General features: G+C 63.8%; 59 protein-coding genes, 2 tRNA genes and 1 pseudogene (1 of these 62 only partly in view). 29 read left to right on the forward strand and 33 right to left on the reverse strand.

Going from position 1 to position 54282, the window contains the following annotated elements:
- Positions 1-279: 279 nt before the first annotated feature.
- Positions 280-1416, reverse strand: coding sequence for a restriction endonuclease (locus FPZ61_RS12200; RefSeq protein ID WP_185466866.1), 1137 nt, complete (start codon positions 1414-1416; stop codon positions 280-282).
- A 219-nt stretch (positions 1417-1635) separates the two neighbouring features.
- Positions 1636-2652: a hypothetical protein gene (locus tag FPZ61_RS12205; protein WP_185466867.1), complete on the reverse strand. Its 1017-nt coding sequence runs from the start codon at positions 2650-2652 to the stop codon at positions 1636-1638.
- Positions 2653-2712: 60 nt separating this feature from the next.
- Here FPZ61_RS12205 and FPZ61_RS12210 point away from each other — a divergent pair.
- The 4 genes from FPZ61_RS12210 (at position 2713) to FPZ61_RS12225 (ending at position 5576) form a co-directional block, all read left to right on the forward strand.
- Positions 2713-2797, forward strand: a tRNA-Ser gene (locus FPZ61_RS12210).
- 80 nt (positions 2798-2877) lie between these two features.
- A complete protein-coding gene (locus FPZ61_RS12215; RefSeq protein WP_185466868.1) occupies positions 2878-4041 on the forward strand; it encodes a glycoside hydrolase family 10 protein in 1164 nt (387 codons plus the stop codon).
- A gap of 488 nt (positions 4042-4529) precedes the next feature.
- Positions 4530-5072, forward strand: a complete 543-nt coding sequence (locus FPZ61_RS12220) for an isoprenylcysteine carboxylmethyltransferase family protein (protein ID WP_185466869.1) — start codon at positions 4530-4532, stop codon at positions 5070-5072.
- Positions 5073-5144: 72 nt separating this feature from the next.
- Entirely contained in the window at positions 5145-5576 is a 432-nt protein-coding gene (locus FPZ61_RS12225) for an Rrf2 family transcriptional regulator (protein WP_185474846.1), read from the forward strand.
- A gap of 110 nt (positions 5577-5686) precedes the next feature.
- On the opposite strand, the gene FPZ61_RS12230 is transcribed toward FPZ61_RS12225, so the two are convergent.
- Together FPZ61_RS12230 and FPZ61_RS12235 are read right to left on the reverse strand one after the other, a co-directional pair.
- Positions 5687-6163, reverse strand: a complete 477-nt coding sequence (locus tag FPZ61_RS12230) for a cation diffusion facilitator family transporter (protein ID WP_255441585.1) — start codon at positions 6161-6163, stop codon at positions 5687-5689.
- A 24-nt stretch (positions 6164-6187) separates the two neighbouring features.
- Entirely contained in the window at positions 6188-7009 is an 822-nt protein-coding gene (locus FPZ61_RS12235; RefSeq protein ID WP_185466871.1) for an AraC family transcriptional regulator, read from the reverse strand.
- 692 nt (positions 7010-7701) lie between these two features.
- On the opposite strand from FPZ61_RS12235, the gene FPZ61_RS12240 reads away from it, so the two are divergent.
- The gene (locus FPZ61_RS12240; RefSeq protein WP_185466872.1) at positions 7702-10998 is read left to right on the forward strand and encodes a chemotaxis protein CheB; all 3297 of its coding nucleotides are present in this window, start codon (positions 7702-7704) and stop codon (positions 10996-10998) included.
- 53 nt (positions 10999-11051) lie between these two features.
- Here the strand turns inward: FPZ61_RS12240 and FPZ61_RS12245 are convergent, their stop codons facing one another.
- Both FPZ61_RS12245 and FPZ61_RS12250 read right to left on the reverse strand, forming a co-directional pair.
- Positions 11052-11735 carry a pentapeptide repeat-containing protein gene (locus FPZ61_RS12245; protein ID WP_185474847.1) on the reverse strand — a complete coding sequence of 228 codons (684 nt, stop codon included), beginning with the start codon at positions 11733-11735 and terminating at the stop codon, positions 11052-11054.
- Positions 11735-12040: a helix-turn-helix transcriptional regulator gene (locus FPZ61_RS12250; RefSeq protein ID WP_185466874.1), complete on the reverse strand. Its 306-nt coding sequence runs from the start codon at positions 12038-12040 to the stop codon at positions 11735-11737. Before FPZ61_RS12250 ends, FPZ61_RS12245 begins: the two co-directional genes overlap by 1 nt.
- A 135-nt stretch (positions 12041-12175) precedes the next feature.
- On the opposite strand from FPZ61_RS12250, the gene acsF reads away from it, so the two are divergent.
- Genes acsF through FPZ61_RS12265 form a run of 3 tightly spaced genes read left to right on the forward strand, consistent with a single transcriptional unit; the run spans position 12176 to position 14875 of the window.
- Positions 12176-13204 (forward strand): magnesium-protoporphyrin IX monomethyl ester (oxidative) cyclase, encoded by a 1029-nt coding sequence (acsF, locus tag FPZ61_RS12255; protein WP_185474848.1) that lies wholly within the window; start codon positions 12176-12178, stop codon positions 13202-13204.
- A 23-nt stretch (positions 13205-13227) separates the two neighbouring features.
- Positions 13228-14088, forward strand: a complete 861-nt coding sequence (locus tag FPZ61_RS12260; RefSeq protein WP_185466876.1) for a fatty acid desaturase — start codon at positions 13228-13230, stop codon at positions 14086-14088.
- A 52-nt stretch (positions 14089-14140) separates the two neighbouring features.
- Complete coding sequence (locus FPZ61_RS12265) at positions 14141-14875, forward strand: glycosyltransferase (RefSeq protein WP_185466877.1); 735 nt, start codon at positions 14141-14143, stop codon at positions 14873-14875.
- Here FPZ61_RS12265 and FPZ61_RS12270 read toward each other — a convergent pair.
- Positions 14847-16760 (reverse strand): transketolase C-terminal domain-containing protein, encoded by a 1914-nt coding sequence (locus FPZ61_RS12270; RefSeq protein ID WP_185466878.1) that lies wholly within the window; start codon positions 16758-16760, stop codon positions 14847-14849. The two genes, FPZ61_RS12265 and FPZ61_RS12270, sit on opposite strands and share 29 nt — an antisense overlap.
- A 358-nt stretch (positions 16761-17118) precedes the next feature.
- Between FPZ61_RS12270 and FPZ61_RS12275 the strand changes: the two genes are divergently transcribed.
- Entirely contained in the window at positions 17119-17811 is a 693-nt protein-coding gene (locus FPZ61_RS12275; RefSeq protein WP_185466879.1) for a biliverdin-producing heme oxygenase, read from the forward strand.
- A gap of 46 nt (positions 17812-17857) precedes the next feature.
- Positions 17858-19243, forward strand: a complete 1386-nt coding sequence (gene hemN / locus FPZ61_RS12280) for an oxygen-independent coproporphyrinogen III oxidase (RefSeq protein WP_185466880.1) — start codon at positions 17858-17860, stop codon at positions 19241-19243.
- 2 nt (positions 19244-19245) lie between these two features.
- On the opposite strand, the gene FPZ61_RS12285 is transcribed toward hemN, so the two are convergent.
- The 3 genes from FPZ61_RS12285 to FPZ61_RS15590 all read right to left on the reverse strand — a co-directional run bounded on the left by FPZ61_RS12285 (position 19246) and on the right by FPZ61_RS15590 (position 21485).
- The gene (locus FPZ61_RS12285) at positions 19246-20355 is read right to left on the reverse strand and encodes a CARDB domain-containing protein (protein ID WP_185466881.1); all 1110 of its coding nucleotides are present in this window, start codon (positions 20353-20355) and stop codon (positions 19246-19248) included.
- On the reverse strand, positions 20349-20672 hold the full coding sequence (locus tag FPZ61_RS12290; protein WP_185466924.1) for a YciI family protein: 324 nt from the start codon (positions 20670-20672) through the stop codon (positions 20349-20351). The genes FPZ61_RS12285 and FPZ61_RS12290 overlap by 7 nt, the downstream gene beginning before the upstream one ends.
- A gap of 219 nt (positions 20673-20891) precedes the next feature.
- Positions 20892-21485 carry a DUF3122 domain-containing protein gene (locus tag FPZ61_RS15590; RefSeq protein ID WP_255441586.1) on the reverse strand — a complete coding sequence of 198 codons (594 nt, stop codon included), beginning with the start codon at positions 21483-21485 and terminating at the stop codon, positions 20892-20894.
- Between the two features lie 3 nt (positions 21486-21488).
- Here FPZ61_RS15590 and psbA point away from each other — a divergent pair, with 3 nt between their 5' ends.
- A complete protein-coding gene (gene psbA, locus FPZ61_RS12300; protein WP_185466882.1) occupies positions 21489-22568 on the forward strand; it encodes a photosystem II q(b) protein in 1080 nt (359 codons plus the stop codon).
- Between the two features lie 117 nt (positions 22569-22685).
- Positions 22686-23360, forward strand: a complete 675-nt coding sequence (locus FPZ61_RS12305; protein WP_255441587.1) for a DUF3365 domain-containing protein — start codon at positions 22686-22688, stop codon at positions 23358-23360.
- 22 nt (positions 23361-23382) lie between these two features.
- Here the strand turns inward: FPZ61_RS12305 and FPZ61_RS12310 are convergent, their stop codons facing one another.
- A complete protein-coding gene (locus tag FPZ61_RS12310) occupies positions 23383-24393 on the reverse strand; it encodes a hypothetical protein (RefSeq protein ID WP_185466883.1) in 1011 nt (336 codons plus the stop codon).
- A 550-nt stretch (positions 24394-24943) separates the two neighbouring features.
- On the opposite strand from FPZ61_RS12310, the gene FPZ61_RS12315 reads away from it, so the two are divergent.
- On the forward strand, positions 24944-25753 hold the full coding sequence (locus FPZ61_RS12315) for a pentapeptide repeat-containing protein (RefSeq protein WP_185466884.1): 810 nt from the start codon (positions 24944-24946) through the stop codon (positions 25751-25753).
- Between the two features lie 386 nt (positions 25754-26139).
- A pseudogene (locus tag FPZ61_RS15930) lies at positions 26140-26354 on the forward strand (IS630 family transposase); the annotation flags it as partial.
- Here the strand turns inward: FPZ61_RS15930 and FPZ61_RS12320 are convergent.
- Both FPZ61_RS12320 and FPZ61_RS12325 read right to left on the reverse strand, forming a co-directional pair.
- The gene (locus tag FPZ61_RS12320) at positions 26351-27052 is read right to left on the reverse strand and encodes a hypothetical protein (protein WP_185466885.1); all 702 of its coding nucleotides are present in this window, start codon (positions 27050-27052) and stop codon (positions 26351-26353) included. The pseudogene FPZ61_RS15930 and the gene FPZ61_RS12320 sit on opposite strands and share 4 nt — an antisense overlap.
- Positions 27053-27120: 68 nt before the next feature.
- The gene (locus FPZ61_RS12325; RefSeq protein WP_185466886.1) at positions 27121-28095 is read right to left on the reverse strand and encodes a hypothetical protein; all 975 of its coding nucleotides are present in this window, start codon (positions 28093-28095) and stop codon (positions 27121-27123) included.
- 696 nt (positions 28096-28791) lie between these two features.
- Between FPZ61_RS12325 and FPZ61_RS12330 the strand changes: the two genes are divergently transcribed.
- Positions 28792-29040 carry an AbrB/MazE/SpoVT family DNA-binding domain-containing protein gene (locus FPZ61_RS12330; protein ID WP_185466887.1) on the forward strand — a complete coding sequence of 83 codons (249 nt, stop codon included), beginning with the start codon at positions 28792-28794 and terminating at the stop codon, positions 29038-29040.
- The gene (locus FPZ61_RS12335) at positions 29037-29462 is read left to right on the forward strand and encodes a type II toxin-antitoxin system VapC family toxin (RefSeq protein WP_185466888.1); all 426 of its coding nucleotides are present in this window, start codon (positions 29037-29039) and stop codon (positions 29460-29462) included. The genes FPZ61_RS12330 and FPZ61_RS12335 overlap by 4 nt, the downstream gene beginning before the upstream one ends.
- A 158-nt stretch (positions 29463-29620) precedes the next feature.
- Here the strand turns inward: FPZ61_RS12335 and ppk2 are convergent, their stop codons facing one another.
- Positions 29621-30442 (reverse strand): polyphosphate kinase 2, encoded by an 822-nt coding sequence (gene ppk2, locus FPZ61_RS12340; protein ID WP_185466889.1) that lies wholly within the window; start codon positions 30440-30442, stop codon positions 29621-29623.
- A 214-nt stretch (positions 30443-30656) separates the two neighbouring features.
- Here ppk2 and FPZ61_RS12345 point away from each other — a divergent pair, with 214 nt between their 5' ends.
- Together FPZ61_RS12345 and pdxH are read left to right on the forward strand one after the other, a co-directional pair.
- Positions 30657-31346 (forward strand): DUF6629 family protein, encoded by a 690-nt coding sequence (locus FPZ61_RS12345; protein WP_185466890.1) that lies wholly within the window; start codon positions 30657-30659, stop codon positions 31344-31346.
- Between the two features lie 51 nt (positions 31347-31397).
- A complete protein-coding gene (gene pdxH, locus FPZ61_RS12350) occupies positions 31398-32063 on the forward strand; it encodes a pyridoxamine 5'-phosphate oxidase (RefSeq protein WP_185466891.1) in 666 nt (221 codons plus the stop codon).
- A 21-nt stretch (positions 32064-32084) separates the two neighbouring features.
- On the opposite strand, the gene FPZ61_RS12355 is transcribed toward pdxH, so the two are convergent.
- Positions 32085-32549: a DUF3122 domain-containing protein gene (locus FPZ61_RS12355; RefSeq protein WP_185466892.1), complete on the reverse strand. Its 465-nt coding sequence runs from the start codon at positions 32547-32549 to the stop codon at positions 32085-32087.
- A gap of 122 nt (positions 32550-32671) precedes the next feature.
- Here FPZ61_RS12355 and FPZ61_RS12360 point away from each other — a divergent pair, with 122 nt between their 5' ends.
- Positions 32672-32809: a hypothetical protein gene (locus tag FPZ61_RS12360; RefSeq protein ID WP_185466893.1), complete on the forward strand. Its 138-nt coding sequence runs from the start codon at positions 32672-32674 to the stop codon at positions 32807-32809.
- Here FPZ61_RS12360 and FPZ61_RS12365 read toward each other — a convergent pair whose 3' ends face one another.
- Positions 32810-33157, reverse strand: a complete 348-nt coding sequence (locus tag FPZ61_RS12365; RefSeq protein ID WP_185466894.1) for a helix-turn-helix transcriptional regulator — start codon at positions 33155-33157, stop codon at positions 32810-32812.
- Positions 33158-33258: 101 nt separating this feature from the next.
- On the opposite strand from FPZ61_RS12365, the gene FPZ61_RS12370 reads away from it, so the two are divergent.
- From FPZ61_RS12370 to FPZ61_RS12390, 5 genes are read left to right on the forward strand one after another with little or no spacing between them, the layout of a single operon-like run.
- A complete protein-coding gene (locus FPZ61_RS12370) occupies positions 33259-34404 on the forward strand; it encodes a rhodanese-like domain-containing protein (RefSeq protein ID WP_185466895.1) in 1146 nt (381 codons plus the stop codon).
- Positions 34401-34946: a rhodanese-like domain-containing protein gene (locus tag FPZ61_RS12375; protein WP_185466896.1), complete on the forward strand. Its 546-nt coding sequence runs from the start codon at positions 34401-34403 to the stop codon at positions 34944-34946. The genes FPZ61_RS12370 and FPZ61_RS12375 overlap by 4 nt, the downstream gene beginning before the upstream one ends.
- Positions 34946-35818 carry a sulfite exporter TauE/SafE family protein gene (locus FPZ61_RS12380; protein WP_370593447.1) on the forward strand — a complete coding sequence of 291 codons (873 nt, stop codon included), beginning with the start codon at positions 34946-34948 and terminating at the stop codon, positions 35816-35818. The genes FPZ61_RS12375 and FPZ61_RS12380 overlap by 1 nt, the downstream gene beginning before the upstream one ends.
- The gene (locus tag FPZ61_RS12385; protein WP_185466898.1) at positions 35815-36261 is read left to right on the forward strand and encodes a hypothetical protein; all 447 of its coding nucleotides are present in this window, start codon (positions 35815-35817) and stop codon (positions 36259-36261) included. The genes FPZ61_RS12380 and FPZ61_RS12385 overlap by 4 nt, the downstream gene beginning before the upstream one ends.
- Before the next feature lie 60 nt (positions 36262-36321).
- Positions 36322-36894, forward strand: coding sequence for a peroxiredoxin (locus FPZ61_RS12390; protein ID WP_185466899.1), 573 nt, complete (start codon positions 36322-36324; stop codon positions 36892-36894).
- Position 36895: 1 nt separating this feature from the next.
- On the opposite strand, the gene FPZ61_RS12395 is transcribed toward FPZ61_RS12390, so the two are convergent.
- From FPZ61_RS12395 to FPZ61_RS15595, 5 genes are all read right to left on the reverse strand, one after another.
- Positions 36896-37633 carry a hypothetical protein gene (locus tag FPZ61_RS12395; protein WP_185466900.1) on the reverse strand — a complete coding sequence of 246 codons (738 nt, stop codon included), beginning with the start codon at positions 37631-37633 and terminating at the stop codon, positions 36896-36898.
- Positions 37611-38450, reverse strand: a complete 840-nt coding sequence (locus FPZ61_RS12400; protein WP_185466901.1) for a cation-transporting P-type ATPase — start codon at positions 38448-38450, stop codon at positions 37611-37613. Before FPZ61_RS12400 ends, FPZ61_RS12395 begins: the two co-directional genes overlap by 23 nt.
- 51 nt (positions 38451-38501) lie before the next feature.
- On the reverse strand, positions 38502-38741 hold the full coding sequence (locus tag FPZ61_RS12405; protein WP_185466902.1) for a hypothetical protein: 240 nt from the start codon (positions 38739-38741) through the stop codon (positions 38502-38504).
- 138 nt (positions 38742-38879) lie between these two features.
- On the reverse strand, positions 38880-39134 hold the full coding sequence (locus FPZ61_RS12410) for a Nif11-like leader peptide family natural product precursor (protein WP_185474849.1): 255 nt from the start codon (positions 39132-39134) through the stop codon (positions 38880-38882).
- Between the two features lie 146 nt (positions 39135-39280).
- Entirely contained in the window at positions 39281-39406 is a 126-nt protein-coding gene (locus FPZ61_RS15595) for a hypothetical protein (RefSeq protein WP_255441588.1), read from the reverse strand.
- A 67-nt stretch (positions 39407-39473) separates the two neighbouring features.
- Here FPZ61_RS15595 and FPZ61_RS12415 point away from each other — a divergent pair, with 67 nt between their 5' ends.
- On the forward strand, positions 39474-39995 hold the full coding sequence (locus FPZ61_RS12415; protein WP_185466904.1) for a hypothetical protein: 522 nt from the start codon (positions 39474-39476) through the stop codon (positions 39993-39995).
- A 297-nt stretch (positions 39996-40292) separates the two neighbouring features.
- Positions 40293-41210, forward strand: a complete 918-nt coding sequence (locus FPZ61_RS12420) for a hypothetical protein (RefSeq protein WP_185466905.1) — start codon at positions 40293-40295, stop codon at positions 41208-41210.
- A gap of 118 nt (positions 41211-41328) precedes the next feature.
- Here FPZ61_RS12420 and FPZ61_RS12425 read toward each other — a convergent pair whose 3' ends face one another.
- The 11 genes from FPZ61_RS12425 to hisF all read right to left on the reverse strand — a co-directional run bounded on the left by FPZ61_RS12425 (position 41329) and on the right by hisF (position 50482).
- Positions 41329-42306, reverse strand: coding sequence for an AraC family transcriptional regulator (locus tag FPZ61_RS12425; RefSeq protein WP_185466906.1), 978 nt, complete (start codon positions 42304-42306; stop codon positions 41329-41331).
- An 838-nt stretch (positions 42307-43144) separates the two neighbouring features.
- Positions 43145-43438 carry a hypothetical protein gene (locus tag FPZ61_RS15600; RefSeq protein WP_255441589.1) on the reverse strand — a complete coding sequence of 98 codons (294 nt, stop codon included), beginning with the start codon at positions 43436-43438 and terminating at the stop codon, positions 43145-43147.
- 78 nt (positions 43439-43516) lie between these two features.
- Positions 43517-44527: a 2-hydroxyacid dehydrogenase gene (locus tag FPZ61_RS12440; RefSeq protein ID WP_185474850.1), complete on the reverse strand. Its 1011-nt coding sequence runs from the start codon at positions 44525-44527 to the stop codon at positions 43517-43519.
- Between the two features lie 87 nt (positions 44528-44614).
- The gene (locus FPZ61_RS12445; protein ID WP_185474851.1) at positions 44615-44944 is read right to left on the reverse strand and encodes a hypothetical protein; all 330 of its coding nucleotides are present in this window, start codon (positions 44942-44944) and stop codon (positions 44615-44617) included.
- 167 nt (positions 44945-45111) lie between these two features.
- Positions 45112-45196 (reverse strand) — tRNA-Ser (locus tag FPZ61_RS12450).
- A 75-nt stretch (positions 45197-45271) separates the two neighbouring features.
- A complete protein-coding gene (locus FPZ61_RS12455; protein ID WP_185466909.1) occupies positions 45272-47341 on the reverse strand; it encodes a ComEC/Rec2 family competence protein in 2070 nt (689 codons plus the stop codon).
- Positions 47342-47391: 50 nt separating this feature from the next.
- On the reverse strand, positions 47392-47571 hold the full coding sequence (locus FPZ61_RS12460; RefSeq protein WP_185466910.1) for a hypothetical protein: 180 nt from the start codon (positions 47569-47571) through the stop codon (positions 47392-47394).
- Entirely contained in the window at positions 47568-48473 is a 906-nt protein-coding gene (glyQ, locus tag FPZ61_RS12465; RefSeq protein WP_185466911.1) for a glycine--tRNA ligase subunit alpha, read from the reverse strand. Before glyQ ends, FPZ61_RS12460 begins: the two co-directional genes overlap by 4 nt.
- A 75-nt stretch (positions 48474-48548) precedes the next feature.
- Complete coding sequence (gene ubiE, locus FPZ61_RS12470) at positions 48549-49262, reverse strand: bifunctional demethylmenaquinone methyltransferase/2-methoxy-6-polyprenyl-1,4-benzoquinol methylase UbiE (protein ID WP_185466928.1); 714 nt, start codon at positions 49260-49262, stop codon at positions 48549-48551.
- Positions 49263-49286: 24 nt separating this feature from the next.
- The gene (locus FPZ61_RS12475; RefSeq protein ID WP_370593446.1) at positions 49287-49631 is read right to left on the reverse strand and encodes a hypothetical protein; all 345 of its coding nucleotides are present in this window, start codon (positions 49629-49631) and stop codon (positions 49287-49289) included.
- A gap of 41 nt (positions 49632-49672) precedes the next feature.
- On the reverse strand, positions 49673-50482 hold the full coding sequence (hisF, locus tag FPZ61_RS12480; RefSeq protein WP_185466912.1) for an imidazole glycerol phosphate synthase subunit HisF: 810 nt from the start codon (positions 50480-50482) through the stop codon (positions 49673-49675).
- 45 nt (positions 50483-50527) lie between these two features.
- Here hisF and FPZ61_RS12485 point away from each other — a divergent pair, with 45 nt between their 5' ends.
- Genes FPZ61_RS12485 through FPZ61_RS12495 form a run of 3 tightly spaced genes read left to right on the forward strand, consistent with a single transcriptional unit; the run spans position 50528 to position 53955 of the window.
- Complete coding sequence (locus FPZ61_RS12485) at positions 50528-50761, forward strand: DUF2862 domain-containing protein (RefSeq protein WP_185466913.1); 234 nt, start codon at positions 50528-50530, stop codon at positions 50759-50761.
- 1 nt (position 50762) lies between these two features.
- Positions 50763-51746 carry a chlorophyll synthase ChlG gene (chlG, locus tag FPZ61_RS12490; RefSeq protein ID WP_185466914.1) on the forward strand — a complete coding sequence of 328 codons (984 nt, stop codon included), beginning with the start codon at positions 50763-50765 and terminating at the stop codon, positions 51744-51746.
- A 10-nt stretch (positions 51747-51756) separates the two neighbouring features.
- Complete coding sequence (locus FPZ61_RS12495) at positions 51757-53955, forward strand: PBP1A family penicillin-binding protein (protein WP_185474852.1); 2199 nt, start codon at positions 51757-51759, stop codon at positions 53953-53955.
- A gap of 20 nt (positions 53956-53975) precedes the next feature.
- On the opposite strand, the gene FPZ61_RS12500 is transcribed toward FPZ61_RS12495, so the two are convergent.
- Positions 53976-54282 carry the end of a 16S rRNA (cytosine(967)-C(5))-methyltransferase gene (locus FPZ61_RS12500; protein ID WP_185466916.1) on the reverse strand. Its footprint extends 1064 nt past the window's final position, so the window shows 307 of its 1371 coding nt (coding positions 1065-1371); the start codon falls outside the window, past its right edge; it ends in the stop codon at positions 53976-53978.

The following is a 54282-nucleotide window of genomic DNA, read 5'->3' on the forward strand; positions in this document are numbered from 1 at the left end:
GCGACCTTGGCCTTGAACTCGGGACTGTGGGTGCGGCGCTTGCTCATTGGTGGGAGCCCCTTTCAGGGGCGGTGCCCCGCCTCAGAGGTTAACGATGGGGGCTGTCCAGAAAAGCCAGACCACCTCACTGCGCACATCAGCCATTACGTCCGTACAGAGGTTTGCACGGTTACTCTTCACCAACTCGCGTGGTGGAAAAGATGGTCAAATTGGAAAAGCTTAAGGCTATCAAGCAGAGTGGGGACATGGATCAGGGTGTTAAACCAGTTCATATAAGCCTCAGGAGAACGACGTTTTTAGGATTTCACTCAACCTAGTGAGCTCTGCCCCTTCTATGAGTATGACATCACATCGTTGAGCTAGCTCACGTGCTGATGGTGTAAACACAGAGCTGATGATTACAAGGCCCGCGTCTCGTTGATAATACTGTACGGCAGCATGCACTTCCTGAACTGCCTTGTTGCCTACAGGATGGCCATATCTCTTTGCTTGGATAACTAGACTTCTATTGCTATATATAGCTAGTATGTCACCGCCTTGGTCTCCTGTCTTTGGGGTCCCGTAAATGTTTGTGCAACCTGCTTCGCCAAGCTTTTTTATCAAATAATGCTCAAATTCCTCTCCGTTCATACTTTTGAAGTCTGCCGACTGATAATTCTGACGGCTTGAATAATAATCACTGAAGGTATCTTTTAGCACATCTTTAAGAATCGGCTTAAGTCTGAGCAAAGAAAGCATACTGGGACTATCGGATATACCACCAAATCCATCCGCATTTCCAAACATATATATGTATAATTCATTAAGATGGTTGTTGCCTCTGGCCAATATCTTCTCTGAAACAACATCGATTTCATCTTGCAGGCTGTCCCAACTCTCATCTCCATACTCATCTCTTAAGGACACTTTCCTGTAAGCAATCTCGACAAATCTATCGATATAGTTCTGATACCGAGCATGAATTTCATTGCGAAAGCGCGCTAGTTTCTGATTATATTCTTTGGCGCGCAGCAATTCTTGTGACTGAGCTTCTATTTTTGCCGCCTCCACATGTGCGGCGACACGATGCCTTAGATGTTCAAGTAGTTGCACATATTCACGTGGTGCCGTACGAGCCCAATTATCAAGATCGTATCCCCTAGGAGCCAGGCCCGACTGCCCTGCTGCATTGGCTACTGCAATTAAGCACTTTTTTACAGCTAACTCTTGTTCATGGTGATCCCTTACTGTTGCAAGACTAATCTCAATGTTATTCGCATATTGGATTGCTAGGTCTATATTTTTACTTTTTGACTCTTTTGCTTTAAATGAAGCCCTTGAGTCAGCCCGCGGCCTAGTGCCCCGAAGCATCCTGATCCAGAATACAATGAATATAGCTGCAGCCAATAGCAACAACGGAGCAAGGATGGCCTCCATGGCGCTTTTACCGGAGAAAGTTCATATTCTTTTTCATTCTACATGGCATTGGAAGCTTCACCGACATACCCGATAATTGCAACTCAAAACCCACCTTGATTAGCCAGAATACGTCGCCAGACACTCCCTGCGGCCAAACGGATGGGATAGGTAACATTTTTCCTGAACCCTTGGGAGGGGACCGTCATTGGTTCCAAGATTATTGCGCATGGTTGATGGCTATACAAGTAGCGCCTCGAATTCCTTCTCCGTAATCCACTTCTGATAGGTGAGGGTATGCACCATCAGGGAATGACCGAGGGACCTGGCTGCCATGCTGTCCTTAATCTGGGGTTGATGGATTAGACGCAAGGCTCCAGCGTGCCTTAAGTCGTATGGCTTGAAGGCGATTCCTGCCCGTTTAAAAACTTTGCACCACTTCCCACCCAGCGTCTTGTTCTCAAGATTTAGGTCAACATCTGGCAGAATTCTCGGGCCAAGCCTGTCCATCCACCCTCGCTTCGTGGGAAGGCAAAGCCTGGCACCTGTTTTTCCGCTTTCGACGTACAGCAGTTGATCGCGCTGCTTTGCCCTGAAGATCTCTGAAGGCCGGGTCGCGTAGATGGCCATGACGCCATAACCCCATTTCCATGGTTCAGGGATCAGCTCCCATGCATCCAGAATCTCCTGCTCTGTTGGGATCGTGCGCGGCTTGGCGTCACGATGGCCCACGTACCCCTTCCCAAGCTGTCGAAGCTCCCCAGCGAGCTTCTGATCGCCCTGAGACCGTGCAAGGGCTCCACAGGCGATCCCTGCCCTTAGGCGCTGCCGAGAACCCGCAGGGAAGCCCATGACGAGCGATCGGAGAGCGCATCGGCCATATGGCGCCTCGGCTGGTAGCCGGCGCAAGGGGTAGCCGTAGTCCTCAGTCCAGTTCGTCGCCCCTGGTCGCCGTTCGCCGTGCTCCTGCCTAAGAGCCTCGATCGCGTCATGAAACGTCACGCGCCGCTTCAGCCGGGATTTCATCCACTCACTCGGATCGAACGTGCCCGCCTGGATCTGGTCATTCACAAGGATGGCCAGTGCTTCGGCGCGGATCAGACCCTCCTCACTGAAAGGGATTCCAGGGCTGAGTCTCTTGAGAACACCATCCTGGCTGTACCTCAAGCGGATGGTGCCGCGGCCTGATGAGAGCTCCAGGCGGACGCGGGACTTCTTTTGGCGAAGGTTCGTGTTGATGGTTTCAAGGAGGTCCATGAGGGAAGGCCAAGGTTCGTTTCTTCCCTTTCCCCTGGCGGTAAACTCCCGAAACCCCCTGGAGGGGTGGTCGAGTGGTTGATGGCTCCGGTCTTGAAAACCGGCGAAGGGAAACCTTCCGCGGGTTCGAATCCCGCCCCCTCCGTTCCCCGCAGGCTCCGCGCCTCCCTGGAGTGATCCCGAAACTGCCGCTAGCGTCGGGCCGCTTCTGATCCGAACAGCGCCATGAGACGCACCCGTTGGCTGCTGCCGGTTCTGCTGCTCTGCGGGCTGCTGCTGGCGATGGTCCCGGCCCTGCCCTCGCCCAGCGCCGCCCAGGGCTCCCGCTCCGAAGTCCGGGGCGTCTGGATGACCACCAACGACATGACCACCATGCGCGATCGCTCCAAGTTGCGAGCAGCGATGGAGCAGCTGAACGAGATGCACGTCAACACCGTCTACCCGGTGGTGTGGAATTCCGGCTATGCCATTCACACCAGCGAGGTGACCAGGGAGCGCAAGATTCAGTCGTTTTCCTACAAGGGGCTGGAAGGACAGGACATCATCGCCGATGTGATCAGCGAGGGGCATGACAAAGGCATGCTCGTGATCCCCTGGTTTGAATTCGGCTTCATGGCCCCGCCGTTTTCAGAGCTGGCCCTGCAGCACCCCACCTGGCTCACCCAGCGGAAGGACGGCAGCCGCACCTCGATCAGTGCCGCCGGAGAAGTGGTGTGGCTGAACCCATTCAGACCGGAGGTGCAGAAGTTCATCACCGAGCTGGTGATGGAAGTGGTGGAGAACTACGACGGCGATGGCATCCAGTTCGACGATCACATGAGCCTGCCGAACGAGTTCGGCTACGACAGCTACACCAAAGCGCTCTACACCAGGGAAACCGGTCGCGCCGTGCCGAGCAACCCCATGGATCAGGCCTGGATCAAGTGGCGCGCTGACAAGATCAGTGCGTTCATGGTCGAGCTGCACAAGGCCGTGCGTGCCAAGCAGCCCAAAGCCATCGTCTCCGTTTCCCCCAACTACTACGACTTCGCCTACAAACTCCAACTTCAGGACTGGCTGGGTTGGGTGCGGCGCAACATCGTCGATGAGGTGATCGTGCAGCTCTACCGCCCCGATGTGGCCAGCTTTGCCAAGGAGGTGGCGCGCCCGGAGATCGCGGAAAGCAAGAAGAAGATCCCCACGGCGATCGGGGTGATGACGGGGCTGCGCACCAAGCCCAGCTCGATGCAGTTGATCCAGGCGCAGGTGCAGACGGCCCAGCAGCGGGGGCTCGGGGTTGCGTTCTTCTATTTCGAATCGCTCTGGAACTCCACGGCTGAACCGGAAGACCTGCGCCGTGCGGGCTTCCTCTCCCTGTTTCCCAGCGCCGCGCCCCGCACACCGCTCTGAAGCAGCTGGATGAAGCAACGTCTCTGCGAATGAAGAGCAGTTGCAGGCCATGAAGAGCGGTTGCGAACTGAGGCGCACCTCTTGCCACTGCCCTCGCCCCGACCGAAGCTGATCTCATCGGGATTCGGAGGTTCCAGACCATGGAAGACACCCCCCCTCAGCAGCCACCAGGAGTGCGCTGACGATCCGGCCCCTGCTCCAACACTTCTCCTCGCATCACTGGTTTTCCTGGCGTGTGACGCCGTCGCCGTCCACTGCATCGTTCACGAGACTGGTTGCAGCGCAACCAGCTCCAGGTGCCCCGGACCCAACGGGAAACCCCACTGGACCCATGGCCCCAGGTGCCAACGTCAGCAACTCCGCCCCCACACCGATCCACAACCAGAGCCCGGTGGCCTCGTCACCGGGCTTTTTGCTGCCAGACCACTGGCCATCAATCACTGGCCATCACCGTTCGATCAGACTGGATCTGCCCCTGCCACGGCTCCATGGCGTCCACCCTGCTCGAGCAGTTGCACCGCTGGGGCTTCACGCGGGCGGGCTGGCTCGACAACCGCCACGGCGAATGGTGGCTGCTGGCCCAGCTGCTGCTGATCGCGGCCCATCTGCTGCCCCCCTGGCCGACACCTGAATCCCTCGGCGTGGACTGGCCGCTGCCGTTGCGCCTGGGGGGGCTTGGGCTCTTGCTGGCAGGGCTGCTGTTGGCCCTCAAGGCCGGGCTGCAACTGGGCAGCAGCCTCACCCCCCTGCCCCAGCCCATGCCCGGAGCGGCCCTGGTCACCGAGGGGGCCTACGGGCGCTGCCGCCATCCGCTCTACCAGGCCGTACTCGTGTGCTCGCTCGGGGTGGTCCTGGCCCTGGGGAGCCTGCTTCATCTCGCTCTGCTGCTGGCCCTGGCCCTGGTGCTTGGCGCCAAGGCCCGGCGGGAGGAGCGGGGGCTGGCGGACGCCCATGCCGACTACCCCGCCTACCGGGCCAGCACGCCGGCGATCATTCCAGGGCTGCCCTGGCTCGACTGGCGCACGCTCTGAGGGGATGTCCCCATACCCCAGGCGGTCAACGTGGATTGATGTCCAGAATGGGACTGGAGAGCCAGGGCCTGCGTGACCTTCAGCACCAAGACCGCGTACGGACTGGTCGCCCTGATCGAGCTGGCTGATGTCCACGCCGACGGTGGTGTGCTCCAGACAGGAGAAATCGCCCGCCGCCAGGGAATTCCTGAGCGCTATCTCGAGCAGATGCTCTCCAGCCTGCGCCGCCGCGGACTGCTGCGCAGCATCCGCGGGCCCAGGGGTGGCTTCCAGCTGACCAGACCCCCCGAGACGATCACCGTCGCCGAGGTGTTCACCTGCCTGGAGGGGGCTGCAGCGGCTCAGCCCGAGCACCAGCACTGCACGGGTGCCTTTCAGGTGCTGACCGCGCTGGCCCAGAAGGTGGAGCAGGCCCGCACCAGGGTGCTGGCGGCCACCACCCTCCAGCAGTTGCTGGAGCAGCGGAATGCCATGGCCAGGCCGCCCCTGATGTACCACATCTGAACGCCATTCAATCCGGCTCCGGCGCTCCTGAGCTCGGTGATGCCGTCGCGGGTGGTTCCAGTTGCAGGGTGCTGTGGGCGATGCCGATCCGGGCCAGTCGTCGTTTGGCCTCATGCAGCAACTCCCAGCCACTCCAGGCCACCACCAAGCCCACACCGATCGCCGTGATCGGATCCAGCCAGCTCCAGCCCGTGATCCAGCAGCCGCTGCAGGCCCTCCACGATCACCACCGCGGCTGCCATCAGAATCAGCACCGCGTTGACCAGCGACGCCAGCTGGGTGCTGCGCCCAAAGCCGTAGCTGAAGCGGCGGGTGGCCGGACGGGCGCTGAGCCGCTCGGCCCCCCAGCCGAACAGCAGGCCGGCCACCTCGCCGATGTTGTGGACGGCGTCGCCGATCAGCGCCAGGGATCCGAAGGCCACCCCGATCACCAATTGCAGCCCTGAGAGGCCGCTGTTGAGGATCACGCTCCAGCGAAAGGCGGCGACAGAACCCGGCCGATGCTGGTGCTGGCGGGGGTGAGGTTGCCGCTGAATCCCCACCGCCGGGTTGAGGGACTCTCCGGGTTTGGAAGGCAGCGGAGCCATGGTGTCAGCCGGAGCGGACAGCCCCTAGCGTGGCCTGGATGAGCGGGCTTCGCGCAGCAGCTGGGAAGGCCTCACGTGAAAACGCTGCTGGAAGTCAACACTGAACAGGCTCTGGGTTCGGTAGCCACAACCGGTTGCAATGCTTGCCACGTTGTCGCCTGGCAACGGATTCTGCAGCCTCTGCCGGGCCGCCTCAAGCCGTTGGTTTCGGATCCACTGCAGTGGCGTGCAGCCAAGTCGCTCACGGAACGTGTACTGAAGAGCTCGGCGTGAATAATGACTGTGCTGCTCAAGTTGAGTCAGATTCAGTGGCTCAGTCAGATTTGATTTGATGAAGTCAAGAAGTTCATCAAACGAATCACGCCCGGCCTGAATTCTCTGGGTCAGGCGCTCGAAGGAGGTATCTTCGCGCAACTCTGGGAAGATCATGGCAGCAAGCAGCCGATAGATCAGGTCATCGAGCTGAAGCCGGTCCACCAGACTCTGACTGGAGTCGGCCTGCAGATCCGCCATCACGATCGACTGCTTCAGCATGGCCAGAAGCGTGGCCAGGGAAGGTTCCCTCGATGGCTCCCAGCCGAATGTCTCATGCACCGATTTCACCCAGGGATCAGGTGTCTGAGCGAGGCCAGCCATCACGGTTGCCGTCTGCAGGATGCGCCGGCTGTCGAGATGAAAGGTCAGACCACTGAACAGGCTGCTCTGAATCGACAGGGCCTGGCCAGGAAGAATCAGGCAGGTGCCGAGGCGACAGCTCCAATGGCGTGAGGCCTGCTCAATCTCCTGCTCACCCCCATAACCCAGAAAGACGGACAAGCCGAACTGTTCCGCAACCAGAATCTGCACGGATGGCAGAATCGATGCTCCCAGAACAATCGAGCCAAGCCGTGAAAGGCGGCCATAGTGCCACCAGTCAATCTCCGGGTCAGCACTCTTCAGCCTGCATGGAGGCAGAACCCTGCGAAAGAATTCTGCGCTGTCATTGATGTCACCGACCAGTCCCAGGTGACGCTTGAAAGGATTGGCCAGAGAGGCTGCCTCTGGATGTGCCTCGAACCCCGGGGTCTCAGCAGACGCGACAGAGAGATTCACAGGATCGTGCGAGGGGAGGGCCCCTGAATGAGAACGGAATGATGCAGGCCACCAAGCGAGTGGATCAGGATGGAGACACGACGGGGTCAGCCGTTCAGCCTGAACAGACCAGTGCTGGAGTGTTTCTTGATTCCTCCGACAACCATGGACAACGACAGGCTACGACTGCGCCATCCGAATCAGCAAGCGAATCAGCAAGCGAATCAGCAAGCGCCGCGGAATCCTTACCAACGGCCAATCAATCATTATCGGCCTGGAATAGCCTGAGGCGAATGAGTAGTTGTACCCAGGCAGACAGGCAGGGCGGCCCAGCGTGAGCCTCAGCTTGATCAGCGACTCCGGGCGCGCAGGGGCGACTAGCTTTGATCCACGGGCAGCAGGGGAGGATCAGGCGGGTGCAGGGATCAACCGGTCGGCAGCCTGAACCAGACGCCCAAGAGCCCACGTTGCCAGCCGGATCCGTCAGCCCTTCTTCGGCCGGCGTCGACTACGTGGTAGGGATCGGTGCCTCTGCCGGAGGTCTGGAGGCGCTGCAGGAGTTGAGCAGACATCTGAAAGCGCTTGGCCATGTGACCTTTGTCGTGGCCCAGCATCTTTCTCCGGATCACCCCAGCCTCCTCGTTGATCTTCTCTCCCACTCCACCCCGCTTTCTGTGGTGGAAGCGATTGATGGCGCAGAACTCCAGGCCGATGTGATTGCGATAGCACCTCCCAATCATGATGTGGTGGTGGAGGGGAATCACCTCAGACTCAGCACACCAATGCCCCGGTTCGGACCGAGTCCGTGCATCGATCTGTTGTTCGAATCGATTGCTGATCAGTGGGGTGATCACAGCCTGGCCATCGTGCTCTCAGGAACCGGTGCCGATGGGGCTCGGGGCGTGCGAGCCGTACGTGCGGCTGGCGGCCTGACCGTGGCTCAAGCACCGGAGAGTGCCAAGTTCAGTGCCATGCCCACGGCAGCCATCAGTCTTGGCTGCGCGGATCTGGTGCTGGAGGCGAGCGCCATCGGCTTGAAGATCGGCGAGTGGACCAGCCATGAGGGGAACTCGATCGATGGATCGAAGCCGGCTCCCGCCCCTGCCTTGCTGAGCTCTGTGATTGAGCACTTGAAGCAAGCCACCGGAATCGACTTCTGCCAGTACAAGGGGTCGACTCTCAATCGCCAACTTCAACGGCGCATGCAGAGCAAGCAGATCACAACACTTCATGACTATCTGCTGCTGCTCTCCTCCGATCCTGGTGAGGCCCGCGCCCTGGTGCAGAATCTTCTGGTCAGCGTCACATCTTTCTTCCGCGATCCCGAGGCCTTCACAGCTCTTGGCGACCACCTGAAGGTGTATGTCGGGCAGCACGGCAGCACCGAGCCGTTGCGCATCTGGGTGCCTGGATGCGCCACAGGAGAGGAAGTGTTCTCGCTGGCCATGCTGCTCAGCGAGGTCCTGGGCCATCCCGCCCATCTGGCCTCCCAGATCAAGATCTTCGGCACCGACCTCGATGACGTCAGCCTGTCGGTGTGCCGGCGTGGGGTGTACCCGCTTTCAGAGGCCAAGGCCATCCCCGATCACCTGCGTGACCGCTTCGTGATCGAAACGGAAACCGAGTTGGAGATGACGGAAGAGCTGCGCAGCTGCACCGTCTTCGCCCGCCATGACGTCGGCGCAGATCCACCCTTCCCCAGGCTGGACCTGGTCTCCTGCCGCAACACCCTCATCTACTTCACCGCTCCGATGAAGGAGCGTGTCTTGAACCTGTTCCGCTTCGGTCTGGTGCCTGGTGGCTTGCTCTTTCTGGGTAGCTCCGAGTCGCTGGCAAGCCGCACGCCAGGCTTCAAGCTCCTGAATCCGGAGCAGCGCATTTACATGCGAACCCCGGAGGGAAGCCGGCGGCCACGGCACTCCCTGGCCTTGCCAGAGCCACGGGGTCCCATCGCCTATGCCCCGCTGGAGAGGGTGGCCAGCCTGCGGGAGTCGGTGCCGGAGCAGCACGTGGCGCTGCTGGAGTCACTGATCAGGCTGATCAGCAAGCCCTGCCTGGTCCTGGATGAGAATCATGATCTGATTGAGGTCATCGGGGATGTCACGCCGTTCTGCCGCCTTCCCGAGGGTCGCGTCAGCACTGCAGCCACCGCTTTTCTCCTGCCGGAACTTCAGTCGGAAGCACGGGCGTTGTTCCTGTTGACGCGAGCTGATGGACTGGCGATCAGGAGTGCAGGCCTGCCGCTGGAAGGCAGAACCGATCCCATTCATCTGGAGGTGAAGCCTTTTCAGGTGGGCGAGCGGAACCTGTGGCTGCTCACATTTCTCGAGACAGCCGAAAGCGCTACTGGCTCCGCCATTGCCCGGCCACAGGGCCTTCTTCCAGGTCAGGCTTTTGATCGAGAACTAGAGCGTCTGGAGCAAGAGTTACTGAGCAGTCAGAACAACTTGCGTCGATCCCTTAATGAACTTGAGCAGGTCAACGAGGAGCTTGAAGCATCTTCGGAAGAACTGCAGGCATCTTCGGAAGAACTGCAGTCCTCCAATGAAGAACTGGAAGCTTCCAACGAAGAGCTTCAGGCCACGAATGAGGAGCTGGGAACCCTCAACCAACAGCTGCGCGCACGAAGTGACGATCTCGAAAAGATGAACATGGATCTGGAAAACATCCAGAACTCCCTGAGCCAGGGCATGGTCATTGTTGATCGCCATCTCTGCATCCTCCGCTACAGCCCATTGGCGGTGAGGGTGTTCGGGCTTGTTCATTCCGACCATGGCCAGCCCCTGCTGGACATACCGACGACCCTGCCGCTTCCCGGCCTGGAGGAGGCGCTGCTGGCGGTGATCAGGGGAGAGCTGCGCCAGAGCATCGAGGCGAGCAGTGAAGATGTCTCGTATCTGATCCAGATTCTCCCTTACCAGCAACAGGATGGACGGCGCCTGGGCGCCATCGTCACGCTCACCGATGTGTCCGAACTTGTGGCCCTGCGACGAGCAGCGGAGGCCTCCCTGAGTGAGTTCTCCAACCTCACCGACGCGCTGGAGCAGGCCGTCCTGAAGTGGGATCCAACCATGCAGCACCTGCTCTATGCCAGCCAGCGAATTCAGGCCATCACGGGATGGAGCGCCGCTGAACTCTGTGACCAACCCAGATTGCTGGAGGCGGCCATTCATCCAGACGATCGCGCCTCTGTTCGAGTGGCCCGCGACCTCAACCAACTCCACTGGTCGGTCCGCTACCGGATGAGAACCCGGGACGGCCGAAGCGTCTGGGTGGCCGAGTCTTGCCGGGTGGTGCATGACGTCGAGGAGGGCTTCATTGTCGGCACGCTCTCCGATGTCAGTGGGATTGAAGTCCTGGAGAGCAAGTCCAGACATCTCTCCGCCATCTTCGAAACCGTCTTCCACGCCCACAGCATCGGTGTGGCGGTTCTGGATGAGAGCCTGCGCCTGATCCAGGCCAATGCCAGCTTCTGCCGGTTCACAGGCCATGACCAGACCTCCCTCGTTGGGGTGCATGCCGACTTGCTCTCGGCTCCGGCCGATCCCCAGTCGCTGAGCACCCTGGCCGCAGCCGCCCTGGCGGGCTCAGGCAGCACGGGCCAGGGCACAGTGCTGCGGCTGAAGCTCGCCGATGGATCCCTGCTGAGCCTCGAGGCCGAGATCCGCACCACCACCGATCCCGCCGTGGGGTCCCTGATCACGGTGATCGTGCCCGCAGGCCCAGGGGAGCAGCTCACCAGTCCCGGACCACGGATCCTCTGACTCTGACTGCGCCGATCCATCACCAGCAGAGCCGGGCACCGGGGGCCGCAGCGTCAGGCGCACCCGGAGTTGCCCGCGGGCAGACGGGCACCCTCGAGGCAGGCGCCGCCAAGATCGCTGCCGCCCAGCTGGCAGTCGCGCAGGTCACAGCCGCTCAGATCGGCACCGGCCAGATCGGCCTCGCGCAGGTTGGCGCCGTAGAGACAGGCTCCTCGCAAGCTGGCGCCGCGCAGCTGGGCGCCCTGGAACTGGGCATAACTGAGGTCGGCCCCTTCGAAGTCGGCACCGCCGAGATCGGTGTGCTGATCGAGCCCGGACCGGAAATCGGCCTCCACCAGCCGGGCCCCGCGCCAGCGGCTGCCGGCGGCCACCACCCCGCGCAGGCAGCAGCGGTGCAGCAGGGCCCCACTGAAATCGGCCTCCTGCAGACGGGATCCCGAGAGGTCGGCCTCCTGCCAGCTGGAGCCCGCCGCCTGCAGGCCGGAGAGATCCGCGCCCCAGATCAGGGCCTGCTGGAAGCTGGCGCCCTCCACGCTGGCCTGGCGCAGGGAGGCATGGCCGAAGCGCGCCTCGCGGAAACAGCCCTGGCTCAGGTCGCAGCCGGAGAGATCGAGGTGGAGCCCGTCGGCATCGGGCAGGCGCAGGCCGATGAACGTGCGCCGGCCGCTGGAGAGGGCCTGGCGCAGCTCCTCGATCGAAGCGGGCAGCGGCGGGGGCGGGGTGGCGGTGGAAGACATCAGAAGATCGCCGCCAGGTCGTCGAGTTGCTGGCGGCGAGCCGCCATCAGCAGCTTCTCGGCCTGGGCCATCAGCCGGAACACCCCTTTGTCGATCACCTCGTAGAACACAAGGCTGCCCTCGGGGCGGCGGCGGACCACACCGGCGATCATCAGCAGCTTGAGGTGCTTCGAGACCAGGGCCTGGCTCAGGCCGGTCTTCTCCACCACGGCGGTGACGTTGAGAGCCCCGGAACGCAGGGCCTCCAGCACCGTGAGGCGGTTGGGCTCGGAGAAGACCTTGAAGTAGTCGGCGAGGGCTTCCATGGCGGCGGAGTCAGGCGGAGGCACTGGCTGCAACGAAACTTTAGCGCGCTGCAGCGAAAACAATGGAATGCAGAGACGGTGTTTCGCAGTATCATGCTGTCGTTATGCAATTCGCGTCAGAGCGCCCTCTCGCCGATGACCACCGCCACTGCAGCCCCGGCCACCACCCCGCACCTGCGCGAGGACCTGCTCACGCCGCGCTTCTACACCACCGAGATCGAGAAAGCGGCCCGCACCGACCTCAACGGCCAGCGACCGGCCTTCGAGGCGATGCTCAACGAAATGGAGACCGACTACAACCGCGACCACTTCGATCGCAAGGCGCCGCTGGATCGGCTCAGGGACCTCAGCCCCGAGGAAAAGCAGGCCTATGAGAGCTACCTGGTCCGCTCCTGCGTGTCCGAGTTCTCGGGGTTCCTGTTGTTCAAGGAACTCTCCAGGCGCCTCTTCCAGGCGGAGCGCCCCGAGCTCGGACGGCTGTTCCAGCTGATGGCACGGGATGAGGCCCGCCACGCCGGTTTCCTCAACCGGGCACTGGTGGCCGAGGGTCTCACGCTCGATCTGCCCAAGCTCAGCACCCGTCGGCCGATCACCTGGTTCCCACTCAGCTGGGTGCTCTACAGCGTGTTTCTCTCCGAGAAGATCGGCTACTGGCGCTACATCCTCATCGACCGCCATCTCAAGGCCAACCCGGACAACAACTTCGCGCCGCTGTTCGATTTCTTCGAGCCCTGGTGCCAGGACGAGAACCGCCACGGCGACATCTTCAACATGCTGATCCGCTGCTGGCCCGGACTGCGCCAGGGCCTGCGCGGTCGGCTGCTCAGCCGCTTTTTCCTCTGGAGTGTGTTTCTCACCCACAGCCTGACGGTGTGTGAGCGGGGCGATTTCTACCGGATCCTGGGCATGGATCCAGCCGGTTTCGATGCGGAGGTGATGCGCCAGACCAACCGCACCGCCCGTCGCGCCTTCCCCTGGGTGTTCGATCTGGAGGGCAGCCGGTACCTGGAGCTGCGCGACCGGATGGTGGCCTGCCACCAGGCGTTGCAGACCGGCAAGGCCGAAGGCGCAGGCCCCCTGCGGCAGCTGGGGAGACGGCTGCATTTCGGGGGGTTGCTGCTTGAGCAGTTCCTGCAGCCGATGGTTCCGGCTTCGGCAGGATGAGCTCCGCGGCATCAGCGGCACGCATGACGACAGGCGTTCCTTCCAGGCTTGAGGGCATCCCGGTGCAACCGGAGAGATTGCGCCCTCAGCCACAGATCGTGCTGTTCATGGCGGCGATCCATGCCCTGGCGCTGGTGGCCCTGCTGCCGCGTTTCTGGAGCCCCACCGCCGTGGTGGTGCTGCTGGTGCTCGGCTGGCTCACCGGCTGTATGGGGGTGACGCTCGGATACCACCGTCTGCTGAGCCACCGGGCCTTCCGGGTGCCCGGCTGGCTGGAGGCGGTGCTCACCACCTGCGGGGCCCTGAGCTGCCAGCAGGGTCCGATCGACTGGGTGGGACTGCACCGCCATCACCATCTCCATTCGGACGATCCCGCCGATCACCACAACAGCAATCTGGGCTTCTGGTGGAGCCACATGGGCTGGATGCTGCGGGAGGTTCCGGCCGCCCGCAGCGTCCCCCGGCTCACCCCCGACCTGCAGGGCAACAGGTACTACCGGTGGCTGAACCGCCGCTTTCTGCTCCTGCAGCTGCCCCTGGGCCTGGCCCTCTACGGGCTGGGGGAGTGGAGCGGCGCAGGCGGCTGGGCCCTGGTGCTCTGGGGCATCCCCCTGCGGCTGGTGCTGGTGTATCACGCCACCTGGCTGGTGAATTCCGCCACCCACCGCTGGGGCTACGTGAGCCACCCGAGCGGCGACAACTCCCGCAACACCTGGTGGGTGGCCCTGCTCACCTTCGGCGAGGGCTGGCACAACAACCACCACGCCCAACCCAGCAGCGCCCGCATGGGCTGGGCGTGGTGGGAACTTGATCCCACCTGGTGGCACATCCTGCTGCTGCGTCGGCTGGGACTGGCCGACCGGGTGCGCCTCGCCCGGTTCTGAACAAAGCACCGGGCGACATTCCCCAACCCCTCTCGAGTGAGCGGACTCTTCCATGACCCCCGACCCCCACGGTTTTGAGCCGGCGCGCGTGTTCATCGGCTACGACCCCCGCGAGGAGGTGGCCGTGAACGTGCTCAGCGCGTCGTTCCAGGCCCACGCCAGCATCCCGGTCCAGATCGCCCAGGTGCGCCTTGATCAGCTCAAGGGCGTGTACACGCGGGAGCCTGACCCGAAGCAGAGCACCGCGTTCTCCTTCAGCCGTTTCCTGGTGCCCTGGCTGGCTGGCTACCGGGGCTGGGCCCTGTTCATCGATGCCGACATGCTCTGCCTGGGCGACATCGCCGAGCTCTGGGCCCTGCGCGACGAGCGCATGGCCGTGCAGGTGGTGAAGCACCAGCACGACTGCGAGCCGGGGCTGAAATTCCAGGGCATGCCCCAGACGCCCTACGGCCGCAAGAACTGGTCGTCGGTGATGCTGTTCAACTGCGGGCGCTGCCGGGCCCTCACCCCGGAGTTCGTGAACAGCGCCACGGGGCTGGAACTGCACCAGTTCCGCTGGCTGGCGGACGCGGAGATCGGCGAACTCCCCCCCGCATGGAACGTGCTGGTGGGGGTGCAGGAGCTGCCACCCGAGCCGAAGGTGCTGCATTACACCCTGGGCGGTCCCTGGTTCGACGACTGCCGCACCATGCCCGAATCCGAGCGTTGGCTGCAGGCCCGCGCGGCCATGAACCAGCCCCTGCCGGTGGAGAAGCCCCTCAGCCCAGCAGTCCTTTCACGTGGCTGATGATCCCGTCGGGATCGAGGCCCTGGTGGGGGAACTGCTCCCAGAGTCCTCCGCAGCCCTCCTTGTGGGTACCCAGGTGGCCGTAGCGGGGGGTGAGGCCACGCTCCAGCAACCAGGTGCCGTAGCGGCTGCCCAGACCGGTACGGCGGTTGAAGGATTCCACCACCAGCACGAAGGGTGAAGCGCCCGCCTTGGCGAGCATCGCTTCATCGACCACATTCAGGGTGGGTTTGTTGATCAGACCCACATCGTGGCCCTGGGCCCGCAACCGCTCCACGGCATCGAGGGCGCGGTAGAGGCACTCGCCGAAGCTCACCACATAGCCGGCACTGCCCTCCCGCACCAGCTCATCCTTGCCGCTCTCAAAGATGTAACCCTCACCGTGGAGATCGGCGCCTTCGGCATCGAGGAGATTGGGCACCTTCGAGCGCGTGGAGAAGATGAAACGCAGGCCCGGGTCGTTGAACACGGCCTTCACGCAGGCCTTCATCTGGGCCGCGTCGGCCGGGAAATAGAGGCGGGTTGTGTTGTCCTCCTCGAGGCCGTTGTCGGCGAAAACGTTGTTGAGACCGAAATGGCAGGTGTTGTCGGCCATGTCGTCGATGCCGGCATGGGAGAAGTGGCTCAGCACATTGGCGCCGTTCAGGCGCGCCATGGTGACCTCGGAGATGATCATCTCCAGGAAGGCGCTGAAGGTGGCGAAGATCCCCTGGCGGCCGGCCTCCATGCCAAAGCCCGCGGCCGCGGAGAAGTTGGCCCGCTCCATGATGCCGCCGCTCACGAAGATCTCCGGATGGGCCTTGCGGATCTGGGCCAGGCCGCAGGACCCCTCCAGGTCACTGTCCACCACCAGCACAGTGTCTTTGCGGATCTCGGGCGTCATCGCACCCAGGATCTCCACCACCGCATCACCGAACACGTTGCGGTTGGCCTCCAGGCGCTGGCCTGAGCCCAGGAAAGTGGCGGGGTTGGCTGGCTTGACGAGGCCCTTGAGGTAGCTGGCCGCCGCCTCCTGACCGCGCTTCTCCAGGTAGGCGATCGCCAGGTCCACCGGGATCACGTCGTGGCCGTGGGTGGAGCCCTCCAGCCCCTCGATCCCCACCGCCATCGGACGCTTGTTGATCACCGCCACCGGGCCATCGCTGGCCATGGCACGGCAGAGGCGACCATGCAGATCATCGAGGTCCTCACCGTCACCGCTGAGGGTGGTCAGGCCATGGCCGGCCAGGGTGCGCTCCAGGTCGTAGCCAGGCTGGTACTGCGACGGATGGCCGGCAATGGTCACGTCGTTGTCGTCGATCACCAGCTTCACATTCAGCCCATGGGCCACAGCGAAGCGGGCCGCCTCGGCGTCATCGCCCTCCTGCTGGGCGCCGTCGGAGCCGAGGCAGAACAGGGCTTTACCGGGATGGGCCAGGGCAACGCCGTTCACGAAGGGCCAGAGGTGCCCGAGGCGGCCGGAGCTGAACTGCACCCCGGGGGTGAGGCCCAGCTCCGGGTGGCCCGGCAGACGCGAATGGGCGGCTCTGTACTGCAGCAGCGCATCGGCCGGCAGCTGCCCACGCAGCACGCTGACGAGGTACTGCGTGGCCACCCGGTGCCCCGCCTCATCGAAGAACACCGGCAGAAACCGCTCGGGGGCCCCGCGGAAGAAGGCGTCGAGGATCATCACCTCGGGCACGGTGTCGTAGGGCCCGCCGCTGTGGCCGCCCACCCCTCGGGCCGCGCCGGTGGCCGTGAAGAAGATGATGGCGTCGCGGCAGAGCCGGATGTTGGCGCTCAGGGCCTCCCGCTCGCTGACGCTGAGGCCGGGCCGGGCCGGATCAAGACTGAGTTGCTGGTAGGCACTCAGATCGATCGGGAACGGAGTCGGGGTGGCGGTCATGGCAGCTCTCCTGGTGCTGCACCCAGGATGCCCCGGCTGAACCACAAGGGCATGCTGCTGGCGTGGAGTCCCGAGATCAGCTCGGGCTGGTTCACAAGCGCTCAGGCGAGCGCCACCCGCTGCTGCTGCCCTCCGGACAGTCGGGCGTCAGCGCCCCCTGAGGGCTTCAACGAGGTGCGCCCAGGGACGGCAGGGGAGCAGCCAGCCACCCGGGAGGGCTTGACGGATCTCGAGGTTGCAACGAAACCGTCACACGGAATCCGGGGGAATCGACGCAACCACAGTAGCGTTATACCGTGAGTCCAGCGAAGCCCGCTCCGTTCCCTGGGCCATCGCCGTCCCACCGGCACCGTTCGCCATGACCACCACCCTCCCCGTCGCCGTCTCAGGCCAGGGCATCTCCGACCACGCCAGTCCTGCTGATGCGGCGGCCCGCCGAGGCTTCGGCCCCAGGGTCCGGCGCCTGCATGGCCGCATCGGTGCCGCCCATCACCGGGCTGAGGGCATGACTTTCTCCAGGGCCCTGCTCGCGGGCCAGGCCAGCCCCCTGCAGCTGGCGGCCCTGATCCGCGCCCTCGGACCGGCCTACACGCTGATCGAGCGACGCGGTCCCGAACTGGCCGCCGCCCTCGGCGCGCCAAACCTCCCCTGGAGTGCCCTCAACCGCAGCGAAGCCCTGCGCCACGACGTCGCCATGCTGGCCGGCATCGAAGCCAGCGGGCCCTCGGCCGCAGCCGCGGCCTGGCTGGAGCACCTGCACACCCTCGCCCAGCAGGAGCCTCACCGCTTCCTGGCCCATGTGTACGTGCGCTACGGCGGCGATCTCTCCGGCGGGCAGCAGCTCGCCCAGCAGGCCAACACGATCCTGGCCGCCCATGGTCTGCCCTGCCTGCGCTTCTGGCGGTTCGAGCGCCCGATCGAGGAACTCAAGCAGGCCCTCCACGACGCCATGGAGCAGCTCGAGCTCAGCGAGGCCGAGGAGGCGGAGCTGCTGGATGAAGCGGTGGTCGCCTTCCACAACACCCAGCGCCTGCTGGCCGAGCTGGGATAACCCGCCAAACCCGAAAGAACCACCCCCCGAACTCCCGGTCCCCAAGATGACGTTCACGGCCCCCACCAGATCCCAGCCCGAACTGCTCCCCCTGCTGGTCAAGTACGACAGGCCCGTTCCCCGCTACACCAGCTATCCCACTGCCGCCGCCTTTCACAGCGGCGTCGGTCCGGCCGATCTGGTGAGCCAGCTGCGGCAACCGACCACCGCGGATCTGTCGCTTTACGTGCATGTTCCCTTCTGCCGCCATGCCTGCTGGTATTGCGGCTGCAACCGGATCACCACCCAGGCCGGCTCGAAAGTGGTGGGGCCGTACCTGCAGGCCCTGGCCAGGGAGCTGGCCCTGGTGACCCAGGCCTCAAGCCAGCGGCGGCGGCTGGGACAGCTGCACTGGGGCGGCGGCACTCCGAACTACCTCAACCCCCAGGAGCAGGGCCAGCTCTGGGAGCTGATCGGGGAGCATTTCGATCTCGCTCCGGATCTGGAAGCCTCGATCGAGGTGAATCCGGAGTTCCTCAGCCGCGATCAGGTGCTGAACCTGCGCCGGCTGGGCTTCAACCGGATCAGTTTCGGTATCCAGGATGCCGACCCGCACGTGCAGGAGGCCGTGAACCGGATCGTGCCGGTGGAGCAACTCCGCCAGGCGATGGAGTGGATGCGGGAGGCGGCCTTCGAGAGCGTCAACGTCGATCTGATCTGCGGGCTGCCGCTGCAGACCCCCGAGCGGTTCGCCAGCACGATCGCCCTGGTGCAGGAGCTGCGGCCGGAGCGGGTGTCGCTGTTCAGCTTCGCCTACCTGCCCGAGCAGCTGCCGCTCCAGCGCAGGATCGCCGCCGACGACCTGCCCAGCCAGCGGGAGCGGATCCGGATGCTGCAGCACGCCTACGGGGCCTTCACAGGCGACGGCTACGACGCCATCGGCATGGACCATTTCGCCCTTTCAAGCGACAGCCTGGCGCTGGCGGCGCGGCAGAGGCGGCTGCACCGCAATTTCCAGGGCTACACCACCGGCGGCGAGCGCGACCTGCTCGGCATCGGCGTCACGGCGATCAGTCAGTTCCAGAACCTGTTCAGCCAGAACCAGCGCACGATGAAGGGCTATGTCGAGGCGCTTGAAGACAACCGCCTGCCGGTGGAGCGGGGCCTGGTGGTGCGGGATCCCGCGGTGCTGCTGCGGCGCACGATCATCCAGAGCCTGATGTGCCGCTTCGCGGTCGATTTCGACACCATCGCCCTGGGGCAGCCCCTCGAGGCCCAGCGCCTGTTCCCCAGCGAATGGGCCGACCTGCAGACCCTCGAAGCCGACGGACTGGTGCGCCTCGGTGCCAACAGCCTCGAGGTGACGGAGGTGGGCCGCTGGCTGATCCGCACGATCGCGGCGGTGTTCGATCCCAGCCAGCGCCGACAGGCCAGTGGGTCCAGGCTGATCTGAGCTCAGATCAGCACCTGCAGCCGCGCCCGGTTGTTCTCCTGCTGGGTCTGGGGTTCGAGCACCTGCCGCTCGGGATCCGCCAGCACCAGCAGTTCATGGGTTCCGGGCGCGAGCTCGAGCTTCAGGGCGAAGGCTTCCTCCGCGCCGGCGGCCAGCCAGGGCAGGCGCAGGTAGTGGTGACCGCTGTAGCGATCGTCGATCACCACGGCCACCCCCACATCGCTCACATCGAGGCTGCCCCGGTTGGTGATGGCGAACCGCAGCACACCAGCGGAGTAGCTCGCACGCTCCACCGCCAGATCGGAGCCGAGGCTGCGCAGCTCCTGCAGGGGATAGAGGGCCAGGGAGTCGAGCCTCAAGAGCCGGGTGCCCGCATGCTCATGGTGCAGATGGCCGCCGTGGCGCAGGTCGCTGCTGCAGCCATGCAGGTGAAGATGGGCGCCCGCCGCCGGCACGGTCACGCGTCCGCTCTCGGGCCGGGTGTCCCAGAAGCCGCAGCAATCCCACTCCAGGCTCCGGCCGAGGTAGTGGATCGGATCGGCCGGATCGCCGGGATCCTGCGGCGCCAGGCGGTAGTGCTGAAGGCTGGAGTAAAGGCTCGCCGCCGCATCCGGATCCAGGGCATCGGCGTTGCGGCGTCGCTGGCCCATGCAGAGCTTGGAGGCCACCGTGATCACCAGGCTGCTCCAGGTGGCCCGCAATCGCACCCCCACGATCGGCGCCGGCTCCATCCGGCCCGCCGCGATCGCGCCGGCGATCGCCTGCCTCACCAGCTCCTGCAGCGGCACCCCGGCACTGGGCCCCAGCCCGGAGAGATCCACCGGCTGGCGCAGGGCACTGGCATCGCCGCTGAAGCACACATAAGGGAAGTGGGAGGCCCCATCGGCGGGGCGCAGCCGCCTGATGCCGCCATCGAGGGCCTGACATTTGTAGAGATGGGTGCGGGGAGCCCCCGGCTGGTGCAGAAAGGTGAGCTCACCGTTGTCGAGGCTGGTGGTGGTGCCCAGTCCGAGCACATCGCCCTCGAGAGGAATGCGCTCCAGGGGCATGTGCTCGTTCACATCCCCCTGGATCAGGTCGCTGATCGTGTTGGCAATCGAGAGGATCACCATGGGGAGGGAGCCTGAGCGTCCTCCGGGATCGCACCTGCCACCACTCGCCACTCGTGCAGCACCCAGCTGACGCAACCGGAGCGGATCAGAGGATCGCTCTGCACGATCGACTCGGCTTCCTGCCAGTCACGGGCCTGAAAGAGCAACATGCCGCCGGCTCCATCACCATTCATGCCCTTGCACTCGCGCCAGTAGCCGCTGCTGGGCTGGTGACCACGCCGCTGCAGGTCGGCCACCCAGTCGAGGTGGGCACGCAGGTGGGCGTCGAAATGGGCACGATCGACCAGTCCCTGCTCCAGCTTCACGAACCAGGGCAAGGCGAGCCCCCGAAGCAACCGCACCAACCTAGGCCTGCCATCCATGGCGGAGCTTCGAGCAGGGCCCGGAGCTGGAGCGCGTCTGGAGAAGGGAAGAGGGTCTCAGAAGGCTGAGCAGAAATCCCCATTAGGGAAATCCACGCCCATCCCGCCGAAGGCGTTACATTTTGCAAGACGTTCCGAGGGGCGGGCTGTGGTAGGCCCACCTCTTTTTTTTGGTTACGGCAGACCCCTCAGGGCCAGAACCACTGTGTTCCCCAGGGTCAGCCCAGTGGTGTCGCCATCGCCGAGCGGCAGCTCCAGACGCAGGGGCGCCAGAGCGCTGGGCCTGGGATCAAGGCCGGCGGCATCGAACTGGGCTGAGCCGGCGGGGATCGCCGCCGCACCAGGCGGCACCATCTCTTCGCTGCGGTTCTCCAGCATCCAGACACCGCCCAGACCATCGAGGAGGCGCAGGGGCCGGCCATGATCGGCGGCCACACCGGGGGCATGGGCACTGAGGCGGAGGCGCCAGCCTGCTGGAAAGGCAGGATCCGGCTGCTCGAACAGGCTCAGGCCCCAGCCTCGGCCGGCGTCATCCACGACCCGCCAGCTGCCCATCACCTCGGTGGCTGCCGCCGGAGCTGACCAGCCCAGAGCCAGCAGCAGGGCCAGACAGACCCCGAACAGGGCCCGCGAACAATGAGCAGAGATACGCATGGCCCATCCAAGCACTAAGACTGCTTCAACGGTAGCGTTGTAGAAGGATGCAGGCATGAAGCTCGGCTCCAGACCGATGCCGTCACCGCCCCATCCCTGTCCAGTCGTTGTCATCCCATGACCACCACCTCCCTCAGCCGCAGGCGCGGCCATCCCTGGGACTCCTTCAAGGACTGGGTCACGAGCACCGAGAACCGCCTCTACGTGGGCTGGTTCGGTGTGCTGATGATCCCCACCCTGCTTGCCGCCACCTGCTGCTTCCTAATCGCCTTCATCGGCGCTCCACCCGTCGACATCGACGGCATCCGCGAGCCGGTCTCCGGTGGACTCCTCTACGGCAACAACATCATCACCGCCGCGGTGGTTCCCTCCAGCAACGCCATCGGCCTGCACTTCTACCCCATCTGGGAAGCCGCCAGCCTCGACGAATGGCTCTACAACGGCGGCCCCTACCAGCTGATCATCTTCCACGTCCTGATCGGCATCTTCTGCTGGATGGGCCGCGAGTGGGAACTCAGCTACCGCCTCGGCATGCGCCCCTGGATCGCCGTGGCCTATTCCGCACCAGTGGCCGCCGCCACCGCCGTGCTGCTGATTTACTCGATCGGCCAGGGCTCCTTCTCCGACGGCATGCCGCTGGGCATCTCCGGCACCTTCAATTTCATGCTGGTGCTCCAGGCCGAGCACAACGTGCTGATGCACCCCTTTCACATGCTCGGCGTGGCCGGCGTCTTCGGTGGCAGCCTGTTCTCGGCCATGCACGGCTCGCTCGTGACCAGCTCACTGGTGCGGGAGACCACCGAGACGGAATCCCAGAACCGGGGCTACAAGTTCGGCCAGGAGGAGGAGACCTACAACATCGTGGCTGCCCACGGTTACTTCGGTCGCCTGATCTTCCAGTACGCCTCCTTCAACAACAGCCGCAGCCTCCACTTCTTCCTGGCCGCCTGGCCCGTGGTGGGGATCTGGTTCGCGGCCCTGGCGGTGGCCAGCTTCTCGTTCAACCTCAACGGCCTCAACTTCAACCACTCGGTGGTCGACCACCAGGGCCGGGTGATCAACACCTGGGCCGATGTGCTCAACCGAGGTGGCCTGGGCATCGAGGCGATGCACGAGCGCAACGTGCACAACTTCCCCCTCGATCTGGCCACCACCGCCAGCACCCCCGTGGCGCTCAGCGCTCCGGCGATCGGTTAGTGGGACTTTGACCCCCACCCAGCCGCTTCGCTGAAGGCCGAGGGCCTGGACCTGCTCCAGGCCCTTTCTCGGTTGAACCTTGCCCCAGTCCATCGCTTTCGCGTCACGGAACTCGCCATGACTCTCCTTTCCCCTCCCCTTGCATGTGCTGCGGCCCCGCGCCGTGCCCTGACCCATTGCTTGCGGGAGCTGATCGGGCTGGCCGCCGCCAGCACGCTGATGGTGGTGATCGGCGCCCTGCTGATCACCGCTGCTCCCCCCACTGCCCTGGCCGCCCAGAGTGAGCAGGCCGGCCTCCCGAAAGCAGTGGCCGAGATGGAGCAACTCAACCGGATGCGGGTCTCGCTGGCCTCCACGCTCGAGGGCCGCAGCGAGGAACCCACCATGCAAACGATGCAGGAGGTCTGCAAGCCGGTGGGGATGCGGGCGAAGGCCATCGGCAGGGAGAACGGCTGGCAGGTGCGCCAGGTGGCCAGCAAGTCCCGCAACCCCGATCACGCTCCCGCCGGACCTCAGGAGAAGCAGGTGATCGATCTGCTGGAACGCCATCCCGAGATCACCGGCCTGTGGGAGCCGGCCGGCGCCGGACAGAGTGCCGGGGTGACCTACTACCGCCGCATCAACGTGGAGCCCAGTTGTCTGGCCTGCCACGGCACGAAGGCTGACCGTCCGGCCTTCGTGAAAGACAACTACCCCGACGACAAGGCCTTTGATTTCAAGGTGGGCGATCTACGCGGCATGTATGCCGTGTTCATCCCCGAGTTGCAGCAGGCGCTGGCGGAGTCTGGGTGAGGCTAGAGAGATGCCCGCACACTTACACTTCCTGACTCAAACACGTACGCAAAAATCGAGCTATCAAATAGCTCGTTTCCGAGGCGGGCAAGATTGTGCTTTGACCTCCGGCCCTGCTGAAGCGCACCGATTCCTGACTTTGCATGAGCGACCACAGGGCATGGCGATGGTCCACAGTCGCGAGAATTCCGGGGTAAGTGCTATGACCTGTTGAGATCTTCCCCGGTAGACGCAGCTCAGAATCATTTTGAACGACCACGAGCTCAGTTATTTCTCCCTCTGGAGCTTCATCGATACCTACAAGAGCAATAATTTTGATCAATGAGTTGGGTTCGCCACCTGAGCATGTGGCCTGAAAAGCGATGGCGTCAGTCTGGGCTATACCGAAGCTCAGAGTCGAAATGTTGTCGCCTGTGTCCGGGTCGTTAGCCTCAGAGAGCATCCAGCCTTCCTGAATGGAAATCAGATCGCTCATTTTATCGGTCTGAGGAAGATTAGAGTGTCCGTCATTGTCCATAGGAGCCAGGCCAGGCCTCCAGGGGCAGGCAAGGGCAAACTGCTTCAATGCGGTGGAGAATCCTTCCAGGCTAATTGTTGTCTCTACACCGGAAAATCGGACCTCCATTTGGCTGCCATGACTCAGCGCTTCGAATAAGGGGTCATCTGCATACACCTCGACCTTAGGAACATGACCAAGCATGCCAAAAAATATAGTTTCGGCTTTGCGCTCAAAGCTCTGATCTGCAACACTGATCACCAAGGAGCTTCGCATTGGATCATCACGGATTACCGCAGCCCAGAACAGGCTCAGAAGAGCAGGCTGCCCGCTCCCTTGGCACGCAAGCTCTGCACCAACGTCGTCGCCACAATCATCACAGTTGAGCATGCGAACTGCATCGCCTTGCCCACTCAATGTCCAGCGTTCTTGCTTTTCGGACTTGGCCAGATTAATCGCATCGGTGCTATGGAAAACAGTTGCATCCCCAGACTGGATGTCAAGACTGTATGCTGCATGTTGCAAGCGTTCACCCATGCGAGGGAGTGACGCTACAGCAACCGTAGATGGTGTGACCGCAAACGACTCCCAGGCTACGCTGAGGTCTAAAATAACGCTCGTGACTACGAGGCCAAGCAGTCTAGAGAGGTTGCTAATGGAGCGACTGCTGAACTTGGATCTCAGAATATAGGACATGTCAAATTATCTTATTGGTAATTGTTGCACTGCCATACCTGCATCTAGGGTGAACACAATTAACGAGAGGCCTGGTGGAGCTACCGCGAAAAGCCCATGCATGAGATTGATGCATTTTACTGGACAGCTTGGACCTTGTCATCGACTACACTAAGCAAGAGTAAAAGGGCTTGGTCTCAATGTTCACCATATTGAGAGCCCTTCCTCCCAGAACGCTGTGGGGCCATATATGACAATACCTCCACCGTAAGCAGGCCAGGATGACTTCAGCGTCCCAGCAGGTGCTGAAGGAACACAGATACCGCTCACCGCAAAGGCTTCCCGCACGGACGTCGCCCGATGCGCCAAACTGTAGCAACTTATACCGACACAGCAACCGCCACGAAGTCTAATGGATTGGGTTTTATTAATTGAAAATCCAAATCTTTTTGACCACTTGTACCTAAATGGCATGAAAAAAAATTCTCAATTCATACTTCTTAGCATCCTTTCTTTGGCTTCAGTCTTAACCTTAATCAGAGGTCAGCGAGCTCAAGCCTATGACCCCAGCCACCTGCAGCGCCTTAAAAGTACAGGTAATTGCGAAAAGTGTGACTTAAGCGGCGCGAATCTTTCTAACATAAAGCTAACAAATGCAAATCTGAGAAGTTCCAATCTTGCCAATGCAAATCTAACGAATGCTCTAATTATAGATTCAGACCTTCGTAGTGTTGATTTTAGCGATGCTATTATCAAAAATACTAACGTGTATGGCACTCAAATTGCCATCTCGAGCTTGTCTAAATCGCAGAATAATGGGCTTATATTTAAAAAGCCAGAACCTGCTATTGTTGAAAAGGATGCCGCGCGTTCCCAAAAATCTTCACAGCCCAAAAAGCAAGAGACTGTTATTTCAATTAAAAACAGTAGTGGATATCGCGCTAAATATACAATTATGTACATGGTAGACCAAACATTCACTGGAGGCGTGAAGGCTCCTGTTCCCAAAATTTTAAATGGTGATGTTGTTGCGATCACAAACCAGCGGAGAGCCATAAAACTTCCTAAGGGCGCAAAAGATATTCGCCTGATGGTAAAGACGCGTGCTGGTAAGTCATTCTTTATCAATACACCGATAGCCGCCAACGAGAAAACGTGCTTTAAACTTAAGGGCACTGTATTTACTCCAAAATACGAAAAGAATAGTTGCCTTGGCTTTTGATATGCCTTAAATACGCTCCATAACCAACAAGCAATGCATTAAGGCATGCATCAGACATAATGTCTTGGCAAAATTAATTTCTTTTCGACTAATGCACCGCCCCTGACAACATCTAGAATAGCGATGTGAATCGAAGTACTCTGTAGCGCTTCTCTTCCGATGCCACCGCCGGTACTCGGCGATGATGAGTTTCAACAACTGCAGAGCATCGTTAACTCTTGCTCACTGCCACATTCGATCGTGCAGCTCGCTCAGATCGTTCTGGACAATGGTGCTGGCGAAACCAACACGGCCATCGCCGCGCGGATGGGCCTGACCTGCATGAGCTACTGCACCAATAAGTACGCCAAGGTCCGCTCCTGGCAGAGGGGGCCTACGCCTATTGACTCAACCAGGTGGGGCGCTGGTTTGGGATCATCAAGCAATGGGCAATCCGTCGCGGCTGCTTCTCCAGCGTCAAAGAGCTGATTACCAAGATCGTACAGTTCCTAGGCGCCTACAATATAAGACTAATGCCCCGTTCAACTGGACCGTGAGGGCGGATTCGATCCTGGAGAAACTCCAGCGGCTTTGTTCTCAAATCTCCAGGACGGGACATTAGGGTTTTTCGCATTTGTAGCGGGTTGTAGACCTTCCTGAATTTGATACCAACGTAACTAGATCTCCTGGGAGTATTGCAATACTCGTCACAGCCTCTTCGTCCTTCTTTCTGAGCATATGCTTCTTGAAACCAGCTGTACTTTCTTCATTAAAAAGAGCTTGAGCCAAGACTTCGGCGTTGTTACCGGCCACTTTTCCTGCTGCGGAGCCAGCCACCGCTTGCCCGAGTGGCCCTAAGGGTGCCGAAGCGGCTCCTGCAATCTGCCCTGCAAGAACATCAAAGTACTTGGCGGCATTTTTAAGAGCAAACTTTTCAACTTTGTTAAGTGGCCCCTGTAAGTTTTTAGGGTTTGTCATGCATACAGTTCCATCACTATATTCCCAAAACAAGCGCCACCAGTCCACCCCGGTTGTGCCAAATCCAGTATTGTAAGAGACTGGCATCTTGGATGTGGTGCTTGGAATAGGGAGGTTTGCCCAAGACTGATACTCTTTATAGACATCACTATATTTGTGCACAAGTGTGATAACCTTAATGGTTTTTGGGCTTAAATTGCTAACAGTAGCATATGCGGTGCGGCGGGTTTTCGATTGCGCAGGTGCAGCGAAATCGCCAACCAAGGCTGACGCGGCAATCAACCAAGTCACCGCGCCAAGGAAACGGTACCGCATTGATTTGGAGTAGGCAATCAAAGTCATGATAGGTTCATTTGGGTGATCAGTTGAGCTTTTGCCTTAGGAAAGCAGGATAGAATATGCAGGCAATACTACTTTTTGTCAGTGACATCATAAGTTGTCAACACTTTTCCTTTCATGTCCTGCACAGAGGCTTCGTTTTTGTTGAGATCGATCTTGATTCGATATCCTCTGCTCTTGTCTACTAATACAATAAATGTTGAGTTGCGAGTCTCTTCCGTAAACCTAAAACGTGTTGATCCATCGGCTCCCAGTTCGGCCCATCTGCCTTGTCCTAGATCAACAAAAGAGCCACCTTTGAATATGACTTGGCGGATATTCTGGCCTACGGATACTAGAGGCTTTGCAAAGCAACTATAGCGAGTTGTCGCTCCGCCCGACCGAGGAGCTCGAAGGATAATGCGTTCTCCATCTTGAATAATGATCCTTACAGTCCCATTTTCGTCACTGGCTCTGAGAATCATTTGCTTAAAACCCGTTGTTGACCCTTTTGAGAACAGAAGCTTTGCAAGGCCATCTGCTGCTTTTCTACCACCTACGCCACCATAGTATCCACCTGCTGCAATTCCTGGTGGTCCAGCTATTACACCTGTACCAGAACCAATTGAAATTCCGAGTGCGTTCCCAAGCTCACCTGCATTATTAAGGATTAATCTTTCCGAAGCGTCGAATGCTCCCCTAAAGTTCTTGGGGTCACTATAGCAAGTTTTGCCATCCTTAAATTGAAAAAAGACTCGCCACCAGTCTTTCCCAGTTGTCCCAAAGCCTGTGCGATACTTGACAGTTAAAGGCCCTTTGGTAGTCTTTCCTTTCTTAAGATTTACCCAAGTTTCATCGTTAAAAAAGTCGTCGCTATATTTATGGACCAAGACAACATACGCTATGTCACTCTTTGTCTTGTTTTCTACGACAGCCTTGGCGGTGCGTGTAGTGGCCGCCGAAGCGGGAAATGAGACTGATGTTAGGGCTAGAGCGGCTAAACCACCTGTGAACATCTCTAAAAGATGCAAGTGCGGCGTCTTGAGGCGATTGCTTTGTAAATTCATCAATTGTCAAAAGTTGCAATTAGTTCGCGAGCATGATGCTTGATTAATCACTCTTTACTGGATGATCGATAAACTTCCCGAACCCTTCTACTATCGCAAGCGCAAGCTTGCCTCAAACGAATCTTAATAAGCAGCAACCCAAGGCAGCAATGCCTGCCTTGGGTTGCTAATCTCAGAGTCGACGCCTAACGTCCGTTCATGATGGACAGTTTCCTTTAGACCTAGGGATTTGTATACAACACTTTTCGATAGGTCATACATCAATCAGCAGCTGCTGGAGGCGCTCCCGACGGTGATGCCACCGATTTGAGGTGGTTGCCTCATCTTGGAGAACCTGGTGGGACTACACAGCTAGCCGCAGACTGCCCTCATGAACAGGTTACTGCTTGATATCCCCTGCCTGCTCTGGCGTTTTCTGCTGAATACCAGTTCCAGCTACTGCCAGCGGCATCGGGCTGGATGCTGCGGACGTTGACCGGAAAGGCGGTGAAGGAGTCGAAGGCACGGGTGGGCAATGGGAGCGAACGGCTGCAGTTGTGAGTGCCACCGTTGTCTCACGCCCTGGCCGCCCACAGCAAGCTCACCTGGGCGATCAGCTCGGCGGTGTTCAGCTCCCGGCATGCTGATGGCCTTTGTGCGCAAAAGCCTCCCGGTGGTATTACTAGGTAATACTTAGCCTCCACCTGGGGAATTGCGATGGAATCCGAGGAAGTTGCCACCAGCTCGATCACCAGCAAGGGGCAGGTCACCATCCCCAAGGCGTTGCGGCAGCAGTTCGGGCTGGCCAGGGGCAGCCGCGTGAGCTTTGCGCTGGTGGGGGATCACATCGAGCTGCGCCCCTGGAAGCCGGAGCAGCCAGTGCCGGAGAGCGGTTTCGGGCTGCTCAGGACCAGCCGGCCAGCCGTGCCAGCGGACTTCGATCCCGCCCGCCTGCTGCGCCCGTGATCGGTCTCGACACCAACGTGCTGGCCCGCTACTTCGTGGCGGAGGACGCAGCCGATGCCGCCACGGAACGCCAGCGCAGGGCCGCCCGCGATCTGATCGAATCCGGCCAGCCCCTTTTCCTGGCCAAGACGGTGGCCCTGGAGCTGGAGTGGGTGCTGCGGGGGTACTACGGCTTCCCGGTGGACCAGGTGCTGCAGGTGTTCGACCACCTGTTGGCCCATCCTGGGCTGTCGGCGGAAGACCGGCCAGCCCTGGAGCAGGCCATGGCCGGCGTGCGCAGCGGGCTCGATTTCGCCGATGCCCTGCACCATGCCAGCTGCCGCAGTTGCGCGTCGATGGCGTCGTTTGATGATCGCGGCTTCGGGCGACGGATCCGCCAGCTGAATCTCTCTCCTCGACTGTTTGTTCCCGCAGCTTCCTGAGCGGGCCGGGGCGGGACGGTATGGGCTCACGGCCTGGCATGCCGCTTCAACTGCTCCTCCGACTGTTCCCAATCACCAACTCTTGGGGGAGCCTGCCTGGGGTGGGGCCAGGTTTGGGGGGTCACGTCAGCCAGGTGACAGCACCCACGGCGAGCCGCTCAGTTGTCGATGAACACCGAATGGGCCGTACGCACGACCCGTGGATCGGGCGCACAGGCGACGTCGTGGTCCTTGTGCTCGTAGTCCAGGGCGTGGAGGACGCTGCGGATGGCGCCAAGACGGGCCCGCCGCTTCTCGTTGGAGTTGACGATCGTCCATGGCGCCACGAGGGTATCGGTGGCGAGCAGCATCTCGTTGCGAGCTTCGGTGTACTCGCTGTACTTCTCCACGCTCACCTCGTCGATGGGCGAAAGCTTCCAATGCTTGAGCGGATCCTTGCGCCGGTCGTCGAAACGCAGCTTCTGCCTGGCCTGCGACACGGTGAACCACATCTTGAAGAGCAGGATCCCACTGCCGACGAGTGACTGCTCGAAGCCGGGAACCTGGCGGAGAAACAGCGCGTGCTCCTGAGGTGTGCAGAAGCCCATCACCTTCTCGACGCCGGCCCGGTTGTACCACGACCTGTCGAACATCGTGACTTCGCCGGCTGATGGCAGGTGCGGGACGTAGCGCTGGAAGTACCACTGGGTCACCTCGGCATCGTTGGGCTTCGGCAGCGCCACATGGTCACTGCCGCGAGGGTTCAGGTGTTCGCGGAAGCGCTTGATCGATCCACCCTTGCCCGCCGCATCGCGACCTTCGAAGAGGATCACCACGCGCTGTCCGACAGCCTTGATGTGACGCTGTGCCTTGAGCAGTTCGATCTGGAGCGTTTTGAGGTCTCGTTTGTAGTCCTTCTTGTCGATCGGTTCGTCGTAGGGAAGATCGTTCTGCATCTCCTCGATCAACTCGACGGGCGATGGGCGTTGCTTCTTGCTCATCAGAGTTGCGATCGTCCGGCTGCCCCCACCCTGGCAAGATCGTTCGCCAACCGCTTCACCTGTCCATCAAGGCCTCATCCCAGCGGAGCGCCTCCTGCAACGTCGGCGTCTTGGCGGGGCGTCCGAGCTCTTCCAGGCCTTGACTTTCATCACCCATCTCCCCCCGCCGCGCCAGGCTGGGGGAGACGCTTGCTGCCGGAGACGGCTCACGCCGATGTGCTTCTCCAGCAGCGCCAGCTTCGTGGTGGCGGCCGTTCTGTTGCCTCTGGGGGTGGCCTCCGTTCGCTACTGCCTGGCGCAACGGCGCAGCGAGCTGCTGCCCCTGGCCTTCTCCCCGTTGTTCTTCTCGGCGCAACAGGCCCTGGAGGGTGTGGTCTGGCTTGGCCTGGCGCCCGGGGGGCCTGGCTGGCTCGTGCACCCCGCTGCGCTCGGTTATCTGTTCTTCGCCTATGCCTTCTGGCTGGCCTGGTTCCCCTGGTGTGTGCTGCATCTGAACCGGCAGGCGCCCCCTGCCCTGCGCCGCCGCCTGCTGCAGATCGATCTGGTGCTGGGCCTGCTGGTGGGGGCAGGACTCTGGCTCCCACTGCTGCTGGATGGCTCTCGGCTCGAGCCGGTGGTGGTGAACGGATCCCTGAACTACACCACCACCCTTCTGGCGGACCGCTGGATCAGCCTCGGCCTCGGCAGCACGGTCTATGGGCTGCTCATCTCCGCGCCTTTGCTGCTCAGCACCTCGGGGCGGCTGCGCTGGTTCGGTGGCTGCATTCTGGGCGCCTTCCTGATCACGCACCTCGCCTACGGCTACGCCTTCACCTCGGTGTGGTGCTTCTTCAGCGCGCTGCTGTCGGGATCGCTGTACTGGATCCTCAGGGATCCGGACCCACACGCTGTCCTGGTTGCCTGATGGCGCCCCATTGCCTCACAAAGTCGTGAACACTCTCTGCGAGCAGCTGCCATGAGTGACCGTCCCGCCCCCACCGATCCCGCCCAGCTGCGCCGCGACTACCGCCGCGCAGCCCTGCGGCGGGCCGATCTGGCGGCTGATCCAGTGGCGCAGTTCCGCCTTTGGTTCGATCAGGCCGTGGCGGCGGAGCTGAGCGAGCCCAATGCCATGGTGCTGGGTACCAGCGACGGCACGCGCCCCAGCGCCCGCACCGTTCTGCTCAAGGCGTTCGACGGGCGTGGGTTCGTGTTTTTCACCCACTATGAGAGCCGTAAGGCCACCGAGATCGCCGCCCACCCGGAGGTGAGCCTGCTGTTTCCCTGGTACGGGCTGGAGCGACAGGTGGCGATCCTGGGCCGGGCCGAGCGGATCAGCGCTGGCGAATCGCTCGCCTACTTCCTCTCGCGCCCGCTCGGCAGCCGGATGGGAGCCTGGGTGTCGCAGCAGAGCGCCGTGATCCGCTCTCGCTCGATCCTCGAAGCGCAGTGGCAGGCGATGCAACACCGCTTCGCCAGCGGAGAGGTGCCGCTGCCGCCGGCCTGGGGCGGCCTGCGGGTGGTGCCCTTTGAGTTCGAGTTCTGGCAGGGGCGCGAGAACCGTCTGCACGATCGCTTCCGCTACCGGCCCAACGGCGATGGCGCGGGCGGACTCTGGAGCATCGAGCGGCTGGCGCCCTGATCCCCGGCGGCCCCCTCCTGGTCAGGCTGGAGGCGCTGCCGGCGTGGCGGATCCCATGGCGTGGAGCTCCATCACCTGTTCAGGGCTGAGGTTGAAGCTCAGGACCCCCCTGGTGCTGGGGACCTCCAGGCGGAGGGGAAGCGCTTCACTGGGCCGTGGGATCAGGGCATCGAGATCGAACTGGGCGGATCCGCTCGGAACCGATGACCCATCCCTGGGAACCATCTCTTCGCTGCGATTGGGCAGGCTCCATTCCTGACCCGTCGAATCACTCAACACAAGATCGGCGCTGTGATCCAGGGTCGTTCTGGCATCCAGGACATTGAGGCGGATGCGCTGGCCGGAGGGGTACTCCGGGAACGGCTGCTCGAAGACCTGGGCGCTGAGGCGATGGCCCGCCCGATCGTCGAGCGACCAGCTGTCCGCGGCCAGAACCGGGGCAGCTCCGAGAAGGAACGCCAGCAGCAACGGCAGAACAGCGAACAACCATCGCCTCAGACGGGACTGAACGCAGACACCGAAAGTCATGACTGTAACGGCATAATGGCTTATCTACTCTAGTGCGAGCATCGCGATCCGTCCGCCGCTCAGGGCCAGGGCCCCAGCTCTTGACGTGGGCCAATCCAGGCTCGGCAGCCACCCTGATCAAGGTGTGCGCCGAGGAGCAGGTGGCTGAGTTCGACAACCACCTCCAGCCGTTCGCACCCCTGGTGCGCTGGCTGGGACTGGCCCTCAGGACATCGTGATCAGGCGGTCTGCAACTGCTGGAGCTGTTCCTCGAGCCGCTTTCTGAGACGACGCTGAACCAGGCCGCACAGTTCGGCGACCAGGGGATCGGCCACCTCATAGATCAGCCGGGTGCCCTCCCGCTCGCAACGCACCAGGCCGGCCCGCTGCAACTGCCCCAGCTGGCGGCTGATGTGCGACTGACTGAAGCCCGTGGCCTCGATCAGGGAGGCCACGTCCCTGGCTCCGTCGTGCTCAAGCTGGCAGAGCAGCTGCAGCCGGGCCGGCTCACTCAGCAGGCGGAAGAAGGCGCTCAGTTCCTCAAGGAGCTGGGGGCTGGGCCGAGACCCGCCAGCGGAAGCAGCCATGGTCACAGTTATGTCGATGGACACATTATGCACCGATCACCAGCCCCCTGACGAATGACCATTATGCGGCTATGCTCATACAAGTTGCTGATCGAGCCCCCATGGCCGTCGCTCCCGCTCGCGGCTTCTCCCTCTCGGCCGCTGCCGGTGGTGCCCCGTTGCTGTTCCGCCAGCTGTTCGATGCCGACACCGGCACCTTCACCTACCTGATCGCCGAGGTGGCCAGTGCCGAGGGCCTGATGATTGATCCGGTGTTCGAGCAACACGACCGCGATCTCTCCCTGATCCAGGAGCTGGGGATCCAGCTGGTGGCCTGTCTCGACACCCACGCCCACGCTGATCACGTCACCGGCAGCTGGCTGATGCACGACGCCACCGGCAGCGCCATCGGCCTGGCTGCCGTCGCGGGCGCCGAGAACGTGACCCTGCCCCTGCGGCACGGCGATCAGGTGGCCTTCGGCAGTCGTGCTCTGGAGGTGCGCGCCACCCCCGGCCACACCGACGGCTGCCTCACCTTCGTGCTCGACGATCACAGCCTGGCCTTCACCGGTGATGCCCTGCTGGTGCGCGGCTGCGGCCGCTGTGATTTCCAGCAGGGCAACGCCCACACCCTCTACCGCTCGATCACCGAGCAGATCCTCTCCCTCCCCGACTCGTGCCTGCTCTACCCCAGCCACGACTACAGCGGCCGCACGCTCAGCTCGGTGTCAGAAGAGCGGGCCTTCAACGCCCGCCTGGGCGGTGAAGCCGATGAGCGCGACTTCGTGGGCTATATGGAGAATCTGGAACTGCCCCACCCGCGGCGGCTGGCCGTGGCCCTGCCCGCCAATCTGCGCAGCGGCAGACCGCGGGGGCACACGCCCCCGGATCCCGACGGCTGGGCACCGATCCGCCGCAGCTATGCCGGCCTGCCCCAGCTCGAATCCCAGTGGGTCAGCGAGCACCGCGACTCGCTCACGCTGCTGGATGTGCGCTCAGCTGATGAATTCAACGGCCCCGACGGCCACATCCCGGGCAGCCTGCTGATCCCCCTGCAGGACCTGGAGCAGCGGCTCGGCGAGATCCCCACGGGGCAGCCCCTGGTGGTGCTCTGCCATTCCGGCAGCCGCTCGGCCCTGGCCACCCAGGAGCTGCTCAAGGCCGGACGGTCTCAGGTGGCCAACCTGCGCGGCGGTCTGCGCGCCTGGCAGCGGGAAGGCCTGCCCCTGGAACACCCCATGCCCACCCCTGCTCAGCCAACACCATGACCACCCAGACCAGCTCCACACACTCCAGCCCCATTCGCCTGAGCGCCCGGGACCTCAGCCACCAGCACCGTGACAACAGGATCACGGTGATCGATGTGCGCGAGCCGATGGAATACGTGGCTGGCCACATCCCCGGCAGCCACAACATCCCCCTCTCCCGCCTCGGCAGCGCCAGCCTCCCCGAGGGGCCGTTGGTGCTGGTCTGTCAGAGCGGCAAGCGCAGCGAGAAGGGGCTGGCCGAGCTGCTGCGCCGGGGCCATCCCCATCGCCTCGCCGACCTGGAGGGCGGCATGGGCGCCTGGCAGCAGGCGGGCCTGCCCATCAACCGCCGCAAGGGCGCTCCCCTGCCGCTGATGCGTCAGGTGCAGATCGCCGCCGGCAGCCTGGTGCTGCTCGGGGTGATCCTCAGCCAGACCGTGGCTCCGGGCTGGATCTGGCTGGCGGGCTTCGTGGGAGCTGGCCTCACCTTTGCCGGCATCAGCGGCTTCTGCGGCATGGCCCGGCTGCTGGCGGTCATGCCCTGGAACCAGGTGAGGATGTGATCAGCGGCACCGTGCTGCTGTTGATCCTTGGAGGCCTTGTGATCGGGCTCCTGCTCGCCGTGCTGGGGGCCGGGGGCTCGATCCTGTTGCTGCCCCTGCTGGTGAGCGGCGCCGGCCTGTCCACCCGGGAGGCCGTTCCGCTCTCCCTGATGGTGGTGACCCTGCTGGCCCTGGGCAATGTGGGGCCCTACATCCGCCGTAGGCAGGTGGCCCCGCGGCCGGCGCTGATCCTGGGAGTGCCGGCCCTGGCAGGCGCCTGGATCGGAGGCAGCCTGGTCAAGGCCGGCCTGATCCCCGAGGCCGTTCAACTGGGGATCTTCACAGTGGCGGCCCTGGTCGCCTCCTGGCTGCTGCTGCGGCCCGCCACCCCCCGGCCTTCAAGCGGGGAGGGCGGCGGTCATGGCCAGCGGCAAGAGCGCGAAACGCCCGTGGCCCTGGCGGCACAGGGTGTGGTGGTGGGCCTGCTCACCGGCGTTGCCGGGGTGGGGGGAGGATTTGCGATCGTGCCCGCCCTCGTTCTGCTGGCCGGTCTGCCGATGCAGCTGGCCAGCGGCACCAGCCTGGTGCTGATCAGCACCAACAGCCTGGTGGCCCTGCTGGCGCTGGGCCATTGGCCGGCCGCCAGCCTGGGTCTGCTGCTGCCCCTGGTGGGCGGTGGCGCCGCAGGCGCCGTGCTGGGCCAGCGGCTGGCGCCCCACCTCAGTGACCACAAGCTGCGGCTGGGCTTCTCCTGCCTGTTGATCGGCTCGGCGCTGCTCACAGGCTTCGAGGGATTGCGCCGCCAGAACCAACCGCTGATCGGAGGCAGCCCTGCCCCCGAGGCTCTTCTCCGCCGGCCATCACCACATCTCACCAACCAGGAGCAGCGATGAGCCAGCGCACCTTCCAGTTCCGGCTGCGCAGCAGCCATAGCGGGCCCACCCGCGCCACCCAGTCGCTTGAGGTGGAGTTCCTGGCTGAATCGGGGGAATGGGAGCCTCAGCACCCCAGCCTCACCACCCCGGGGTTCCGGCTCTACCTGCTGTCACTGCTGCTCTGCCAGCATTTTTACCTGGTGGCCAATGCCCAGGAGCGTGCCATTCCCCTGCAGCGGGTGGAGGGATCCTTCACGGTGCTCACCAGCGCCGACTGGATCCTGGAGCAGCTGAACGGGGACTTCCGCCTGCGGCTCGATCCAGCCGTTTCGGCGGACGAGCGCTCCCGCGCCGACGACGAAGCGATCGCCTTCATCGGCGAGCGGATGAAACTCTGCCCGGTCTCACGCAACCTGCCGGCCACGGCGGAGAAAGCGATCGGGCTGCGCCTGGAGGCATGAGGCCCAACACGGAGTCGCTATGAGTTAGGCTGGTTGGAGTCTTTGACCTGCAGCTCAACCATGGCCGTGATCGAACGCGTTCCCAGCGTCATCTTCCACACCCGCGTGCGGGATGAAGCGGTGCCGGGCCCCAATCCCTTCCGCTGGCAGGACCTCAGCACCGACGAGATCTTCGCCGGCAAGAAAGTGGTGGTGTTCTCCCTGCCAGGAGCCTTCACCCCCACCTGCTCCTCCAATCACCTGCCCCGCTACGAGGAGCTCTACGACCAGTTCAAGGCCGCCGGCGTTGATCAGATCATCTGCATCTCCGTCAATGATGCCTTCGTGATGTACCAGTGGGGCAAGCAGGTGGGCGCCAACCACGTGTTCCTGCTGCCTGATGGCAATGCCGAATTCACCCGCAAGATGGGGATGCTGGTCGACAAATCGAACCTGGGCTTCGGACCGCGTTCCTGGCGTTATTCGATGCTGGTGGATGACGGCCGGATCGAGAAGGTGTTCATCGAACCCGGCTTCGACGACAACTGCCCGGTGGACCCCTTCGAGGTCTCCGACGCCGACACGATGCTGGCTTATCTCAAGGGCACGCAATCCGCCGGAGTGAGCGAGCCCTCGCGCGCCTTCGTGGGCTGAGTCAGAGGCCGGGGTGTCCCCGCAGGCTCAGCAGGAGCTTGCGGGGATCAAACAGCTGGTAAGCCAGGATCTTGATGCGGTCGTTGAGCACGAAGCAGATCAGGCTGTACCCCCAGACCACCAGGGCCCAGGTCCAGCCCAGGGGCACCATGAACAGGCCATACACCGCCAGAAGTGTGGCCAGCACCTGGGTGGAGACCACCGCTGTGGTCAGGATCGGGGCAGGACGCGATTTCCAGAAGGGTCCTCGCGTGCGAACGGCGAACACCGTCAGATGTCCTGCCACCGACAACTTCAGGTACAGCAGGGTCTGCACCATGTCCCGATTCAGCTCCAGAATCCTCTGCGCGAGATAGAACAACCCGAAGGATTCCGCCACTCCAAGCACACCGAGCACGCTGGCCGCACCAAGAACAACAGGCATGTTCCATCGAGAGTGTGGTGAACAGCAGAACACGGATTGTTTCGGCAACGCGGTAGATGGCGTAATAGAACCACTGCCCCCGGCATCCGTGCGCGCCACCCCGAGTGCGCGAAAGCCACGGTCGGCAAAGGAATGGCTCACGGCCTCCACCTCGGCAGTGAGGGCAGGGTCGTGACCCACCAACGACAGGATCACCTGAGGAGCCCCCTTGCTGACCTGGAATCGCTCCCCAGAAGCCGTGATCAGCCTGGCTTCCGTGCGTTTGCTGACAGGGTCGAAGGGGATGAACTGCTCAAGCACAGCGGTTGGATGCACGCCCTGGTGGGTCCGCCGAATTGAGGACCACCAGATCGATGGAATCCTGGCTTTCCCACCTGGAGGCCAGGGCAGCGGCTTCCATGATCTGAGCGGCCGTGCAGGATCCGAAGCAGAACGGTGGGCCTGCGGAGAGCTGGTTGCGGGTCAGGGTGTCGGTCTTGTCCGAGCAGAGCACGGCGGGCATGGCCACCGGGATGGAGGCCACGGTGAGCACGAGCGAGAACTGCAGGATCGTGATCAGGCTCTGGTGGCGGAAGATCCCCACCATCAGGATCACGAGAACCAGAACCAGGGCCATGGCGATCAGGTAATCGCCGATCTTGAGGACGGCCTGCTGGAAGTGGCTGATCCCCTGGGAGGCCTGCACCAGCGCATCGGCTGGAACGATGTCGCCGGAGCGCAGAAGAATGAGATCGCCAGGCACCAGCTCCCTGGCGGGGATGGTGTTCCACTGTCCGTCACGTTTCACCCGGGCCAGCGGAGCCAGCTGGGATCTCAGCGCCTCGATGGCATGGCCGGGCTGGTGCTCCACCCAGAAGCCCACCAGCGCATTGAGTGCCGGCAGAGTGGTGATGATGCCGAAATCGGCCCAGTCGCGCACGAGCGCCGCGAGCAGCGCCGCAGCCTCGATCATCCAGGGGATGGGGCCCCAGAGGTGCTCCAGCAGCTGACTCCAGGCACCCCGTTTCGCTTCCGGCAGGGTGTTGGGGCCATGGCGCTGAAGCCGCTGACGAGCCTCCTCGCCACTCAGACCATGCAGGCCTGTTCGCAGCTGGTCCTGAGCTTCAGCCAGCGTGGTCGGAACACCAGCCATGGGACTTCGCAGGAGATCCCACAGGCTTAGCCCCGGATGGGAGGTGTCGCTTCAGCGAGCGCAACTGGACGACTGGTTGACCTGGGACTGGACCGCACAGACCAGCGTGGCCACAGCTCCGGCCTCAAAGGCCACAGCCTGCTCAGGGCGGGTTGTGGCCGGAAGGGCATGCAGCCGTTCTCGGATGTGGGCCAGGGCCGCGAGCACGGAAGCCTCCTGCTCGAGCACATCCTGGGCACACCAATCGGAGAGGCGATCAGCGGCACTGCCGGCATACACCGGGCAATTCACCGGAACCTCTTCATTGTCTGAATGAAGAGGCCCTGACCATGAAGCCCCTGGCGGCGCGAGGCCTGAGGAAGCCGGCATCGAGGCCGTCAGGGGGGGGACTGGACTGGCCATGGAACTGCAGCGACGGGACACGGCTTCTCAACCACGCCAGGTGGGCAGTCCATGGCGGCCGCGGTTACGCCAGAGAGCTTCCGCGCTCACGTGCAGACCATGCTGACGGGCCAGGCTGGCGGCCGCATGGGTGGAGCCTGTGTGCTTGAGGGCCCGGGCAAAGGCCGGATCCCGCATGGCCAGCTCCTGCAGGGCATGGAGAGCCTCCATCGCCTCATGAACCTGACCGGACGCGGCTGCCATGCTGACGACCGCCGGGGAATCCATTGTGGTGGCGTTCATCATGATGACCTCTGTTGGTTGATGCCTTCAGGCTAATCACAAAAAGGCACACTCAGACCAGCATTCATGCTTATCTTTGAACCAGATCGCCCGAATCCAGCCAGAATCAGGCCCAGCGCAGAGAACAGGATCGCAGCCCTTCTGTTTCAGGCAAGATCAACCATAAAACGATTGACCATGCCCCATGATGATAGGTTAATCGAAGCGAGCAGAATCATCCCGCCGGTCAGCTGAATCTTGACCTCCAGCCCCCTGCCCTTGCCACCAACCATCGGCAGGGCCCCTGGCAGGAGCTCGAGGACTGGAGCAAGCTGGGACTCACTGGATCAGCCAGCACCGATGACCCGTGAACGCGACCCCTTCCGCATTCCCCGCGCCGGCTGGGAAGCTGCTCCCCTGGCGGGGCTGGCCTCGATCGACCTCAACCAGAACGGCGGGGCCTTCAGCGGACGGGAGTTCTTCTCCGAATCCACTGTGGGTGGGATCGTCTGCTACGCCGCCTACCAGGCACTGCTCACGGCCCTGCGCACCGAGGCCCTGCGCAAGCGGGGCGAACTCGACCGCCTTACCCAGGTGCGCCTGGTGCTGAGCACCAGCCTGGAATCCGCCAAGGCCGGCGTGGCGGTCGGCGCCGTGCTCTCGGTGGTGCTGCTGGTGTTCCCCTGGCTCACGGTTCCCCTCTCGCTGATGGGGGTGGTGGGCACCGCCAAGGCCTCTCTCGATCTCTTCCACGCCTTCTGGGATGGCCTCGACGACGAGCAGAAACTGCAGGTCACGGTGGCGGCCCATGAGGCCGGCATCAGCCTCAGCGGCTTCTTCCGCAACGACGGCGAGGGCCTGGGCAGCTCCGCCGTGGGCTGAGCGAAAGGAGGCCACCCAACAACCGACCACAACCTGGACCCTGCGATTCAGCCGGTTGCCCGCTCAAGCCAGCCGAAGCCAGGGCAACAAAATGGAAGAGCGCCCATGACGGGACCAGTTGACCATTGACTTTGTCGGGTCATCATAATTTCATTCAGAAATACTCTTTTTTTGGCAGCGATTCAACCCGCTGAAGAATCCTGCTCTTGCCGTCTAATACCTCCCATCCCAGAATAACCAGGGGAGCGCACCCGCCCTGACCTGCCTTGCCATCATGGCCCAAGACCTTCGACTGTTATGACTGTTGAACCCCTTCCAACTATCCTGCTGAAGGTCTTTGGCCCACCGCTAGGCACTGCACTCGCAGGGCTGGCAGCAGAGATCATTCGCAAGAGGCTGTCGATCGGGCGCGTTGAGGAAAACAGCAAACGGCTTCATGCCATAAGAGAATTGATAGAGGCAGAAACACTTGAACTATCGGCTGCCGAGAAGTCTGCCCTCCAAGACGAGGCAGCACTCATCGCCAGGTCGCTGCTGATCTTGCGCAGAAGAGCTGCTTCTCTGAAGAGCACTGCCGATACCATTCAAGACTGGAGTCATCAGCCTGTCTTCCGCAGGATTTTCACACTCCCTCGACCCAGGAGCTCCAAGGGCTGGATCGCATCAGCGACATGCCTGGCCTTTCTCTACTGGACTGTATTCACGGCCTTTACAATCGCGACAGAGCTTGACGACATAGTCGGAGCAGATTTCTTGCTCTTTTTATTGTTAGTCTTTACGACAGCCATTATTCCGCTTGCACTCGCGCTCATGGCAAGGGATCGTGCCACACGCTCAGCCCAGGTCAGAACATCTGGATCCAGGCGGCAAGGTCGCCAGCTCCTGTTTCGAGCTTTCACGATTCCAAGGCCCAGAGGCCCGTCGGAATTCAGGGCTGCCATCATCTGGGCCCTATGCTCGCTTTGGCTGATCGCATGGGTGCCGATCATACTTTTCACTCTTTTTCAAGTCGGCACTACGACCTGGCTCGATCTTTCGATTGATCCAAGCCAGCAAGGATGGATCCTGGTTCCTGGCTTGATCATTCTGGCCATCTTGGCAATGGCCACAATCATGGCAAGAGACTGTGCGCTTGACGATGCGAAAACAGTAGTGAGAGAAGAAACCATTGCCGCAAGCGACACCAGGAGTCGGAGTCCTTCATCCAAGGCCTGACTGGCAGGTCTGACCGCTATCTGCGACACGCCAGGGCTCAGTGGCAGTCGGAAAGGTTATTGACCTCTCAGCAGTGGTCAGGATGGGACGCCAGACAAAGGGCCTCTGATCACAGGCCTCAACAGGCCGCCCCACGACGCACCGCTCCAGGAGTCAGGCCGATGGTCTTCTTGAAGGCACGATTGAAGGCCGCCTCGGAGTTGTAGCCAAGCTTCTCGGCGAGATCAGCCACGGACCCCGAGTCCTGTTTCAACAGCTGAACGGCCACCTGCATGCGCCAGGTTCTCAGATAATGCATTGGAGGCTCCCCCATCAGGTTGAGGAAGCGTGCGGCAAAGGCGGAGCGGGACATGCCTGTGGCCTGGGCAATCGTTGCCACGGACCAGGGTTGGAAGGGATCGTGATGGAGCAGGGTCAACGACCGACCGATCAGGGGATCTCGCATGGCGGCGAGCCAGGCTGTTCGCGGCAGATCCGACCTCTCCAGCCAGGACCTGATTGCCTGGATCACCAGGATGTCGGACACCCGGGTGATCACAGCGTCTCCCCCTGGCCGCATGGCTCGGACTTCATCCACCATGAGCGCGATCGTGGTGTGGATCCAGGGGTTGGTGGGATCGGCAGCCTCGATGGTCATCACGGGGGGTAGCTGGTCGATCAGCCTCTGCGCCAGGGGCTCCTCGAAGTGCACGGCCCCGCAGACCATGGCGGTTTCCGCCCCTCCCCCCCCGTGATGCAGCACCTCGTAGCGCTCGCCGAGTTCCTGCCTCGGCAGATCGAACAGGGCCGCAACGGGAGCATCCGCTGCGCTGCGGAGCCGATGGCCCCGACCATGGGGAACCATCGCCACATCTCCCGCCCGCAAGGCCATGGGCTCGGCGCCCTCGACCTCCAGCCGGCAGGAGCCTGAGGCGAGGATGTGAAACATCAGCGTCCCCGGCATCGGGGGGAGGTCCAGGCCCCAGGGCTCGCTGAACCTGGAGAGGCAGTAAAAGGTGCCGCGCATCCGCAGCCCATGCAGGGCCTCACCCAGGGGATCCACAGGACGGAAGGCCCGGACAAGGGAGCGAGGGCTTGCCAGGGGAGTGCTGGCCATCACCAGGGCGCAGGAAGGAAACTCAGAGTAACGCTGAAATATTTGGACGAAAGAGCAAGAAATACGGACTTGATGGCATTGAAGCTCTGTTCAGATCGCCATACGTTGGACGAGCAGGCCATCGCTTCGCCCCACCATGTCCCACTCCAATCCTTCCCTCGATCAGCCGATTCTCGTACTGGGCGGCACCGGGAAGACCGGCCGCCGCATCGTTGAACGCCTCCAGGCGCGCGGGTAGCCGGTGCGCCTCGGTTCGCGGGCTGCCTCGCCCCGTTTTGACTGGGAGGACCGCGGCACCTGGGCGCCCGCCCTGGCAGGAATCCAGGCGGCGTACCGGGACCTATCAGGGAAGTTGTCCGCTCGGGGTGACTATCGACTATCGACTTCCAGATTTATGCCCCAACATCCCTGTTCGAGGAGAAGTTTCTGGATCATCTCAACGCAGAATTGATCCAGGTTCTGCAGAACAGCGGTATTCCCCAGGTCACCACCACGGTTCGCCATGGTCCCACCGAGATCAAAACCTACCGCAGCAGTCTCTCTCCCTGAGAGCAACTCTGAAAAACCCAGCCAAGCCGCGGGGCAATGGGCCTCTGCTCGCTGGCCAGGATTGGCGGGATGGGCGGATGAGCGTGCGTCGTGAAGATGCCGTAGCCCGTGCCCTGGAAGCTCACCGACTTGGCATAGGCACCGCGAAGGCAACGGAACCAGCGGGACCAGGGAGGAGGTCAGCAGCAGGGGGAGACAGGAGCGCATCGCGGGGCGTTCCGGGAGGAGATGGTCGTCATGCATGCTGCCCGAGCCCTGCAGAGGAGAGGGCGCCGCAGCCCCCCTGAGATCAAAGGCGCACCCGGGTCACCTCCGCCTGAATGGGCCTGCGCTGGGTGCTGATGTCGATCGGGCTGCGGGTGAAGATCTCCACCCGGATGCCCAGCCGTGCCACCACCACCACGGCCCAGGCCAGCAGAGCGGCGATAACGACCGCCGCCACCGGCCAGAGCAGGGGCCGAAGGGGCAGGCAGGTGCTGACAGGCACGAAACCGGCCGCCGCCAGCAGATGGTTGAGCAGCAGGCCCATGACGGCACCCCCAACCAAAAGGGCCAGCGATCGGGGTTGGAGGAGAGCAGGCATCAGACCACGGGCCCAGGGGGCTTCGGGGGACAGAGGCCTCAACCTATGGGCTCGGCAGCTCCTCGAGGATGGCGATTCCTAGGTGAGCAGGGAGCCCTCCGCGAATGGGTCTCCCAGCACGAGCGACCGCAGGTTCGCCCCGGTGATGCGAGCAATGTCGCTGAGGGCTTCATGGGTGAGAAACGCCTGGTGGGCCGTGATCAGCACATTCGGAAAGGTGAGCATCCGCGCCAACAGATCATCCTGCAAGACTGTCCCGGAAAGATCTTCAAAAAACACACCTTCTTCCTCCTCGTAGACATCCAGAGCCACCCCACCCAGGCGTCCGGTTTTCAAGGCTTCGAGCAGGGCCACGGTGTCGATCAGACCACCCCGGCTCACATTCACAAGGATCACACCGGGCTTCATGCAGTCGATGGTTTCTCGGCGGATGATGTGATGGGTTTCGGGCGTCAGCGGAACATGGAGGGAGATCACATCGCTGAGACTGGACAGGGTGATCGGATCCACATAGGTGATGCCCTCCCGTGAGGCCCAGGCCGCATCGGGATAGGGGTCGTAGGCCACAACCACCATGCCGAAGCCCCGCAGGATCCTGGCCAGGATGCGCCCGATCTTTCCCGTTCCCACAATGCCGGCCGTCCTGCCATTGAGATCAAAGCCCACCAGGCCCTGCAGGGAGAAATTGTGGTCCCGCACCCGGTTGAACGACCGGTGCACCTGGCGATTCAGGGTCAGCAGCAACGCCACGGCATGCTCGGCCACAGCATTGGGTGAGTAGAGGGGCACACGGGTCACGGCAATGCCGAGATCACGGGCCGCCTCGAGGTCCACGTTGTTGAACCCCGTGCATCGCAGGGCCACCAGCTCGATGCCCTGGCTGGCCAAGGATGCAAGGCAGTCCTTGTCAATCACGTCATTGACAAACACACAGACAGCACGCGCCCCATCGGCGGTACCCGCCGTATCGACACTCAGACGAAAATTCAGAAATCGCAGGTCCACGCCGGGGCCCGCCGCCGCCGGCAGATGCAGCAGGTCGTAGGGCTTTGTGTCATAGACAGCCACAGAGCAAGGCGTCCTCTGCATGAAGGTTGCGGACTGCAGCTTGAACCTGACGGCAGCACCCTAGCTGTGGAGTCGTGAACCGCACGCTGCTTGCGAGGGCAGGTCGGCTCAGAACTGGGTGGAACGCCCCGGCTTGGACGTCACCTGGCGGGTGCCGCCGGAAAGATCGGGAAGCCCGTCGCTGTTGAGGTCCTCCACTTCGGCACCGACCACACGCCCCTCGAGCGTCTCCTGGATGGACGGGAAGGCCTTGTCGCCACGGCGGGCCTTGACATTGAGTTGCTGGATCGATCCTTCACCGCTGGCCGTCACAGCGATGCTGACACCCTGCAGGCTGAGGTTGCTGCGAAACAGAGCCGATCCGATGGCCCACGGCCCGAGGCTCCCGATCCGGTTGTGGTGCAATCGCATGGCGAGTATTCGCGTTGCCTTGACCATCATCGTCAGCGGCGGATTCCCGCACCGACGCCCTTGCGCACTCCTTGGCGTCACAGCGCCTTGACGAAAAGGAAGGAGTCTAAAAAAACTACTCGAAGAGGACCCGCCGAGCATTCTGGCGATTGCGATCCCCTCTCTCTGGGCTCAGCCTGTTGGGTTGTATTCAACGGAGAGGGTGGGATTCGAACCCACGGAAGGTTGCCCTTCAAACGATTTCGAGTCGTTCGCTTTCGACCACTCAGCCACCTCTCCAGGGCCAACCTCCCGTGCCCGCAGACACCGGTGGATCAACCGGGCTCACTCTACGGATTCACCTGCACGGAACCATCAGCCGGCGGCTCCCTGCAGCGATCCACTCGCCCCGCTGGCGCTCCAGCCCCGGGGCAGCTCAGGGGCTGAGCCACTCAGCCACACGCGGCGGGGGGCGGCGGCACTCAGCACCTGCTGCTGGCGCCGGTTGGGGCGAAAGCCCAGCCAGACCCCCGCCAGCGGCTCAGGCCCGGGCTGGTGGCGATGGCCCCAGCTCTCGAGCGACTGGGCGTCGGGCAGCAGCCACCAGCGGTGGCGACCGATGCCGAGGGCCAGGGCCTGGCTCTCACCACTGAGTGGGGCGAGGCTGAGGCCAGGGCTCTCCAGGCGCTGGCCTGGCTGCAGGGTGCTGACGCCATCACGGCTTGAGACCAGCAGCGAGGTCTGGGCGCTCCAGCAGGCCGGATCCTCGGGGGCCACCGGATCGAGCAGGGTGATCCAGTCGTAGCGGGCCAGGCCAAGGCCGCTGGCCAGCCGACGGGCATCGGCGCAGCTGGGGCCATCGGCACGACCACTGACCAGGGCACCGCGGCCCCGGTGGCGTGCCACCAGCAGATCACCGCCCCAGCGGTGCACCAGCAGCAGGGCATCGCCTCCGAGCAGGGCCAGGTGCAGGGTCAGCATCAGCGCCAGCCCCGCAGCCCCCAGCCGCCGCGGCCAGGCTCCGGTACCCGGCAGCAACCAGGGCAGCAGCGAGAGACCGAACAGCAGCACCAGCACCGGCAGGGGGCGACCCAGCTGCCACTGGGCCATCGGCAGGGCCGCGAAACCACGGGTGATCGCCAGCAGCAGGCCGCTCAATGGCAGCAGCGGCCAGGCCAGGAGCGGCACCAGAGGAGGCAGAAGCACTGCCGCGAGGGCCGTCGCCATGGCGCCGAGGGTGAGCGGGGTGAGCAGGGGCGCCACCACCAGATTGGCCGGCACCGCGTAGAGGGGCACGATGCCGAAGTGCTGCAGCTGCAGCGGCAGGGTCCAGAGCGAGGCGGCCACGGGCACCGCCAGTCCCGCCGCCGCCCAGGCCGGCAGCCCTCGAGCCAGGGCCGCCTCCAGGGGACGGGCGGTGAGGATCAGCCCGGCGGTGGCCGCCACCGACAGCTGAAAGCCCACATCCAGCAGCCACCAGGGCTGCACCAGCAGCATCAACAGCACGCTGAGCAGCAGCACCCCCAGGGGCCGGCTGCGGCTGCCGCTCTCCAGCACCGCGAAGGCCACTCCACCCATCAGCACCGCCCGCACCACCGAAGGCTGGGGGCCAGCCAGCAGCAGGAACAGCAGCAACGCCCCCACGGCCAGGGAGCAGCGAGGGAGCCGCGGCAGCCTCCGGCCCAGGGCCATCACCGCCCCGAGCAACACCGAGAGATGGAAGCCGGAGGCGGCCAGGGCATGGGAGAGCCCGGCGGCGCGGAAGCTGTCGCCCACCTCCGCCGGCAGGGGCACCACGGCACTGCCGAGCACGAGGGCCGCCAGAATTCCGCCCCTGCGCTCTCCGCCCTGCTTGATCAGGGTGGCGGCCATCCGGCGCCGCAGGTCGGCGATGGGGGTGGCCGGACGCGCCAGCACCTTCAGATCGGTGCTGGCGGCCAGGCGCAACTGGCTCCAGATGCCACGGCGGGCCAGACGCTCTGCCGGGCCGCTCAGCAACGGATGAGGCCCCGAGACCGGACGCCGCAGGGTTCCCCGTGCCTCCACCAGCCAGCCCTGGCGCAACGGCGGGCACGGCTTCAGCAGCAACTCGGTGCGGCCGCCTGCCAGGCGCAGGGGCACCGAGCATCCGCCGGAGTCGCCGCGCAGGCGGGGATCGCTCTCGAGCCGCCCGCGCAGCACCAGCTCCCGGCCGCTGCCGCCCTGGAGCAACCGCACCGGATCCTGGGGGCCGGGGTGCGGCTGGCGCCAGAGCGACCAGAGCAGCAGCGACGGGGCGACCAGCAGCAGGGCCAGCGCCGGCAGGGTCCTGGCTTCCAGGCGCTTCGCACGCCACCAGCCGGCGGCGCTGAGCAGAAGCAGGAGTCCGAGCCGGGCGCCGAGCGCCATGGGCACGGTGCCCAGCGCCAGCCCCGCCAGGGCCAGCGACACCACCAGAACAGGCATGGAAAGAACGCCACCACCAGCAGGGTTCCCCGCCCGACGGCCGCTGGTCGTCAGCCGGGGAGGTTGAGCATCAGCTCACAGAGCTGGGGACTGGGCAACTCCTGACCAAGCAGCGGAACCACAAGGGCCGCCAGCGGCCGCAGCCGGCAGGGCCAGATCGAGCGCTCCGTGATCCTGCCGGCCTGGAAACTGCCGGCCATCAGCACCACCGCCAGCAGGGTGCGTTTCACCCGAGGGGCTCGGCCACCAGGGCCTCACGGGCCGCCTCACCCAGCAGGGGAAAGCCGAGGGCCTGCCGTTCCTGCAGCCAGGCCTCGGCCACCTGGCGCGCCAGGGAGCGGATGCGGCCGATGGTGGCCGTGCGCTCGGTCACCGAGATCACGCCTCGGGCCTCCAGCAGGTTGAAGGTGTGGCTGCACTTGAGCACGTAATCCAGGGCAGGAGCCGGCAGGCCCGCCGCCACCAGATCGGTGGCTTCCGCCTCGTACAGGGCGAACAGCTGCTGCAGACGGTCGGGATTGGAGGCCTCGAAGTTGTAGGTGCACTGGCCCTTCTCCGAGGCCAGCCAGAGGTCGCCGTAGCTGCGCTGGTCGTTCCAGCTCAGCTCCCAGATGCTCTCCACGTCCTGGAGATACATGGCAAGGCGCTCGAGGCCGTAGGTGATCTCGATCGACACGGGCCGGCAGTCGAGCCCACCGCACTGCTGAAAGTAGGTGAACTGGGTCACCTCCATGCCATCGAGCCACACCTCCCAGCCCACCCCCCAGGCGCCGAGGGTGGGCGACTCCCAGTTGTCCTCCACGAAGCGGATGTCGTGGTCGCGCTGGCGGATGCCGAGGGCTTCGAGCGAGGCCAGGTAGGTCTCCTGAATGCCATCGGGGGAGGGCTTGATCAGCACCTGGTACTGGAAGTAGTGCTGGGCGCGGTTGGGGTTGTCGCCGTAGCGGCCGTCGGTGGGACGGCGGCAGGGCTCGGGGTAGGCCACGGCCCAGGGCTCGGGGCCGATCGCCCGCAGCACCGTGTGCGGACTCATCGTCCCTGCGCCCTTCTCGGTGTCGTAGGGCTGCAGCAGCAGGCAGCCCTGGTCAGCCCAGAAGCGGTTCAAGGTGGCGATGATGTCCTGGAAATGCATGGGGGAGGAGGGGTCGCCACCGTCGGCGGGCATTCTCCCGTGCGGCTGCCCCCGGGTGAGGGCGCCGCCGTGGCCTCAGGCCACCAGCTCCAGCAGGCCCATCTGGCCGGCCGCCAGGGAGCGATGGCGCGCCGCGGTGAAACCCGCCCGGCGCGCCATCCGTTCCTGCTCCACGCCAGTGGGGAAGCGCTCCAGGCTGGCCTCGAGGTAGGCGTACTGCTCAGGCAGATCGAACAGGCGGGCCGTGGGCACCACCAGCCGGCGCAGGTAGAGGCGCTGGAAGGCCGCCGCCGCCACCCCGGCAGGGCCACTGGGATCGGGGCGGTTGAAGTCGAGCACCGCCGCGCGGCCGCCGGGGCGCAGCAGCCGGCGCAGTTCCCTCAGCCCCTCAGCCGGATCGGCCAGGTTGCGCAGCCCGTAGGCCATCACCGCCCCATCGAACGACTCAGGCGGCAGGCCGGTGGCCAGGGCATCCCCCTGGCGCCACTGCAGCGGCAGCCAGGGCTGGCGGGCGGCGCGGTCAGCCGCCACCTGCAGCGGAGCGCTGGCGGCATCGAGGCCGACCACCAGGCCGCCAGGTCGCACCTTCGCGGCCAGCACCAGGGCCAGATCGCCGGTGCCACAGCAGAGATCAATCAGACGCTGGCCGGGTCTGGGCCGCAACCAGAGGGCCGCCCGGCGCTTCCAGAGCCGATGCAGTCCGAGGGAAAGCCAGTCGTTGAGCTGATCGTAGCGGGGGGCGATGGCCTCGAACAGCTCGCGCACCGCCTGGGGATCACCGGGCTTCAATGGCGGCAAGGGAGCGGGGGACGCTCAGGAGGATCGCAGGTCGGGACAGCGGCTGGGATCCACCAGGCAATCGAGGGGTCCATCCCAGGGCAGGTTGACAGCATCGAGGCTGACGCCTGGTTCCTCGATCGGCTGGGGCAGCCAGACAGCACGGGCGGCGGTGCGGTTCGGACCGGTGAGGGTGAGCACCATCACGGTGGCCAGGCCCACGGCGGCGGAGCAGACCATGCAGCCGGCCAGCATCAGCGAGAACTCTCGGCGGTCGTTGGCTGACTGCATCAGTTGAAGAGCCCAGGCGACCATCGCCACCACGAGGGCCACCATCAGCAGGGCGATGACTGTGGAGAGAGGCGGCGGCAGGGCCGGCACGGCGGGGAATGCGGTGGATGGCCCAGTTAACGGCCTGAGTATCAATGTAACGAGCCGTTGCGAGCCCCCGTGGCCATGGATTCGGCCTCCAGGGGCCGGAGCTCCAGGCCCCGCTCCAGGAGCTCGCCCTTGATGCCCTGCACCGTGAGCACACCGTCGTGGAGCAGAGAGGCCAGCAGGGCCGCCGAAGCCTGGCCCTGCTCGAGGGCAGCGGCGATGTGCTCGACGCTGCCGGCGCCACCGGAAGCGATCACCGGCACCTCCACCGCCTCGGCCACGGCACGGGTGAGGGCCAGGTCATAGCCGGCCTGGGTGCCGTCGCCATCCATGGAGGTAAGCAGGATCTCGCCGGCGCCGAGGTCCACCGCCCGCCGCGCCCAGGCCACCGCATCGAGGCCGGTGTTCTGGCGCCCCCCCTTCACGTGCACATCCCAGCCGGAACCATCGGCGCGGTGGCGGGCGTCGATCGCCACCACGATGCACTGGCAGCCGAAGCGGCGGGCGCCCTCGGCGATCAGTTCCGGCCGGGCCACCGCCGAGGAGTTGAGGCTCACCTTGTCGGCACCGGCGCGCAGCAGTTCGGTGATGCCCTCCACGCGGCTGATGCCACCACCCACGGTGAACGGGATGGTCACGGCCTCGGCGGTGCGCCGCACCAGATCCACCAGGGTGCGGCGGCCCTCATGGCTGGCGGCGATGTCGAGGAAGACCAGCTCGTCGGCGCCGGCCGTGTCGTAGCGGCAGGCCAGCTCCACGGGATCACCGGCATCGCGCAACCCGACGAAATTGACGCCTTTGACAACCCGGCCATCGGCCACGTCGAGGCAGGGAATGATGCGCCGGGCGACCATGGCTTCACTGTTAAGGTTGCGCCACTCGATCCAGTCGCGCCGGTCATGTCCCAGGCTGCCACCTCAGGCCCCTCGAGCGCCGTACAGATCGGTTCCAGGGTGCGGATCACCCGGGTGCGTGATCAGATTCCCGCCGAGCTGGTCGAAATGCTGCAGAGCGATGCCACCGGCACCGTCCGTGATTTCAAGATGACCGACGGCAGCGGCATCGGCGTGGTGGTGGAGCTGGCCAACGGCAGCACCGGCTGGTTCTTCGACGACGAGATCGCCGCGGTCTGATGTGAGCGACGCTCCCGAACCCAGCACCACAGGCGGCGGCGCCCGTCAGCTGCTCGGCATGAAGGGTGCCAGTGGCACCACGTCCATCTGGAAGCTGCGCCTGCAGCTGATGAAGCCGGTCACCTGGATCCCCCTGATCTGGGGGGTGATCTGTGGCGCCGCGGCCTCCGGCAACTTCCACTGGACCTTCCCTGAGCTGGGCGCGTCCCTGGCCTGCATGGTGATGAGCGGCCCGCTGCTGGCCGGCTACACCCAGACCATCAACGACTACTACGACCGCGAGATCGACGCGATCAACGAGCCCTACCGACCGATCCCCTCGGGCGCCATCTCCCTGCCCCAGGTGAAGCTGCAGATCTGGGTGCTGCTGATCGCGGGTCTGGCGGTGGCCGGGGGGCTCGATCTCTGGGCCGGCCACAGCAGGCCGGTGCTGCTGCTGCTGGCCCTGGGGGGCTCCCTGGTGAGCTACATCTACTCCGCCCCGCCGCTGAAGCTCAAGCAGAACGGCTGGCTGGGCAACTACGCCCTCGGGGCGAGCTACATCGCTCTGCCCTGGTGGGCCGGTCAGGCGCTGTTCGGCCAGCTCACCTGGACCACCGCCCTGCTCACCCTGGCCTACAGCCTGGCGGGCCTCGGCATCGCGGTCGTGAATGATTTCAAGAGCGTGGAGGGCGACCGGGCCCTTGGGCTGCAGAGCCTGCCGGTGGTGTTCGGCATCCAGCGGGCCAGCTGGATCAGCGCCGGCATGATCGATCTGTTTCAGCTGGCGATGGTGGCGGTGCTGATCGCCATCGGCCAGCACTTCGCGGCGGTGCTGCTGGTGTTGCTGATCATTCCCCAGATCACCTTCCAGGACATCTGGCTGCTGCGCGATCCGGTGGCCTTCGATGTGAAGTATCAGGCGAGCGCCCAGCCGTTCCTGGTGCTGGGCATGCTCGTCACGGCCCTGGCGATCGGCCACAGCAGTCTCACCATGGCGATGTGAGGCTGCTGCTGTGAGCAAACGCCGGCTCCGCTTGCTGCTGGTCGCGGCCTTCGCCCTCACGGCCGGAGGCGTCACGGCGCTCGGGGTGAACACCCTGGTGAAGGGGATGGACAGCCTGCTGCCCGACGCCCGCCGGATCAGCACCTTCAACCGTCCGGGCACAGTCACGATCCTCTCCGCCGACGGGGAGGTGCTGCAGAAACTCGGCCCCGCCACCCGCGAAAAGGTGGCCCCTGGCCAGATGCCGGAGCTGGTGAAGGAGGCCTTCATCGCCTCCGAAGACCGTCGCTTCTACCAGCACAAGGGCGTGGACCCCACCGGCATCGCCCGGGCGATGCTGCGCAACCTGAGCCGGGGCTCAGTGGAGGAGGGGGCCAGCACGATCACGCAGCAGCTGGCGCGCACGGTGTTCCTCAGCCAGGACCGCACCCTGATCCGGAAGCTGAAGGAAGCGGCCCTGGCCGGAAAGCTGGAGCGGCAGCTGAGCAAGCAGCAGATCCTCGAGCAGTACCTCAACTACGTGTATCTCGGCTCGAGCGCCTACGGCGTCGCCGATGCGGCCTGGATCTACTTCTCGAAAACCCCCGACGAACTGACCCTGCCGGAGGCCGCCCTGATCGCGGGACTGCCACCGGCTCCTTCGGTGTATTCACCCCTGGTGAACCCGGATCTGGCCAGGCAGCGCCGCAGTGTGGTGCTGCAGCGGATGGAGCAGGCCGGCTTCATCGACAGCGGTGAACTGGCTGATGCCCAGGCCACGCCCATTCAGCTCAAGCCGGCCCTGCCGAAATACTGGAACAGCCGTGCCCCCTTCTTCACCGGCTGGGTGGCCCAGGAGCTGCCCAAGGTGCTCAGTTCGGAGCAGCTGGAGGTGGGCGGTCTGACCATCCGCAGCAGCCTCAACCTGGCCTGGCAGGAGGAGGGACAGAAGGTGATCAACGCCAGCGCCTACGGCGGCCTGGAGGGAGCCCTGGTGACCGTGGAGCCCGGCACCGGCCTGGTGCGGGCGATGGTGGGCGGCAAGGACTTCGGCAAGAGCCAGTTCAACCGGGCCACCCAGGCCCTGCGCTCACCCGGCTCCACCTTCAAGCTGTTCGTGTACCTCGCCGCCCTGAAGGCCGGCATGAAGCCGGAAACCACGATCCTGGACGCCAAGCGCTGCTTTGCCGGCTACTGCCCCAAGAACTTCGGTGACCGCTACCTGGGGCGGGTGTCGCTGGCCACGGCGCTGCAGAACTCGCTGAACATCGTGGCGGTGAGCCTGCTGCAGCAGGTGGGCTTCGACAAGGTGATCGCCACGGCCCAGAGCCTGGGCATCACCCGGGAGCTCGGACGCTTCTACCCGATGGCCCTCGGCGCCTACGAGCAGACCGTGCTGGACATGACCACGGCCTACGCCGCGGTGATCAACCGCGGCGTCTTCGTGCCGGCCACCCCGTTCGAGGAGATCAGCGGGCCCAATGGGGAGCTGCTCTGGAGCCGCCGCATCGATGGCGACAAGGGCCGGCGGGCGGTGGACAGCAACATCGCCGATGCGATGGTGTGGATGCTGCAGCGGGTGGTGACCGGCGGCACCGGCGGTGCAGCCTCCTTGCGAAACCGGCCGGTGGCAGGCAAGACCGGCACCTCGGAGGGTGCACGCGACCTCTGGTTCATCGGCGGCATTCCCCAGCTCACCACCGGCATCTGGCTGGGTTACGACAACAACCGCAAGACCAAGAGCGACAGCGGCTCCGCCGCCGCGGCCTGGGGCCGTTACATGGCGGTGGTGGTCAAGGACCTGCCGGTGCGTCAGTTCCCGCCCAAGCCGGTGCTCACCGGAACCTTCAAGCCCACCAAGCCCGCCAAATCCACTGCCCAGCCTGGGCGGCCCAGCAACCTGCCCACCCCCGGCGAAGACCGCTCGCAGCCGGAGCCGGCTCAGCTCCCGCCACCGACGGATCGCGAGTCGGACCTGCCGGCCCTGCCCGATCTGCCGGAGGAGCCGCCCCAGAGCCTGCCGCCCCGGGGCCGTGAATCGGGAGCGGGTCCGGAACCCACACCGGCACGGCCCGCCCCACGCCGGCCGGCACCGGCTCCGGCTCCAACCCAGCCCCCTCCGGTGGCACCGCCGCCGACGGTCAATCCCTCCTTCCCCGTGGCCCCACCGCCGGTGGCACCGCCGCCCGTGGCACCACCGGCACCGGTGGCGCCCCCGCCCGTTCCCTGAACCGGCCTGGCGGCAGGGCCTCAGGTCGGCGCCTGCAGCCCCGCCGCATAGAACCCATCCCCGCCCTTCGGGCCGGGCCAGTGTTGCTGCTGCCACAGCAGGCGCCAGCCTGGGTGTTGCGCGAGGAAGGCGGCGATCAGGGCACCGTTCTCGCTGGGGTGCACCGTGCAGGTGGCATACACCAGCCGGCCACCTGGTACCAGCAGCGGCCGCATCGCCTCCAGCAGGGTGCCCTGGAGGGCCGTCAGCTCGGTGATGGCCGCGGGGGTGATCCGCCAGCGGCCATCGGGGTGGCGCGCCAGGGTGCCCAGGCCGGAGCAGGGGGCG

Origin of the sequence: Synechococcus sp. BSA11S (genome assembly GCF_014224355.1) — a bacterium.
In the GTDB taxonomy this organism is placed as follows: Bacteria; Cyanobacteriota; Cyanobacteriia; order PCC-6307; family Cyanobiaceae; genus Regnicoccus_A.

Excerpts from the sequence above, each read along its gene's own strand:
- FPZ61_RS12200 (WP_185466866.1), bottom strand. The coding sequence starts at position 1,416 with ATGGAGGCCATCCTTGCTCCGTTGTTGCTATTGGCTGCAGCTATATTC.
- FPZ61_RS12205 (WP_185466867.1), bottom strand. The coding sequence starts at position 2,652 with ATGGACCTCCTTGAAACCATCAACACGAACCTTCGCCAAAAGAAGTCC.
- FPZ61_RS12215 (WP_185466868.1), top strand. The coding sequence starts at position 2,878 with ATGAGACGCACCCGTTGGCTGCTGCCGGTTCTGCTGCTCTGCGGGCTG.
- FPZ61_RS12220 (WP_185466869.1), top strand. The coding sequence starts at position 4,530 with ATGGCGTCCACCCTGCTCGAGCAGTTGCACCGCTGGGGCTTCACGCGG.
- FPZ61_RS12230 (WP_255441585.1), bottom strand. The coding sequence starts at position 6,163 with ATGGCTCCGCTGCCTTCCAAACCCGGAGAGTCCCTCAACCCGGCGGTG.
- FPZ61_RS12245 (WP_185474847.1), bottom strand. The coding sequence starts at position 11,735 with ATGTCTTCCACCGCCACCCCGCCCCCGCCGCTGCCCGCTTCGATCGAG.
- FPZ61_RS12250 (WP_185466874.1), bottom strand. The coding sequence starts at position 12,040 with ATGGAAGCCCTCGCCGACTACTTCAAGGTCTTCTCCGAGCCCAACCGC.
- acsF (WP_185474848.1), top strand. The coding sequence starts at position 12,176 with ATGACCACCGCCACTGCAGCCCCGGCCACCACCCCGCACCTGCGCGAG.
- FPZ61_RS12260 (WP_185466876.1), top strand. The coding sequence starts at position 13,228 with ATGACGACAGGCGTTCCTTCCAGGCTTGAGGGCATCCCGGTGCAACCG.
- FPZ61_RS12265 (WP_185466877.1), top strand. The coding sequence starts at position 14,141 with ATGACCCCCGACCCCCACGGTTTTGAGCCGGCGCGCGTGTTCATCGGC.
- FPZ61_RS12270 (WP_185466878.1), bottom strand. The coding sequence starts at position 16,760 with ATGACCGCCACCCCGACTCCGTTCCCGATCGATCTGAGTGCCTACCAG.
- FPZ61_RS12275 (WP_185466879.1), top strand. The coding sequence starts at position 17,119 with ATGACCACCACCCTCCCCGTCGCCGTCTCAGGCCAGGGCATCTCCGAC.
- hemN (WP_185466880.1), top strand. The coding sequence starts at position 17,858 with ATGACGTTCACGGCCCCCACCAGATCCCAGCCCGAACTGCTCCCCCTG.
- FPZ61_RS12285 (WP_185466881.1), bottom strand. The coding sequence starts at position 20,355 with ATGGTGATCCTCTCGATTGCCAACACGATCAGCGACCTGATCCAGGGG.
- FPZ61_RS15590 (WP_255441586.1), bottom strand. The coding sequence starts at position 21,485 with ATGACAACGACTGGACAGGGATGGGGCGGTGACGGCATCGGTCTGGAG.
- psbA (WP_185466882.1), top strand. The coding sequence starts at position 21,489 with ATGACCACCACCTCCCTCAGCCGCAGGCGCGGCCATCCCTGGGACTCC.
- FPZ61_RS12305 (WP_255441587.1), top strand. The coding sequence starts at position 22,686 with ATGACTCTCCTTTCCCCTCCCCTTGCATGTGCTGCGGCCCCGCGCCGT.
- FPZ61_RS12310 (WP_185466883.1), bottom strand. The coding sequence starts at position 24,393 with ATGGGTGAACGCTTGCAACATGCAGCATACAGTCTTGACATCCAGTCT.
- FPZ61_RS12315 (WP_185466884.1), top strand. The coding sequence starts at position 24,944 with ATGGATTGGGTTTTATTAATTGAAAATCCAAATCTTTTTGACCACTTG.
- FPZ61_RS12320 (WP_185466885.1), bottom strand. The coding sequence starts at position 27,052 with ATGACTTTGATTGCCTACTCCAAATCAATGCGGTACCGTTTCCTTGGC.
- FPZ61_RS12325 (WP_185466886.1), bottom strand. The coding sequence starts at position 28,095 with ATGAATTTACAAAGCAATCGCCTCAAGACGCCGCACTTGCATCTTTTA.
- FPZ61_RS12330 (WP_185466887.1), top strand. The coding sequence starts at position 28,792 with ATGGAATCCGAGGAAGTTGCCACCAGCTCGATCACCAGCAAGGGGCAG.
- ppk2 (WP_185466889.1), bottom strand. The coding sequence starts at position 30,442 with ATGAGCAAGAAGCAACGCCCATCGCCCGTCGAGTTGATCGAGGAGATG.
- FPZ61_RS12345 (WP_185466890.1), top strand. The coding sequence starts at position 30,657 with ATGTGCTTCTCCAGCAGCGCCAGCTTCGTGGTGGCGGCCGTTCTGTTG.
- pdxH (WP_185466891.1), top strand. The coding sequence starts at position 31,398 with ATGAGTGACCGTCCCGCCCCCACCGATCCCGCCCAGCTGCGCCGCGAC.
- FPZ61_RS12365 (WP_185466894.1), bottom strand. The coding sequence starts at position 33,157 with ATGGCTGCTTCCGCTGGCGGGTCTCGGCCCAGCCCCCAGCTCCTTGAG.
- FPZ61_RS12370 (WP_185466895.1), top strand. The coding sequence starts at position 33,259 with ATGGCCGTCGCTCCCGCTCGCGGCTTCTCCCTCTCGGCCGCTGCCGGT.
- FPZ61_RS12375 (WP_185466896.1), top strand. The coding sequence starts at position 34,401 with ATGACCACCCAGACCAGCTCCACACACTCCAGCCCCATTCGCCTGAGC.
- FPZ61_RS12385 (WP_185466898.1), top strand. The coding sequence starts at position 35,815 with ATGAGCCAGCGCACCTTCCAGTTCCGGCTGCGCAGCAGCCATAGCGGG.
- FPZ61_RS12390 (WP_185466899.1), top strand. The coding sequence starts at position 36,322 with ATGGCCGTGATCGAACGCGTTCCCAGCGTCATCTTCCACACCCGCGTG.
- FPZ61_RS12400 (WP_185466901.1), bottom strand. The coding sequence starts at position 38,450 with ATGGCTGGTGTTCCGACCACGCTGGCTGAAGCTCAGGACCAGCTGCGA.
- FPZ61_RS12410 (WP_185474849.1), bottom strand. The coding sequence starts at position 39,134 with ATGAACGCCACCACAATGGATTCCCCGGCGGTCGTCAGCATGGCAGCC.
- FPZ61_RS15595 (WP_255441588.1), bottom strand. The coding sequence starts at position 39,406 with ATGGTTGGTGGCAAGGGCAGGGGGCTGGAGGTCAAGATTCAGCTGACC.
- FPZ61_RS12415 (WP_185466904.1), top strand. The coding sequence starts at position 39,474 with ATGACCCGTGAACGCGACCCCTTCCGCATTCCCCGCGCCGGCTGGGAA.
- FPZ61_RS12420 (WP_185466905.1), top strand. The coding sequence starts at position 40,293 with ATGACTGTTGAACCCCTTCCAACTATCCTGCTGAAGGTCTTTGGCCCA.
- FPZ61_RS12425 (WP_185466906.1), bottom strand. The coding sequence starts at position 42,306 with ATGGCCAGCACTCCCCTGGCAAGCCCTCGCTCCCTTGTCCGGGCCTTC.
- FPZ61_RS15600 (WP_255441589.1), bottom strand. The coding sequence starts at position 43,438 with ATGCCTGCTCTCCTCCAACCCCGATCGCTGGCCCTTTTGGTTGGGGGT.
- FPZ61_RS12440 (WP_185474850.1), bottom strand. The coding sequence starts at position 44,527 with ATGCAGAGGACGCCTTGCTCTGTGGCTGTCTATGACACAAAGCCCTAC.
- FPZ61_RS12445 (WP_185474851.1), bottom strand. The coding sequence starts at position 44,944 with ATGGTCAAGGCAACGCGAATACTCGCCATGCGATTGCACCACAACCGG.
- FPZ61_RS12455 (WP_185466909.1), bottom strand. The coding sequence starts at position 47,341 with ATGCCTGTTCTGGTGGTGTCGCTGGCCCTGGCGGGGCTGGCGCTGGGC.
- glyQ (WP_185466911.1), bottom strand. The coding sequence starts at position 48,473 with ATGCATTTCCAGGACATCATCGCCACCTTGAACCGCTTCTGGGCTGAC.
- hisF (WP_185466912.1), bottom strand. The coding sequence starts at position 50,482 with ATGGTCGCCCGGCGCATCATTCCCTGCCTCGACGTGGCCGATGGCCGG.
- FPZ61_RS12485 (WP_185466913.1), top strand. The coding sequence starts at position 50,528 with ATGTCCCAGGCTGCCACCTCAGGCCCCTCGAGCGCCGTACAGATCGGT.